Source organism: Nocardia puris (assembly GCF_036051655.1).
Lineage (GTDB): Bacteria > Actinomycetota > Actinomycetes > Mycobacteriales > Mycobacteriaceae > Nocardia > Nocardia puris.
Genome location: NZ_CP107943.1, coordinates 3888743 through 3944498, shown reverse-complemented (window position 1 = coordinate 3944498; position 55756 = coordinate 3888743). Strand labels below are relative to the sequence as shown.

Annotated in this window: 60 protein-coding genes and 1 pseudogene (2 of these 61 cut by a window edge); 16 read left to right on the top strand and 45 right to left on the bottom strand. The window is 67.2% G+C overall.

The window, feature by feature from the left end:
- A protein-coding gene (locus tag OHB21_RS18060; protein WP_328435870.1) for a hypothetical protein crosses the window boundary here: on the top strand, nucleotides 1-585 show its end. Its footprint begins 753 nt before the window's first position; only the last 585 of its 1338 coding nucleotides appear in the window; its start codon lies off the left edge, out of view; the stop codon is at nucleotides 583-585.
- Here OHB21_RS18060 and OHB21_RS18055 read toward each other — a convergent pair.
- The 7 genes from OHB21_RS18055 to OHB21_RS18025 all read right to left on the bottom strand — a co-directional run bounded on the left by OHB21_RS18055 (nucleotide 566) and on the right by OHB21_RS18025 (nucleotide 5862).
- Nucleotides 566-1330, bottom strand: a complete 765-nt coding sequence (locus tag OHB21_RS18055; protein WP_328436921.1) for a 2'-5' RNA ligase family protein — start codon at nucleotides 1328-1330, stop codon at nucleotides 566-568. The genes OHB21_RS18060 and OHB21_RS18055 overlap by 20 nt on opposite strands.
- A 231-nt stretch (nucleotides 1331-1561) precedes the next feature.
- The gene (locus OHB21_RS18050) at nucleotides 1562-1978 is read right to left on the bottom strand and encodes a YbaB/EbfC family nucleoid-associated protein (RefSeq protein ID WP_195142854.1); all 417 of its coding nucleotides are present in this window, start codon (nucleotides 1976-1978) and stop codon (nucleotides 1562-1564) included.
- Nucleotides 1975-2685 (bottom strand): HEAT repeat domain-containing protein, encoded by a 711-nt coding sequence (locus tag OHB21_RS18045; RefSeq protein WP_328439677.1) that lies wholly within the window; start codon nucleotides 2683-2685, stop codon nucleotides 1975-1977. The genes OHB21_RS18050 and OHB21_RS18045 overlap by 4 nt, the downstream gene beginning before the upstream one ends.
- Nucleotides 2682-4043: a putative toxin gene (locus OHB21_RS18040; RefSeq protein ID WP_328439675.1), complete on the bottom strand. Its 1362-nt coding sequence runs from the start codon at nucleotides 4041-4043 to the stop codon at nucleotides 2682-2684. The genes OHB21_RS18045 and OHB21_RS18040 overlap by 4 nt, the downstream gene beginning before the upstream one ends.
- A gap of 14 nt (nucleotides 4044-4057) precedes the next feature.
- Nucleotides 4058-4318 (bottom strand): WXG100 family type VII secretion target, encoded by a 261-nt coding sequence (locus tag OHB21_RS18035; RefSeq protein WP_328439673.1) that lies wholly within the window; start codon nucleotides 4316-4318, stop codon nucleotides 4058-4060.
- Nucleotides 4319-4334: 16 nt separating this feature from the next.
- Nucleotides 4335-5327, bottom strand: coding sequence for an IS630 family transposase (locus tag OHB21_RS18030; protein WP_328435419.1), 993 nt, complete (start codon nucleotides 5325-5327; stop codon nucleotides 4335-4337).
- A 214-nt stretch (nucleotides 5328-5541) separates the two neighbouring features.
- Nucleotides 5542-5862, bottom strand: a complete 321-nt coding sequence (locus OHB21_RS18025) for a WXG100 family type VII secretion target (RefSeq protein WP_328435857.1) — start codon at nucleotides 5860-5862, stop codon at nucleotides 5542-5544.
- 68 nt (nucleotides 5863-5930) lie between these two features.
- Here OHB21_RS18025 and OHB21_RS18020 point away from each other — a divergent pair, with 68 nt between their 5' ends.
- Complete coding sequence (locus tag OHB21_RS18020; protein WP_328439671.1) at nucleotides 5931-6359, top strand: hypothetical protein; 429 nt, start codon at nucleotides 5931-5933, stop codon at nucleotides 6357-6359.
- A 30-nt stretch (nucleotides 6360-6389) separates the two neighbouring features.
- On the opposite strand, the gene OHB21_RS18015 is transcribed toward OHB21_RS18020, so the two are convergent.
- Nucleotides 6390-6755, bottom strand: a complete 366-nt coding sequence (locus tag OHB21_RS18015) for a hypothetical protein (RefSeq protein ID WP_147265969.1) — start codon at nucleotides 6753-6755, stop codon at nucleotides 6390-6392.
- A 554-nt stretch (nucleotides 6756-7309) separates the two neighbouring features.
- On the opposite strand from OHB21_RS18015, the gene OHB21_RS18010 reads away from it, so the two are divergent.
- The 4 genes from OHB21_RS18010 to OHB21_RS17995 all read left to right on the top strand — a co-directional run bounded on the left by OHB21_RS18010 (nucleotide 7310) and on the right by OHB21_RS17995 (nucleotide 11246).
- Nucleotides 7310-8596 (top strand): tyrosine-type recombinase/integrase, encoded by a 1287-nt coding sequence (locus OHB21_RS18010; RefSeq protein ID WP_328439669.1) that lies wholly within the window; start codon nucleotides 7310-7312, stop codon nucleotides 8594-8596.
- Between the two features lie 17 nt (nucleotides 8597-8613).
- Nucleotides 8614-8943, top strand: a complete 330-nt coding sequence (locus tag OHB21_RS18005) for a helix-turn-helix domain-containing protein (protein WP_328439974.1) — start codon at nucleotides 8614-8616, stop codon at nucleotides 8941-8943.
- A gap of 428 nt (nucleotides 8944-9371) precedes the next feature.
- A complete protein-coding gene (locus OHB21_RS18000) occupies nucleotides 9372-10391 on the top strand; it encodes a hypothetical protein (RefSeq protein WP_328439667.1) in 1020 nt (339 codons plus the stop codon).
- A gap of 42 nt (nucleotides 10392-10433) precedes the next feature.
- On the top strand, nucleotides 10434-11246 hold the full coding sequence (locus tag OHB21_RS17995; RefSeq protein ID WP_328439665.1) for a hypothetical protein: 813 nt from the start codon (nucleotides 10434-10436) through the stop codon (nucleotides 11244-11246).
- A gap of 150 nt (nucleotides 11247-11396) precedes the next feature.
- Here the strand turns inward: OHB21_RS17995 and mobF are convergent, their stop codons facing one another.
- From mobF to OHB21_RS17960, 7 genes are all read right to left on the bottom strand, one after another.
- A complete protein-coding gene (gene mobF, locus OHB21_RS17990) occupies nucleotides 11397-16940 on the bottom strand; it encodes a MobF family relaxase (protein WP_328439663.1) in 5544 nt (1847 codons plus the stop codon).
- 331 nt (nucleotides 16941-17271) lie between these two features.
- Entirely contained in the window at nucleotides 17272-17658 is a 387-nt protein-coding gene (locus tag OHB21_RS17985; protein ID WP_328436934.1) for a hypothetical protein, read from the bottom strand.
- Nucleotides 17659-17771: 113 nt separating this feature from the next.
- Nucleotides 17772-19310 (bottom strand): hypothetical protein, encoded by a 1539-nt coding sequence (locus tag OHB21_RS17980; protein ID WP_328436936.1) that lies wholly within the window; start codon nucleotides 19308-19310, stop codon nucleotides 17772-17774.
- Between the two features lie 430 nt (nucleotides 19311-19740).
- Nucleotides 19741-19992 (bottom strand): hypothetical protein, encoded by a 252-nt coding sequence (locus tag OHB21_RS17975; RefSeq protein WP_328436938.1) that lies wholly within the window; start codon nucleotides 19990-19992, stop codon nucleotides 19741-19743.
- 137 nt (nucleotides 19993-20129) lie between these two features.
- Nucleotides 20130-20303 (bottom strand): hypothetical protein, encoded by a 174-nt coding sequence (locus OHB21_RS17970; protein ID WP_328436940.1) that lies wholly within the window; start codon nucleotides 20301-20303, stop codon nucleotides 20130-20132.
- A gap of 120 nt (nucleotides 20304-20423) precedes the next feature.
- Entirely contained in the window at nucleotides 20424-20609 is a 186-nt protein-coding gene (locus OHB21_RS17965; RefSeq protein ID WP_328436942.1) for a hypothetical protein, read from the bottom strand.
- A gap of 50 nt (nucleotides 20610-20659) precedes the next feature.
- Nucleotides 20660-20875, bottom strand: a complete 216-nt coding sequence (locus tag OHB21_RS17960) for a hypothetical protein (protein WP_328436944.1) — start codon at nucleotides 20873-20875, stop codon at nucleotides 20660-20662.
- 151 nt (nucleotides 20876-21026) lie between these two features.
- Between OHB21_RS17960 and OHB21_RS17955 the strand changes: the two genes are divergently transcribed.
- Entirely contained in the window at nucleotides 21027-22928 is a 1902-nt protein-coding gene (locus OHB21_RS17955) for a helix-turn-helix domain-containing protein (RefSeq protein WP_328436947.1), read from the top strand.
- Between the two features lie 197 nt (nucleotides 22929-23125).
- Here the strand turns inward: OHB21_RS17955 and OHB21_RS17950 are convergent, their stop codons facing one another.
- The 19 genes and pseudogenes from OHB21_RS17950 to OHB21_RS17865 all read right to left on the bottom strand — a co-directional run bounded on the left by OHB21_RS17950 (nucleotide 23126) and on the right by OHB21_RS17865 (nucleotide 38679).
- Nucleotides 23126-23599 (bottom strand): DUF6283 family protein, encoded by a 474-nt coding sequence (locus tag OHB21_RS17950; protein ID WP_328436949.1) that lies wholly within the window; start codon nucleotides 23597-23599, stop codon nucleotides 23126-23128.
- Nucleotides 23600-23661: 62 nt separating this feature from the next.
- Complete coding sequence (locus OHB21_RS17945) at nucleotides 23662-24174, bottom strand: single-stranded DNA-binding protein (protein WP_328436950.1); 513 nt, start codon at nucleotides 24172-24174, stop codon at nucleotides 23662-23664.
- 92 nt (nucleotides 24175-24266) lie between these two features.
- A complete protein-coding gene (locus OHB21_RS17940) occupies nucleotides 24267-25355 on the bottom strand; it encodes a DUF4192 domain-containing protein (protein WP_328436952.1) in 1089 nt (362 codons plus the stop codon).
- A gap of 540 nt (nucleotides 25356-25895) precedes the next feature.
- Entirely contained in the window at nucleotides 25896-26480 is a 585-nt protein-coding gene (locus OHB21_RS17935; RefSeq protein WP_328436954.1) for a hypothetical protein, read from the bottom strand.
- A 243-nt stretch (nucleotides 26481-26723) separates the two neighbouring features.
- Nucleotides 26724-28379, bottom strand: coding sequence for a ParB/Srx family N-terminal domain-containing protein (locus OHB21_RS17930; protein WP_328436956.1), 1656 nt, complete (start codon nucleotides 28377-28379; stop codon nucleotides 26724-26726).
- An 81-nt stretch (nucleotides 28380-28460) separates the two neighbouring features.
- Nucleotides 28461-28715, bottom strand: a complete 255-nt coding sequence (locus OHB21_RS17925) for a hypothetical protein (RefSeq protein ID WP_328436958.1) — start codon at nucleotides 28713-28715, stop codon at nucleotides 28461-28463.
- Nucleotides 28716-28757: 42 nt separating this feature from the next.
- The gene (locus OHB21_RS17920) at nucleotides 28758-29180 is read right to left on the bottom strand and encodes a DNA-processing protein DprA (protein WP_328439661.1); all 423 of its coding nucleotides are present in this window, start codon (nucleotides 29178-29180) and stop codon (nucleotides 28758-28760) included.
- Nucleotides 29077-29490, bottom strand: a pseudogene (locus tag OHB21_RS37520) (DNA-processing protein DprA); the annotation flags it as partial. The gene OHB21_RS17920 and the pseudogene OHB21_RS37520, both read right to left, overlap by 104 nt.
- A gap of 459 nt (nucleotides 29491-29949) precedes the next feature.
- Nucleotides 29950-30348 carry a DUF4192 family protein gene (locus tag OHB21_RS17915; RefSeq protein ID WP_328439973.1) on the bottom strand — a complete coding sequence of 133 codons (399 nt, stop codon included), beginning with the start codon at nucleotides 30346-30348 and terminating at the stop codon, nucleotides 29950-29952.
- Complete coding sequence (locus OHB21_RS17910; RefSeq protein WP_328439659.1) at nucleotides 30345-31013, bottom strand: hypothetical protein; 669 nt, start codon at nucleotides 31011-31013, stop codon at nucleotides 30345-30347. Before OHB21_RS17910 ends, OHB21_RS17915 begins: the two co-directional genes overlap by 4 nt.
- Nucleotides 31014-31030: 17 nt before the next feature.
- Nucleotides 31031-31249: a hypothetical protein gene (locus OHB21_RS17905; protein WP_067514202.1), complete on the bottom strand. Its 219-nt coding sequence runs from the start codon at nucleotides 31247-31249 to the stop codon at nucleotides 31031-31033.
- A complete protein-coding gene (locus OHB21_RS17900) occupies nucleotides 31231-31677 on the bottom strand; it encodes a hypothetical protein (protein ID WP_328436960.1) in 447 nt (148 codons plus the stop codon). The genes OHB21_RS17905 and OHB21_RS17900 overlap by 19 nt, the downstream gene beginning before the upstream one ends.
- Nucleotides 31677-32009, bottom strand: coding sequence for a hypothetical protein (locus OHB21_RS17895; protein ID WP_328436962.1), 333 nt, complete (start codon nucleotides 32007-32009; stop codon nucleotides 31677-31679). Before OHB21_RS17895 ends, OHB21_RS17900 begins: the two co-directional genes overlap by 1 nt.
- A gap of 381 nt (nucleotides 32010-32390) precedes the next feature.
- Nucleotides 32391-32591 (bottom strand): hypothetical protein, encoded by a 201-nt coding sequence (locus tag OHB21_RS17890; protein ID WP_328436964.1) that lies wholly within the window; start codon nucleotides 32589-32591, stop codon nucleotides 32391-32393.
- Nucleotides 32592-33332: 741 nt separating this feature from the next.
- Nucleotides 33333-34094, bottom strand: coding sequence for a class II glutamine amidotransferase domain-containing protein (locus tag OHB21_RS17885; protein WP_328436966.1), 762 nt, complete (start codon nucleotides 34092-34094; stop codon nucleotides 33333-33335).
- Complete coding sequence (locus OHB21_RS17880; RefSeq protein ID WP_328439657.1) at nucleotides 34082-35263, bottom strand: hypothetical protein; 1182 nt, start codon at nucleotides 35261-35263, stop codon at nucleotides 34082-34084. The genes OHB21_RS17885 and OHB21_RS17880 overlap by 13 nt, the downstream gene beginning before the upstream one ends.
- A 96-nt stretch (nucleotides 35264-35359) precedes the next feature.
- Nucleotides 35360-36106: a hypothetical protein gene (locus tag OHB21_RS17875; RefSeq protein WP_328439655.1), complete on the bottom strand. Its 747-nt coding sequence runs from the start codon at nucleotides 36104-36106 to the stop codon at nucleotides 35360-35362.
- On the bottom strand, nucleotides 36094-37317 hold the full coding sequence (locus OHB21_RS17870; protein ID WP_328439653.1) for a hypothetical protein: 1224 nt from the start codon (nucleotides 37315-37317) through the stop codon (nucleotides 36094-36096). The genes OHB21_RS17875 and OHB21_RS17870 overlap by 13 nt, the downstream gene beginning before the upstream one ends.
- A gap of 78 nt (nucleotides 37318-37395) precedes the next feature.
- Nucleotides 37396-38679 carry an IS256 family transposase gene (locus OHB21_RS17865; protein ID WP_328436931.1) on the bottom strand — a complete coding sequence of 428 codons (1284 nt, stop codon included), beginning with the start codon at nucleotides 38677-38679 and terminating at the stop codon, nucleotides 37396-37398.
- 323 nt (nucleotides 38680-39002) lie between these two features.
- Here OHB21_RS17865 and OHB21_RS17860 point away from each other — a divergent pair, with 323 nt between their 5' ends.
- Together OHB21_RS17860 and OHB21_RS17855 are read left to right on the top strand one after the other, a co-directional pair.
- Nucleotides 39003-39452 (top strand): hypothetical protein, encoded by a 450-nt coding sequence (locus OHB21_RS17860; RefSeq protein WP_328439651.1) that lies wholly within the window; start codon nucleotides 39003-39005, stop codon nucleotides 39450-39452.
- 287 nt (nucleotides 39453-39739) lie between these two features.
- Nucleotides 39740-40030 (top strand): hypothetical protein, encoded by a 291-nt coding sequence (locus OHB21_RS17855; protein ID WP_328439649.1) that lies wholly within the window; start codon nucleotides 39740-39742, stop codon nucleotides 40028-40030.
- Between the two features lie 269 nt (nucleotides 40031-40299).
- Here the strand turns inward: OHB21_RS17855 and OHB21_RS17850 are convergent, their stop codons facing one another.
- The 3 genes from OHB21_RS17850 to OHB21_RS17840 form a co-directional block, all read right to left on the bottom strand.
- A complete protein-coding gene (locus OHB21_RS17850; protein WP_328439647.1) occupies nucleotides 40300-41079 on the bottom strand; it encodes a DUF2637 domain-containing protein in 780 nt (259 codons plus the stop codon).
- A gap of 168 nt (nucleotides 41080-41247) precedes the next feature.
- The gene (locus OHB21_RS17845; RefSeq protein ID WP_328439645.1) at nucleotides 41248-41529 is read right to left on the bottom strand and encodes a hypothetical protein; all 282 of its coding nucleotides are present in this window, start codon (nucleotides 41527-41529) and stop codon (nucleotides 41248-41250) included.
- 868 nt (nucleotides 41530-42397) lie between these two features.
- On the bottom strand, nucleotides 42398-42757 hold the full coding sequence (locus OHB21_RS17840) for an Rv2640c family ArsR-like transcriptional regulator (RefSeq protein ID WP_067510901.1): 360 nt from the start codon (nucleotides 42755-42757) through the stop codon (nucleotides 42398-42400).
- 96 nt (nucleotides 42758-42853) lie between these two features.
- On the opposite strand from OHB21_RS17840, the gene OHB21_RS17835 reads away from it, so the two are divergent.
- Together OHB21_RS17835 and OHB21_RS17830 are read left to right on the top strand one after the other, a co-directional pair.
- Complete coding sequence (locus OHB21_RS17835; RefSeq protein ID WP_067510902.1) at nucleotides 42854-43369, top strand: ArsI/CadI family heavy metal resistance metalloenzyme; 516 nt, start codon at nucleotides 42854-42856, stop codon at nucleotides 43367-43369.
- Nucleotides 43370-43388: 19 nt separating this feature from the next.
- On the top strand, nucleotides 43389-44618 hold the full coding sequence (locus OHB21_RS17830; protein ID WP_324196560.1) for an MFS transporter: 1230 nt from the start codon (nucleotides 43389-43391) through the stop codon (nucleotides 44616-44618).
- Here the strand turns inward: OHB21_RS17830 and OHB21_RS17825 are convergent.
- The 5 genes from OHB21_RS17825 to OHB21_RS17805 form a co-directional block, all read right to left on the bottom strand.
- Complete coding sequence (locus OHB21_RS17825) at nucleotides 44590-44823, bottom strand: transposase (protein ID WP_195125964.1); 234 nt, start codon at nucleotides 44821-44823, stop codon at nucleotides 44590-44592. The two genes, OHB21_RS17830 and OHB21_RS17825, sit on opposite strands and share 29 nt — an antisense overlap.
- 256 nt (nucleotides 44824-45079) lie before the next feature.
- The gene (locus OHB21_RS17820) at nucleotides 45080-45589 is read right to left on the bottom strand and encodes an Rv0361 family membrane protein (protein WP_195125965.1); all 510 of its coding nucleotides are present in this window, start codon (nucleotides 45587-45589) and stop codon (nucleotides 45080-45082) included.
- A 7-nt stretch (nucleotides 45590-45596) separates the two neighbouring features.
- Complete coding sequence (locus OHB21_RS17815) at nucleotides 45597-46070, bottom strand: hypothetical protein (RefSeq protein ID WP_067510831.1); 474 nt, start codon at nucleotides 46068-46070, stop codon at nucleotides 45597-45599.
- Nucleotides 46067-46588 (bottom strand): SMI1/KNR4 family protein, encoded by a 522-nt coding sequence (locus OHB21_RS17810; RefSeq protein WP_195125966.1) that lies wholly within the window; start codon nucleotides 46586-46588, stop codon nucleotides 46067-46069. Before OHB21_RS17810 ends, OHB21_RS17815 begins: the two co-directional genes overlap by 4 nt.
- 23 nt (nucleotides 46589-46611) lie before the next feature.
- Nucleotides 46612-47736, bottom strand: a complete 1125-nt coding sequence (locus OHB21_RS17805; protein WP_195125967.1) for a hypothetical protein — start codon at nucleotides 47734-47736, stop codon at nucleotides 46612-46614.
- A 1183-nt stretch (nucleotides 47737-48919) separates the two neighbouring features.
- Here OHB21_RS17805 and OHB21_RS17800 point away from each other — a divergent pair.
- Entirely contained in the window at nucleotides 48920-49627 is a 708-nt protein-coding gene (locus OHB21_RS17800) for a histidine phosphatase family protein (protein ID WP_407675248.1), read from the top strand.
- Between the two features lie 161 nt (nucleotides 49628-49788).
- On the opposite strand, the gene OHB21_RS17795 is transcribed toward OHB21_RS17800, so the two are convergent.
- From OHB21_RS17795 to OHB21_RS17785, 3 genes are all read right to left on the bottom strand, one after another.
- Nucleotides 49789-50298 (bottom strand): nitroreductase/quinone reductase family protein, encoded by a 510-nt coding sequence (locus tag OHB21_RS17795; RefSeq protein ID WP_067510834.1) that lies wholly within the window; start codon nucleotides 50296-50298, stop codon nucleotides 49789-49791.
- 141 nt (nucleotides 50299-50439) lie between these two features.
- Nucleotides 50440-51012, bottom strand: a complete 573-nt coding sequence (gene cyaB / locus OHB21_RS17790; protein WP_067510835.1) for a class IV adenylate cyclase — start codon at nucleotides 51010-51012, stop codon at nucleotides 50440-50442.
- 23 nt (nucleotides 51013-51035) lie between these two features.
- Nucleotides 51036-51854 carry a helix-turn-helix domain-containing protein gene (locus tag OHB21_RS17785; protein ID WP_067510903.1) on the bottom strand — a complete coding sequence of 273 codons (819 nt, stop codon included), beginning with the start codon at nucleotides 51852-51854 and terminating at the stop codon, nucleotides 51036-51038.
- A 165-nt stretch (nucleotides 51855-52019) separates the two neighbouring features.
- Between OHB21_RS17785 and OHB21_RS17780 the strand changes: the two genes are divergently transcribed.
- The 4 genes from OHB21_RS17780 to argS all read left to right on the top strand — a co-directional run.
- A complete protein-coding gene (locus OHB21_RS17780) occupies nucleotides 52020-53633 on the top strand; it encodes a pyridoxal phosphate-dependent decarboxylase family protein (RefSeq protein ID WP_228791545.1) in 1614 nt (537 codons plus the stop codon).
- Complete coding sequence (locus OHB21_RS17775; protein WP_195125968.1) at nucleotides 53630-54547, top strand: class I SAM-dependent methyltransferase; 918 nt, start codon at nucleotides 53630-53632, stop codon at nucleotides 54545-54547. The genes OHB21_RS17780 and OHB21_RS17775 overlap by 4 nt, the downstream gene beginning before the upstream one ends.
- A 164-nt stretch (nucleotides 54548-54711) precedes the next feature.
- Nucleotides 54712-55263, top strand: coding sequence for a hypothetical protein (locus OHB21_RS17770; RefSeq protein ID WP_195142419.1), 552 nt, complete (start codon nucleotides 54712-54714; stop codon nucleotides 55261-55263).
- A gap of 39 nt (nucleotides 55264-55302) precedes the next feature.
- A protein-coding gene (gene argS, locus OHB21_RS17765) for an arginine--tRNA ligase (RefSeq protein WP_324196561.1) crosses the window boundary here: on the top strand, nucleotides 55303-55756 show its start. Its footprint extends 1352 nt past the window's final position; the window shows 454 of its 1806 coding nt (coding positions 1-454); its start codon is at nucleotides 55303-55305; its stop codon lies beyond the right edge, outside the window.

The following is a 55756-nucleotide window of genomic DNA, read 5'->3' as shown; positions in this document are numbered from 1 at the left end:
GCCGAAGAGGGCATCCGACTCGCGGCTGGTGGTCCACAAGCGATTCGGCTCTACACCAACGGACTTGCCAGAGCACTGGGCCGGTTCGGCGACAGGACCGGCGTCGAGCGCGCGATCGACGCGGCGATGTCGGTCGCCTCGACAGTCGACACGCCGTCTGGCTTGAGCCCGGCACTGTCGTTCGCGGCGTACAGCGAGGCTCGATGGAAAGCCAACGCGGCCACCGCGTATCTCACCGTGGGTGAATACGATAAGTCCCTCGCGTACGGCCGACAGGTCGAAGACCTTGTCAATTCCTCGGATTCGGCATGGAGCCGTTCGTTGGTGCGATTGGATATGGCCACCGCGTTGGTGCACCAGCCACACCCGGACATCGAGTACGCCATGGATCTCGGTATCGAAGCACTCGACGCCTCACGCCACCGTCCGATTCGCTCGGTCTGGCAACGATCCCACGACCTCGCGAACGCGGTCGCGACCGTCGATACACGCAAAGTCGATGACTACATCGGCGAGCTACGCGAATGGACGGCCAGCGCCAAACCGATCGCCGCTCCCGAAAACCCTACGTCCCCAGCGCAATAGCGGCGCACTCCACCCAACGATACCGATGGTCGGTCCTCCACAGGCGAACAAGCTTCACCCGATCGACCGACACCGAAACCGGCTCGATGTCGCGCAGTGCCGCGACCATCTCGATCACCGGAGCCGCCGGACGCCGCTGATTGTTGTACGCGATGCCCAAATGCGGGCGAAACCGCGACGTCGGCTTCGGCGCAGGCGTGGGGCGAACGCTGATCACGCTCATCCGCAGCCGCTCATGGAGATCCACCAGCCGCTCCCAAGGCGTCACCGACAGGCGAATTGCGCTGCGCGAGCCCGCCAACGGCCCCACCTCCACCGAGAACGACGCCAGGCCGGCCAGCCGCTGTTCGGCGGCCGCGACGAACTGCGGTAGTTCCGGGTCTGTGATGTCGTCGGCCGCGCCCACCTTCACGAGCGTCACGTGCAAACCTTCGGGTGGAATCAGATCCAGATCCGTCGTATCGAGGCGATCCTGACACCGCGCGGCCAGCGCGACAAGTTCCTCTTCGGCGAAAGTCAGATACCAGTAGTACGCCGCGTAGCCCGGCACCCACGCCTTGAGACTCCAATGATCCTCGAGCTGCACCAGCTCCTTGTACGCGCGCCAATCGTTCACGCGAATCGCCTCGGCATCGGCGAGCGAGTCGGGTACGCCCGGGGGAAACGAAACGCCACCGGCCACCTCGTCGTCCATCCCAGCATCACCGTGCAGCGAGCGGTCAGCAGTGTTGAAGCGACGATTCACAACGCTGAGTCTAGGTGTCCCCGCGCGGCGGAAGGCCGCCTCATCGCATGCCCACATCCTGTCGAGCGCACACCAGCCAACGGCGGCCCCCACCGCCGTCGAGCGCGGCGAAGATCAGTCGTCTCGCCAATGTGGGACCTGGTCACGAACCCGGCATCGCACGGCAGCCTGGCTGCCGCGCGCCGATCCGGATCGGTCGCCGGGGCGTGGTTCGTCTTGGAGTTGCAGCGGTCAGAATGGTTGCGCCGCATCGTGATCGCCGGGGTTCTGACGTACTTGCGGGTAGTGGGGAGCCGGGCGCACGATGCTCGCGGTGGCAGGGTTGATGGACTCGATGATCTCGAGCAGCTGTTGCTGGGCGGTGTCGAGGTCATCGAGTTCGGCGGCGACGCGGTCTGCCGCGCGACGGGTTGCTCGTTGCGCTGTCCGGGTGATCATTTCACCGAGTTGGTTTCGGCTGAGTCGTTCGGTGCCGGGGCCGAGAGTGACGTCGAGGAGAGCTCCGCTGGCATTCACGCGAACGCGGACAAGCCGGTCGGTCGTTTCGGCTTCTGCTTCGACGGCCTGGATGCGAACCTTCGCCTGTTCCATCAGCTGGCGTTGCCGTTCGAGCAACTCGGTGAGCGCGGCGTCGGTGGCGTCGGTCATTCTGGGAGCTTCTTCAGGGCTCGGATCGCGGCCTTGCGGACGTCACTGCTGGTGTTCGTGACGAACGGCTCGATGAGGTGGCGAACGCCTTCTGCTTTCATCGTGCCCAGAGCGTTGAGCGCGGCGACGACAGCGCGGCCGTCGAGTTCACGGATCGCGCGTTCGCGGGCTTGGGCGGTCTTGACTCTCCCGAGGTACTCGATCAGGGGATAGCGGCCCGTTGCGTCGGGTGGGAGTTCATCGAGGACCGCAGCTATCTGTGGGAAGTGTGCTGGCGTGGCGATGCGTGCCAGGCCCTGGCACGCCCAGTCGCGTTGGGGCCGTGGCAGCGGTGGTTGTCGTCGAAGCTGAGCGATGAGCAGACCTACGGCCTGATCGTTGCCTCTGGCGGCGGGATCGATGAGGTTACGGATGAGCCCGGACCGGATGGTGGACCGGTGCTCGGTTTCCGATCCCGGGATCTTGGTTTCGAGGTTCGCCAGCCATTCCACGAAGATCGGAATACCTGCGGGGATCGTGCGCGGGCCGTTGGCGAGATCGTCCAGGGTGTAGCAGGGCACCCCGGCCGCGGCGAGTTCTTCCATGAGGCGCCGGTCGAACCCGTCGCGTCCGTGAACGTAGCGGGCGGGCAGATCGTTCATCCACTCCGTACCGCCGTTCTCGCTTCCCGGGGGCATGCCGATGTAGCTAACGGTCATTGCGGTCATTTCTTATCGTTGTTGTCATCGAGTTCTTTCCGAATGAGCTGGATCTGTCCGCTGTCGATCAGCGCCTGGATCTCCGGGCTGTTGATCTTGGTCCGGTGGTCGACGATCAAGGTCATCGTGTAACCGTTCTCCTGCGCCCACTGGACTTCAGTGAGGATCTGCTTCTTGTCAGGGCTAATCTCGTTGGTGTTCTTGACCTCAACCACCTGCTTGTTGACATCATCGACCCGGTCGGGGACCACCTCGGTGGTCTTGATACTGCCGTCAGGTTGGGTGACATCGACGTAGACGGTGCGCTTACGGCCCGCCGGGTTGATCCCGGATCGTCGTTCCCCTTCATCACCGGCAGCCTTGTTCTCGGTTTCGTTGCGGAACTTGACTTCCTCGGTGTTGCGCGGTGTGCGGTCGAGAATGGAGGACAGCACCTTCGTTCCCTCATTGACCATGCCGTAGATGCCGGAGTTGGAACTGACCGCCTCGGCGACCTTGGTTTCGATGTTGCCCAGGCGCGCGTCGATGGCGGCGGCGTAGGCGCGCTTGTTCATCTCGATGGCGCGGTCGATGTTGCGCCGAAGGCGCGAGCCACCGGGCAGGATGTAGGTCGGAATCTTGTCGGCCTCGTAGGAGGCTACGATCGCGGCCAGGAGCTTCAGCGACGTACGGCAATCGTCCTTGGCCGAATCCGCAGTCTGCGCGACATCCCTGCAGGCATAGGACAGATACGTCGCCGCATCCGCGGTGGCCGCAATGGCGGTACAGACGTTCACGACATCCTCGACATATGCTTCGAGCACAACATCCTCGGCTTGCGCAGCCGCAGGGAACGCGCCATTTACCTCGTTGTAGAGGGTGGTGGCCAGCTCGGACTTCTTCGTGCCATAGGCGGCGAGTTGTTCACCGACCTTGCCGATGCGCGTTTCGTCGCAGTCGGCCCACACCTTGGCTACGAAATCCTCGACCAGCGACCAGAACGTCGGATTGTCCTCCTTTCCGCCGACCGACAGTTGCTTGATCGGGGGGCTTGTCACCAACGTCGAGCCCTCGGGCGGTTTCGGCGGCGCGGTCTTCGGGCCTTCGTGCGAGTTGCTCTCACTCACGTCCAGGTTGTTGCCAGCCAGGTGGATCAGAAAGCCGAGCTCTCGGGCCGCGATCGCCCCGAGTCCGCCGGCCTCGAACGCATCGGACAGGCTTTGGTCGAAACTCATCGCCCACTGCGGACCGCCATACGGATACAGCCCCGCCGACCGTGAGATATCGAGGCCCTTGTCCAAGTCCAGAAGATCGGTCTCCAGGGTCAGACTCGCCTCAATGAGCTTGCGCGCTACCAGATAGTAGTCATCCGAATCCACCGTGGTCATCGCGGTCCCCCTCGCTACCGGCCCGTCATGGAGCGGTTTGCTTCCTCGGCCTTGATGTAGTTCTCCAGCGCGGTGCTCACCCGATCGCGCAGCGCCCGCAACTGCTCGATCAGCGGACCGGTTCCGGACTGCCAGCCTTGATGCGCGGTGTCGAACGACGCTGCCGCCGCACCAGAGAACCCCAACAGGAGCGCCTCCGCGGTTCTCTTCACCGCATCGCGCTCACCGCTGATCGCGTCGATCTGTTTGTCCAGCACATCGACGAACCGCTGCATCGCCGCTAGTGCCTCGTCAGGCAACGTTGGTTAGGTAATCCGGGCGCCGGATCTTCGAGCCGACAGCGAAGTCTCGGATCGGTCGGGCGTGCTGGTTGCGCCACCGGATGTAGTCACCGATCGCCGCGTCCTGCACCGCATGGGAGCGGTGATCGGTGCCGTTGAGCGCGAAGTAGCGCAGCGCGGCGAACTCGCACTCGATCCGGTTCAACCACGACGAATACGTCGGAACGAACACCAACTCGACCTCGTTGTCGGCACACCATTCCCGCACTTCACGACGCTTGTGGACCGAGTAGTTGTCCAGAATCAGGTACAACCGCTCACCCGGCCAGCGAACTCGCAACGATTTCACGAACGCCAAGAACTCGACCGCCCGCTTCCGGTCCCGGATCCGGTAGTACAACTGGCCGGTCCGCAGGTCCAGAGCACCGAACATGTGCCGGACCCCGTCGTGACGGTTGTAGGTGGCACGAAGCCGCTTCGGTCGCCCGGCCTGCGCCCAGCCCCGACCGGGGCGCGGCATCAGGTTCAGCGGCCCGAACTCGTCGACACAGACCACCCGCCCGTCGGCCGGCGGATTGTCGTAGAGGTTCAGGACCCTGTTCATCTTCTCCACGAAATCGGGGTCGTTGCTGGCCTTCCACGTTTTCGTGGCCTGCCATGACACCCCACCGACCTTGAGGATTCCCCGCAGAGTTTCGCGGCTGATGTCGGCAATTCCGTTACCCCGCAGCACTTCTACCAGCTTCGACAGACTCCACGTCGAGAACGGCCACCCCAGATCCAGGGGACAGCACCGAGCGATCTGACAGATCCGGTCACGCGTGGCCGGGTCCGTCTTCGCTGGTCTGCCCCCGTTCCATTTTGGGTCCAGTGCGTCCATGCCCTTCTCGTTGAAGTCGTGGATCACTTGCCGCACATACGCTTCCGATACTTGCATCAGCTTCGCGATCAGCGGCACTGGTTGGTGCTGGCCCGAGGCCATCACCACGATCGCGCGTCGCATCCGCACCGGCTGCTTGCTGCGCCGCCCGATCTGCGCGAGTTTGCGGCCCTCTTCCGAGGTGAGGGCCCTGACGAACACATCCGGCTTCCGAGCCACCGGCACCACCTCCACCGGGCAGCATCGCCGGTCCCCGTCAGATGATCAACCCGCCACCCCGACGACGGTTACCGCATCAACCTTCTCGGACACGGCACTAGATCATAGCTGCGCGCGGTCATGGCAGGTCGAGGCTCGATGTGGTCGAGGTGACGGTATCCGCGTTCTGATCATCCTGCTCGGTCAACGTGTTCGCTGTGGTTGTCAGGCTGGTCGCGAACTCGCTGATTTTGTCGATATGCTGGCCGAGTCTCGGCCGCAACTCCTCCCACACGGCTGAGGCCTGGTCAGCTGCCGGGCCTGACCACAGTTGCGCGAGGCTTTCGTGTTCGGCGCGTATCGCTGACAACGCCTCGTGCAACCGGAAATGATGCCCACGCAGATCCGTGGCCGCCTGCCGCAATGCCGCAGGGTCGGCTTGTAGACTGCCCTCGGCCATCGGCTACCCCCTGTCTCCGCACTGAACGGTAGCCACTGTATATCGCGACCGGCAAGGTGGGGACTCGCATGGACTGGCGGAGCACAGCCTCTCAACAAGCGCAACACGACCTTGACACACTCTTGCGCGACGCTGTCAACGCCGCCGCCCGGACTTTCGAATCCGCCGACACTTTCGATCCGTTCATGCTGGTCATCGACCTCAAAGGCAACACCACGATCCGCAGTCTTCCACCCGGCGGGCCTGCCCGAACCGAGCAACAGTTCCTCACCGACGTCCAGCTCCCAGCCGACCGCCAGCAACTGCGTGCTCGCGCCGCCGTCTTCGATGTCACCGCTACAGCGCCCATTACCGGCGACGCGATCAAGGCGATCCTGGAACACCGCGACGGCGTCGTAATCGACGTCCTCGTGCCCTACACTCTCACCCCCGAACGACTCGACATCCGCCTCAACGCCGCCAACGCTGCGGTTGGAACGCCCCGGCTCTGGGCTTGACCCAAGCCCCAGGCTCCTTGCCAGCGCACCTCAGACCGCCAGCTGCACTCCGTCGAGAATCGTGGTCACATCAGCGCGGATCGCGTCGGTCGCCGCAGCGTTCACCCGCCCGGTGACCATCACCGGATACACCGCCTCGCCAACCTCTATCGCAACACCCAGGTGGTCGTCACGCACCCCGGCGGGAGAGGTCGACGTCGAAGCTGCACGAATCCCACTGTGCCCGCACACATTGACCCGCTCATAGCCATCCTGCTCCCACCCGTTATCCGCGCGCGCCAGCAGGTCCAGCCGCGCCCACGCGCCCTCCACGCTTCGCTCTGCCGCCAGTAGCGTGACCGCCACCGTCCCATTCGGATTACCGAACCGCCCTGCCACGACGTCGCTGCGGGACACTGTCAATCCCGAACCACCGCCACTGGCCGTAGTCGCCTCCTCCCACCCCTCAAGCCGAGGAATCGACAACGTGAACGGACGCTCGGACGTCGGCCCCAGAGAGAACGTAGACCCGGAGGCTGCGCCTGCCGCACACGAGTAGACCTGAGCCACTGCGGAGCCGGGCGCATTCGTCGTCGCCGTGCCCGTATCCGATGTCGTCTCCGCCGAACACCCCGCCATCGTGACGGCGCACAACCCAACGACCACCAGCCGCCGAATCCCCAACACGACTCCTTCCGCGCGCCAGCCTGTCAGACGATCACCCTAACGAGCCTCAACCACGTTTCCACTCCGCGCCAATGCCTACCTGCACTGCTTCGCGCCGTGGGCGCAGCGTCGCCCACAGCGCTCCGCAGCCCACATACGGCTCGGTGCTTCCACGGGGTCTGTCCAGATAATTGATAGGCCACCCCAGTCTGGCAGCAGGTCGTGCCTCCGGAAGTCTCTGTCACAGCCGAGCCCGCCATCCGCTCAGCTTTGCCCTGCACGCATCTTGCATTCGGGCGACTAACTTGAACTATCGCTGGAAAGGTGACAGCCGAGGCCTTGTCCAGGTGGACTGTCGGGAGCAGTCGGTTTCGACACGCCGCGCCGACCTGGAAGCCATCGTCTCGAGTGAGGCCGCCGCTACGGTGAGGCGACATTGTCGCTTTTCCGTTGACAGGTTGGAGCGGTTCTTGGCGCAGATCCCTGGTTCGGCAGGACTGGTTCTCGTTGAGGGTGTGCGGCATCTCGATGAGGCGGCCGCGGTATTCGAGGGCATGCTCGCGGGCTGGTCGAGCCAGCAGCAATCGCGGCTGCTTGCGTCGACGACAATCGGTCCGCGAATCACGTTGCTGCGCCGGTTCGTCGAGTTCACGGCGTCCTACCCGTGGGCGTGGACGGCGTCGGATGTCGAAGACTTCACCGTCTCGCTGACCTCGGAGGCGGGCGGACGGTTGTCGCCGGGCACCATCCGCATCTACCACCTGACCGTGCGGATGTTCTGCGACTACCTGACCGATCCGCGCTACGAGTGGACGCGCCAATGCAGGGATCGGTTCGGGCAGGTCCCGACTCAGGTCTGCCACGAGTGGAACACCGTCGCACACCTGGCCGACTACGAAGGTCGCCCTGGTCGACGTCCGTTCTCCTACAACGAGATCCAACACTTGTTCGACTACCTAGACAGCCGCGTCGAACGGATCGCAACCTCGGGCCGCAAAGGAGCGTGGGCGGCACTGCGCGACGCGCAGATGCTCAAGACCGCCTACGCCTACGGTCTGCGCCGCAACGAACTCTGCCGTCTGGATTTGGTCGACATGCGACCGAACCCCCACGTGCCGGACTGGGGGACCTACGGTTCACTGCACGTGCGCTACGGCAAGGCCACCCGCGGCAGCGCACCCCGGCGGCGCACCGTGCTTACAGTTCCCGAGTTCGATTGGGTCGTTGCGGGAATGCGTCAATGGGTCGAGCAGGCCCGTCCGATCCTCAACGTGGCCGACCATCCTGCGCTATGGGTGACCGAACGGCTGACTCGCGTCGACGGCGGGTTCCTGGAGCGCCGCTTCGCGCGTATCCGCGCCGAGGCCGGCTTGTCGCCGGAACTGACGTTGCACTGCCTGCGCCACTCCTACGTCACGCACCTGATCGAGTTCGGCTACCCGGAACGGTTCGTTCAAGAACAGGTCGGCCACCACTACGCCTCGACCACCGCGATCTACGCCTCGGTCAGCAACGACTTCAAGAAGCAGACCCTGCGCGCCGCGTTGAAGCGGGTCTACGCGACCGGCGGACCGAAGGAGACCTCCTGGTGAGCAGTCGACGGATCGTGATGCACTGGCACCTGCGTCAGGTGATGGCCGCCCGCGGCATATTTCAGACCAGCGAGCTTGTGCCGCTGCTGGCTGATCGCGGAGTCACTCTGACCCGGCAGTACGTCCACAAGCTCGTCACCACACCCCCGCAGCGGATCAATACCGACCTGTTGGCCGCGCTCTGCGACATCCTGGCCTGCCAACCGAACGATCTGCTCGAACCCGTCCTGGCACAGTCCGAACAAACTCGCACCGGAACCGACCGTCATCCTGCCGAAGGACTCGGCATCGGTGAGCTGCGTCCAGTCCGCGCCGTCGTCCGGCGACCACACGAGCCTCCTCGATGAACCGAACGCAGCACACCGACTGTCCACGTTGCGGTCGCCTTGCTCGCTGCTCCCAGCGGTTCCTCGACGAAATGGTGTGCTACCCGTGCTATTTGCGAGCACGTCGCGATGCCCGGGTCTGCCCAGGGTGTGGTGAGCCGAAAGTACTGGCGTTCCACGATCAGTGGTGCCGCCCTGCATGCGCCGACTGCACCGGCAACCGGGCGGTCTTCGCCTGCCCAGGCTGCGGCCGTGAGGACAACCCCTACGGCCGACGCTGCGGACCGTGCACATTGCGTGAGCGCGCCACCGACCTTCTCGCCGACCACACCGGCAGCGTCCACCCGCGCCTACGACCTCTCTTCCATGCCTGGACGAGCGGCGACCGAGCACACTCCACCCTGATCTGGATCGTCAAGGCTTCCAGCAGAACCGACATCCTGCGTGCGATGGCATTGGGTGACCTGCCGATCTCACACGCCGCGTTCGACGACCTGCCCTCCGATCGGCGCGTCAACTACGTGCGCGATCTACTCGCGGCCACTGGCGTGATCGGGCCCTACCAGCCACTGATCACCCGGACCACCCAGTGGCTCGACGGCACCCTCAGCAAACTGCCCAGGCACCATGCCGAAATCATCCGCCCGTTCGCGCGGTGGCAACTGCTGCGCCGCCTGCGAGTGCTGGAAGACCGCGGACAGGTCACCCGCGGGGCCGTCCAGCGCGCACGCGCCGAAGTCCTGACCGCTATCCGGTTCCTGGACTGGCTCGACGAGCACGGCCTCATCATCCACCAGGCCACGCAGTGCGACCTCGACAGATACCTCGCCAAGCACCCCGGACGCGGATCAATCCTGACCCGCTTCCTCAAATGGACAAACCACACCCAACTCACGACGTGCCTGCTTGTTCCGACCCCCGCCCGTTCCGCCCCTCAAGTTCTGCTCTCCGACGACCAGCGCTGGCACCACATCGAAACCCTGCTGCGCGACACCACGATCCGCCGCCACACCCGCATAGCGGGACTGTTCATGCTCCTGTTCGCCCAGCCCCTATCACGGATCTGCCGAATGCGGCCCGACCAGATCGCCCTGCTACCCGACCACACCGTCACCGTCACCTTCGACACGATCGCCGTCGAACAACCCGCCCCACTCGACCGACTGCTGCGTGAGCATCTCACCACCAACGGACCGGCTTCCCACGCCAACCAAGGCATCTGGCTGTTCCCCGGACGAACACCCGGCAAGCACCTGGTCACCGAGAACATCCGAAACGAACTCGTCACACACGGCATCGCACCCCACCATGCCCGCCACGCCGCGCTGTTCCACCTCGCCGCCGAGATCCCCACCCCGGTCCTGGCCGAACTCCTCGGACTCTCCCCCTCCACAGCCAGCCGCTGGGCCGACCTCGCCGCTCGAACCTGGGGCCAGTACACCGCCATGCGCCGCACCACCCACCCGTAAAACAACTAGGCGGCCCACCGACCCTGGTGATTCACTTTCCAGATGACCGATACGAGCGGGATGACTGCCGCGCAGAGGGAAGCGGAATGGCAGAAGATCTCGCGCCACATCGAGCAGTTGATACAGAGGGTCGGCGATCCGGGCGGGTTCCCGGTGCCACCCGGTTCCATGCTCGCGCACGACGATGAGAAGACAGCACCTCGCCAGATCTCACACGCTTTCCACTCCTGCGTGACCGCCGGCATCGACCACCTGCATGCTCTGAAAACTCTCGTGCGCGACGCCGGCATCATTCACACGATGGCACCGTTCAGCCTCGCTCGCGGCGCCCTGGAAAACCTGTCGATCGCGTTCTGGCTTCTCCACCCCGCCCAGCGGGCGGAGCGACTCGAACACCTCCTCCGGTGGCACGCCCAGAACATCAACGATTCCCACACAGCGTTGGAGGGACGGGGACTTCCGAACAGCGACAAGACGCCGAAACTGGCCAAACTGCAGAGCGCCACGAAGACGATCCTTCCCCGCACGGACTTCCGCGTGATCAAGAACGGCCACACCAGCACCGAGGCCGTCAACTACGCGAACCAATTCGCGCCGACGGCGGGCAACGTACTGTTCGCCTGGCGGCTGTGTTCCGGCTACGCCCACGGCCGGGCCTGGGCGATTCTGGGGGCCTCCGATTACGTCGAAGACCCCACAGACGACCCGACTGTCGTCGGACTGTGGTTGTCCGCGAACGACAACGCTGTCCTCTGGGTCACCCACGCATCGAGTCGTCTGGCAGCGGATGCCATCAACCTCTACAACGAACGGTCCACTGCCCGCAGGTCAACAGAGACGAACCGCCGCGAATAGTTAGCAGCCCAATAGTGCGGGTCCACCGACATAAGTCGTGTTGATGTCCACCTGACGCGAAACTCGAAGTGCGACTATGGCCTACCGGTTGTCAACGCTCTGAATGAACTCTGGCGACCGTGGTCGCTGGGCTGAGCCCATGGGGGTTTGTCAGAGTCCGGCGTCATAGCCGGGACCGAGTACAGGTGCTTCAGTGTCGGGGATCTCGGTGTCGTCCAGGTGTCCGACGGTTGGGCTGGTTTGGGCGCGGTGATCGAGTTCGGCGCGCAGCGCCTGGAGTTCGGTGTGCGACTGTGGCGAGACTATGGTGTGCGTCGCTGGGCTTGTCGGGGTTGGGTTTTCGTTGATGCGGCTGAGGGTTTGGGGCCAGGTGGAGGGGTGGCCGGCGAGGTTGATGGCGTCGCGGTGGGTGCTTTCGGCGTGTGCGTGGGTGGCGTTATGTCTGCGGAGGAGTCGTTGTTGGTCGCCGAGTAGTGCGTCGATGCGTTGCTGAAGTGTGTGGCGTTCGGTCCGCCGTCGGGTGGGTGTGGCGTCGAGTGTGTCTCGGAGGTGCTGGGTTTCGGCGTGGTTGCGTTGGAGTGCTTGGCTGGCTTGTTGGTGGCGGCGGGCGGCGGTTGTGGCGCGTTCGATGGCGGCGCGGGCGGTGCTGTCGGCGTCGTGATCGGGATCAGGGCTGGGGGGTGTGGCGGTGTGGAGTTGTTGTTCGATGTCGTGGATGCGTTGTGTGAGTTCGGTGTTGGTGAGTAGGGCGTGGGGGGTGAGGAGGTGGGGGTGGTTGTCGATCCAGGTGTGGATGGCCATGCGGGTGGCGAGGTAGTGCTGTTGGAGGGTGGTGCGGGTGGCGTGGAGGTCGCGGCGTAGGCGGGCGGCGAGTTGGTGGGGTGGGTGGTGGGTGGCGTAGTAGTCGCAGCGGGCGGTGATGCGGTTGCGGGGGTGGTGGTCGGGGATGCCGGGTTGGTTGTTGTCGCGGCATTCGCTGCAGAGTCCGTCGTTGGATTGGCGATGGGGCGGGGGTTCGAGGTCGATGTTAAGGCGTTCGAGTCCGCAGCAGACGCACGGGAGGTCGAGTGTGGGGGTGAGTGTCCAGGCGTCGGTGTCGCGGGCGGGTGCGGTGTCGGGGTAGCGCTGCTCCTCGGGGAGCTGGATGCCGCTCTTGGCGCGTGGTTTTTGGTAGTAGGGGTGGGGTGCGCCTTCGGGGAGGGGGTTGTGGTCGGGGTCAGTGTCGAGGTCGGCGCGGCGGTCGAGGTAGTCCTGGTGGGCGCGCTGGGCGTCGGTTTCTGCGATGGTGCGGCGTGGTCGGGGTGGTGTGGTGTCGAGGCGGGTGTCGATGTCTGTGGCGGGGACGGGTGGGGTTGGTGGCGTGCGGGTGTCGTGGAGGTGTGGAAGGTGTTGGTGGAGTTGGGGGTTGGTGGTGGGGATGCAGGCGCGGATGAGGGTGGCGTATTCGGGGTGGAGGTGGTCGGCGGCCCAGCGCAGGCGGGCGACGGCGACGACGTAGGAGTGTTCGTTGAGGGTGGCGGCGACACGGTCGAGGATGTCGCGTTGTTCGGCGGTCAGGGTGTGGGTGAGGTGCCGGAACGCTGCTTTGGCGGCGCGGGTGTCCCCGGCGCGGAACAGTTCGGCGATGCGGGCGAGTTCGTCGGGGAGAGGGTCGGATTCGGTCTCGGCGGGTTCGGTCGCGGCCGGGTCGGTGGGGTGGGGCATGGCAGTGGTCTCCGCGGGTGGGGTGTGGGCCAGTTCGGTGTTCCACGGGGCGTGCCGGCGCGGGTTGGGCGTGGGTGTGGTGTGGGTGTGGTCGAGGCGTGACCACAGCGCGCTGGCGGGGAGGTCGTCGGGTAGTGGGCGTTGCGCGGCGGCGGTGGTGAGGTGGTGGGTGATGTCGATGCCGGCGCGGTGGGCGGTTTCGATGTCGGTGGCGATGATGGGCCAGTAGGGGTCGGTGGGCAGGCGTGGGTCGATTCGGCGGGCGATCTCGCTCCAGCGGGCGGTGGCGTTGTCGGTGTCGAGGACGGCGACGCGGGTGTCGAGGTGGTGTTGGTGGGTGCGTTCGAGCGCGGGTTGGCGGGGTGGTCCGGTGGGGCGCAGGTCGTGGGGGCCGACGTGTTGGGCGGCGCGCCAGACGGCGAGGTCGGCGACCAGGCCGGGATCGGGTCCGAGCAGCGGTCGCGCCCAGGCTGGTGCGGTGGTGGCGGTCCAGGTGAGGGCTTCGGTGCGGAGTTGGTCGGTGAGGGTGGTGATGATGCGGGCGCGGGCGTGCAGGTGCCCGCGCACGGTGGGGTCGGTGATGCCGTCGGGTATGGCGGGGGTCCAGGGCAGCGGCCCGCCGCGGGCGGAGTGGGCGCCGGTCGGGTCGAGTCGCCAGTCCAGGACTGCGGCCGGATCTCGGGCACTGTCGAGTTCGCGTTCGGCCGCCGCAGCGGTGAGGGCGGTGATCGGGTCGTGCCCGGACAGGGCGAGCACGGCCAGGTGCTGACGCAGGACCGGCCAGGCGGGGGCGTCGGCGAGGTGGGGGTAGACGGTGTCGGCGGCGTGATCGATGCGGGCGAGAAGGGTTGCGCCGACGGTGTTTTCGGCGGCGACACCGACAGCGTCGAGGTAGGTGTCGACCGCGGCGCCCAAGCGCGCGCGAGGCGCGAGGGCCTCGCGCAGGTGGGTGTGGGCGGACTGCTGGGCGCCGTCCCGGTCGAGGATGTGGAGCAGGACTTCGGTGGCGGTGCGCGGCATGATCGCGCGATCGCTGAGGAAATCGGCTTCGGTGCCGTCGAGGGTGGTGGGGACATAGACATGGTTGGCGCCGCGGCCGCGGGTGAGGGCCATGTAGAGCTGCTGGCGGGATTCGCCGCCGTCGAGGGCGATGTGGCAGGTGTCGACCGTCGCGCCCTGGGAGGAGTCGATGGTGGCGGCGTAGCCGAGGCGCACGCGGGAGCGCACGTAGTCGGCCGGCAGGGCCACGGTAGGTCCGGAGGATCGGCCGGGTCGGCGGCGTTGTGCGGTCAGCGACCCGTCGGGGGCGGTGTGGGTGACGGTCCAGGTGTCGCCGTTGCGGACCCAGTCGCCGTCGCTGGTGCGCAGGGCGCGGTTGTTGCGGGTGGTGCGGATCAGGTCCCCGATGCTGGCGTGGAGGCCGTCGGCGAGCGCGCATTCGGTGGTGGGGGGGCCGTCGCGGTGGAGGCGATCGGCGCGGGCGCGGGCGTTGAGGTCGGTGACGATGGTGTGGGTGGCGGCGAGCATGATGCTCGCGCGGCCGGCGAGGACGTCGGTGGCCCAGGCGGTGTAGGCGTTGTCGTGGGTGGCGCCGGGGTGCCCGGCGTGGACGCGGTCGTGGTCCAGATACCAGCCCAGCCCGATCGGATCGCCCTCGCGCAGCCGCAGTCCGGCCGCGGCTTCCCCGGCGGTGTTGAACCGCACGACCTCGCTGAGGACGGGGTCGGTGTCGGCGATGTCGGCTTCGACGCCGCTGGCGTCGATGGCCGGTAGTTGCCGGTCGTCACCGATCAGCCGGATCGAGGCGTCGCGAGAGGTCAGCCACCGCAGCAGTTTCCAGCGGGTGAGGGTGCCCATCTTGATCCACTCGTCGACGATGACGAGGGTGTCGGGTCCGATGTCGAGCACCCATTGCGGTATGGGCCGGGCTGTGTCGTTCTCGGCGAGGGCGAGGTGGGCGGGTGCGTGACCGTCGAGGATGTGCAGCAGTTTGTCGACGGTTTCGACCCGTCCGCCGATCTCGGCGGCCAGGACCGAGGCCGCCGAGGCCAGTGGCGCCAACCCGAGTACGGTGCCGCCGCCGGCCCGCCACGCGTCGGCCAGCACGGTCATCGCGGTCGTTTTCCCGGCACCGGCGGGCGCGTTGGTGGTCCGGATGCGGGGGCCGTCGGCGCGGGTGAACTCGGTGAGCAGGGCGACCTGGCCCGGATTGAGCGGGGTGTCGGGATGGGTCTGGTCGTGGCGGGTGACCGCGTCGGCGACCAGACGCGGGTCCAGGGCGCGCCCGCCGGGCTGGACGAACAGCTCGATCAGCTGGTGCTCGAGGGTCAGCATCCGCGCCGAGGTGTAGACGCTGTCGGCGTCGACTCCCGCGTACACGCTGGTGCCGTCGGCGCGCCGGAACATCTCCGGGGTCTGCGCGAGGACCGGTTCGAGCGCGGCATCGGGGTCCCCGCGCCGCACCACCCTGGCGGGCGCGAGCGCTTCGGCGAGCACCGCCTCGACCGCGGATGCCCACTCGTCACGGTCCACGTGGTCGCGGATCTGACGCTCGACTTCAGCGCGGACGTGCTGGTGCTGCCACACCGCGCGGTGCTGGCCGACCACTGCCACCACCTGGTCGGCGATCCGCTCTGCCCACTGCGCCGACCGCGGAATCGGTGGCCGCGGTAGGGGGTTCAACGCCGCGGTGACCGTGGCCGCGAGCTGGTCGCGGCCACCGAGGACCGTCGTGGCCGCGGCACGCCACTCGCCGCGCTGCTCGGCGAAAGATCGCACCGCCTTCTTGGCGGGGCGGGTCTGCAGGGTCGCGAGTTCGGCCAGCGCGTAGAGCTCGGTGGTGAGGGGTTCGCGTCCGAGCTCGGCCTGGAAGTCGGCGGCGAGCTGTCCCAGGCGAGCGGTGATCGCGGCATCACGCTGCGACCACGCCGTGATCAGTGTCAGTGGGACACCGACTATTTCGCGGATAGGGCGTTTGGCGGGGTCGGTGCCGGCCCGTTCGGCGAAACCGACACCGACATCGTGGGTGAGGTGGTGTTCGAGGCGGGTGTTGTAGATCTCGGAGACAGTGACCACGAATTTGTGCAGGGTGGCGCTGTCGAGGGTGCGCCACAACCCGCCCGCCAAGGTGCGGACCCGGTTACTGATCAGCACGTGCGTGTGCAGATCCGGGTCGCCGGCGCGGCTTTCCCGGTGGCGGAAACACGCCGCGACCACGCCCTCGACGTCGACGCGGCGGATCCCGTTGCGCCCCAGCCGGGTGTAGAGCGCGTGCTGTTCGAGCCACCGGATCGCGTCGGTCACCGCCTTGTCGTGGGCGGCTTCGATCCGCTGGGACACATTCAACGGGGCGATCGCCCACAACGCACTGACACTTTTCACCGGCGAGAAAGTGATATCGAACGCGGCGACCGCCGCTGATTTCGGCCGGGAATTCTTCGTCACCCATCCCGACAGCTCCCGCGGCCCCACCGGCGGCCGGTCGTATTCGGTGGTGAACATGGCGGTCGCGGCCCGGGTCCGGATCCGGGCGCGGTCTTCCTCGGGTACCGCAGTGAGCGGATCGAGGCCACGTTCGAGGTTGAATCGCGCGAATTCCCGCGCGCACCGACGCTGGAATTCGGGCACTTCCGCCGAGAACCGGAACGGCGACCCCAGTCGCGTCGCGCGATCCGCCGCGCGGGCGGCGTCGGCGGGTTCGGCACCGAGCGCGGACTCCATCTCGAAGATCAGGGACTCGATCGCCTCGGCGTCGGGGTGCCGGCCCAGCCCGTACAGGGACTTCATCTGCGCCTCGGTGACCTCCTCACCGACCGCGAGACCGAGCGCGGTCAACCCCGACCCGAGCCAGGTCCCCGGCGCTTCCCCATGCACCGAGTAATAGTCGCCCAGGCTCGACCGGCCCCGCCCCGTCTCGTCCTGCGTCGCCACATTCCGCAGGTAATACTCGTAGCCATTCCCCGCCACGACCCGATGCAGTGTCGCGGTCATACCTCCATCCAGCACCCGAATATCACCGGAAACAATGACCCAAATGTGCACAGTTTGTGCACACCCCCACAAAGCCCCAGATGTTTATCGGATCGTTATCCGGGATGCCAGAGGTCTGCTCTCTGAAAACGAGCGAGAAGGGTGAGATTTCAGGGGTGAGAGAGAAGGGAGAGGCGCGTCGAGGGTGGAGGAAGCGTGCGGGAGAGCAGGATTCGGAGAGATGAGGGGGCCGGGTTGAAGGTGCGGTGGCCGTGTCGGGCCGGTTCGGTGTGTGCCGGTGGTGATTCGGCGGGGCGGCGCGCGCCCGCCGATCACCACCGGCCCGCTCGACTTACCCGCGCCGGGGCACGCGGGCGCGCCGCGGGGCGGGCACCGGACGCCACCCGACCGGGTCGCAGGCATACCAGCGGTCGGCGACGGCGGCGAGGTCACCGACCGACATCGCGCGCGGCAGGCGAGCGTCGACTCGGTCACCGGGCCGTAGCGGGTGACCGTTGCAGGCGGCGAACACCCGCTCCAGCACGACGCGGTCGACCTCGTCGTCGGGCACCCCCGCATCGATCGCCAGGCGCACAGTCACGATGAGCCGCACCGGATCTGCGTGCCGGTAGGCCGAGAACGCCGGGCTCTGGTTGTAGAACACACGAACACGAACACCGCGGCGGCGCGTGAACAAGGCACGCAGTCGCGCGAGAACACGACGACGACTCGACAGCATCAACTTCTCCTCAGGACATCCGCGCACCGTCGTAGCCGGGCGCGGGAAGGATGAACGGTGGGAACCGGTCCGCCGCGGGACTATTCGCCGCGGCGGACCGGGGTCGAGAAATGTCAGGCCGCCGGGTCGGCGGCGGGCATCAATCCGAGCCAGACCCGGCAGGGCCCGCAGTAGCCGTCGGCCCACACGATGCCGGTCTGCCCGCACCCGTCGCACGCGCGCAACCGCTGTCCCGGGCCGACCCGGCGAGGACGACGCGCCCCGGACCGCCGACGCGTCGAGCGCTCGGCATACGGCGTGTGCGGTTCATCGTCGATGTGGATCGCCATCCAGCGGGTGATGATCCGCCAGACCGGACCGGCACTGCCCGCCGTGTCACGCCGGATCCGATCCAGCAGCGCGCGCGCATGCGCCGGGTAATGCTCGGCGATGTAGGCGCACCGCGACTCATGGAACTGCGCGGCCGTCCACGGCACCGGCAGCGCCGCGACACCGGCATGCCCGTCGGCCCGGCACTCGGCGCAGAGCCCGTCATCGGAGCGCCACCGACCCGCGACACGGTGCGCGTACCGGCGATCGGCGACGCACCGCTCCATCCAGCACACCACACACGGCCAACCACGATGCGCGAGTTCGACATCGGTGTCGAGCCCACCGGAACCGGCAGTGTCCCACGGCAACTCGGGCACGTCCTGCTGGGTGTAGGGCACCAGCTCGTCGTAGTCACTCGGAACCGGAATACCGGTGCGGTTCTTGGCCCACCGCATCTGCTCGGTCGCCGTGAGCCGCGACCGGCGAGGCCGTCGCGACCCGCGCGAGGCCGTCGTGCGGGGCTGCTCGTCGAGCTCGGGTGCGTGCTGGCGCAGATACGCGGTCGTCTCATCCTCGAGCGCCGCGTCCGAACCGAGCGTGGTCTCGGCGGAGGAACGCGCGGTGCGCCGCGGCGGATCGAGCACGTCACGGGAGCGTTCATCGAGCTGCTCAGCCACGTACAGCACGTAGGAGCGGTCCCACAACCGATCCCCGACATGACCCCACATCAGATGCTCCGGCTTACGCGGGCACTGCACCGGCGGGGTCCGGTCCTCCTCGTCCGGCCCGTCGATGCGGAACGCGCGCTCGGCGGCATACGCGCCATACAGCGCGTCGGCGGCGCGTTGCGCGCGACGAGCGCGCGCGTCGCGGCCGCGGTGACGCAACCCGTAACGCGCGCGACGCGCCCGGGCCTCCGGCGACAGACGAACAGCGTCGGTCGCCGCGGTCGGCACCGCCGCCACACGCTCACGATCCCGGCGCTCCCGAATGGATTGTCGCACCCACTCGGCGGCATCGACCGGCACGTGATGCACATCGACCGGGTCGGACTCGGGCAGATACAGACTCGGATCCGACGGTGCCGTCCACTCCGCCAGATCCGCCACCGACGGGTCCCTGCGGGCTCGGGCGGCGACATGGCGCGTGGCGATCTTCCACGGCATCCGCCCCATCTGATCAGCCACCCCCTGATAGAACTTCAGGTCCGCGGGGCTGAGCATCGCGAGCGCTTTGCCGAACAGGCGCACGGCCTCCTTCCGGTCTATCCGCAGCAAATCATCCACATCGGCGAGCGCGCCGAAGAACGCGTCACGGTCGGTGCCTTCGAGATCGGTCATGGTGTTCCTCCAAAGTGGTGCAAACGCACCAGCCCCCGCGACGAAGCACACGCTCCGCCACGAGGGCTGGTCGGCTGGTCGGGTGACCCGCCGAGTGCGACCGACCAGGGGAGCCGCGACACGGCCGCAGGGAACGCGCCGAAGACGGACGCGAGCAATTCCCCGCGCACACCCACCCACCGGCAGATCCCACGCGCACGGCGCGCCCGGGAATTGCTCGCGGCCGGGCGCGGGCCCGAAGGCCGTGGCGCGGCTCCCCTGGTAGCACTCGACAGGCGGGTCACCCGACCAGACGGGCAGCCCCCACCCACGAACCACAACCAGCACCCACAACACCCCGCGGGCACGAATCCGGTTGCCCCGCACCACAGTCACCGACGGATGAAGCGCCGCGAGCGGATCATGGTGTCGCCGCCGTCCGACGGCGGGCTCAGCGGTGGCCGATGAACGCTCCGGTCGCGCCGCCCAGCACAATCCACGCCACGATCGTGTAGACGAGCACGTCGCCGACCCCGAGTGGGGTCGGCGTGCTCGACAGCGTCTCCGATACGGCCACGACGACCGCTGCGGTGTACCCGGTCAGCTGTACCGCGAACCAGAGCCCCTCAGCGACCCTGCGCAGCGAGATATCGCGGCCGGACAACAGAGCGCGGGACCGACGGCGGAAGGCGAACATGGACACGACAGTCTCCTACAGGGGTTTCGATTCGGACTCAGAACACCGACACCTTCGAGCTACGCAAGGTTGCCCTGGGCGTGTGCACCCGCGACTTCGGCTCACCGTGCGTCCACGAGCACGCATGTCTGAGATGTCCGCAACTACGGCCTGATCCAGCGCAAAGACCCCGCCTGGAACAGATCCATGCCAACCTCCACGACCGACTGGAGGAAGCGAAAAGCAACGGCTGGCTGGGCGAGGTGGCCGCGATCGAGGTCAGCCTGGCCGCCGCCGCGCAGAAGCTCACCGCAATGCAGAACCTTGCCGGACACCATGCAGCAACCCATTTGGGGATGCCGGACTTCCGGGCAATCACAGGGCGACGCACGCACGAATCTCGAGCGACGTAGCAGATCACCCACCGGGGATCCTGCCCCGGCCGCGCGGTGCGGCGGCTACCAGTCGTTGTGGTCGAAGCTGAGCGGGTCATAGCTGCTGGCCCAGACCGCCGATATCGCCGCGCCCATGTCCTTGGCGCGCGGGGTGGTTCCGTCCAGCCAGTTGCGTTGCCCGGTCGAACATGCCCTGTCGACGCGCAGCGCTGCGAGTGCGGAGTCGAGTTCCTCGCGGCTCAGCTCCATGCCGCGTCGGCAACCCGATGCCCACGGTCTCCGGTGCCGGGGTCGGCGAGTCACCCGCGAGGTTCGGCGTCGGCGTCGGGGTCGGACGGTGGGGTCCGGGAAGCGGCGGGGGCGGGGTGGTAGGCGAGCGCCTCGCGTAGGTTGTGGGCGGCGGCCACGAGGCGGTGGCAGGCGTCGAGCAGGTCGGCCAGTGCACCGGGGATGAGGATGGCGGTCCGGACGATGAGCACGATCGCGCCGATCGCGGCGAGGATATGGGTGGTCACGCCGCAACGATGGGAGACAATGACCGTTCAGAGCACCACAGGCTGAACGCGCCGAACACGATCACGCCGAAGACGCCGCGGGTCGTGTGGGAAGGTTCGGCGAAGCGCTGAACGGTGAACGGTCCGACCGGAAGAAGATGGGGGCGGGGAGATGATCGTCGAGCCGAGCGCGGTCGTGACCCGCGCGGACCTGCACGAGGCCCTGCGCCGCCTTCACGAGCGGCACGACGCCAGCTACCAGAAGGTTGCCGCCGCCGCAGGGGTGTCGATCGGCGCGGTCCACGCCGCCGTCAATGGGACAACGTTTCCCACCTGGGAGACGGTGCGCGCGATCCTGTCCGTCTACGGCGTGCCTGACCGCCTGCTGCCCACGTGGCGGCGGGCGCACGAGCGGGCCGCGGCCAACAACCGCCCTGGCCGTGGCCGCCCCGCCCACAAGGGCTCCGACCGATCGGACGTCGACCGGGCGGACGGGCCGCGACTGGTGGATTTGGTGGTGCGCCGGGGCGTCGACGGGGAGCTCCCCCGCGCGTGCGAGCTGGATCCATATCTATTGTTCGTGACGCCGAGCAACTACGGCCGCGCCGGGGAATCCGGTGTAGGTGACCCGTACGTCGCGCGCGACGTCGACACCGAGCTGAGTCGAGCGCTGAGCAGCGACCGGCTCGTGCTGGTCGTCGGACCGAGCAAGGCGGGCAAGACCCGCAGCCTGTTCCACGCCGTGCAAACCCACCTGCCGGAGGCGCGGGTCGTGGTCCCGTCCCGCAATAGCCTGACCGATATCGCCGCCTGCCCGCAGTATCGTGAGCTGCCTGCGACGGTGGTCCTGTGGCTGGAGAATCTCGACGAGTTCCTCATCGGCACACACGCGTTGACTCCGGGACTGCTGGCCCGGCTCACCGCCCGTCCTCACCCAACGGTGGTGGTGGCCACGCTGCGCAGCGAGGTCCGCGACCGACTGCGCGCCCTCGCTGGGGGCGAACTCACCCAGGACATCCGGCACCTGCTCGACGAAGCTATTGAGGTCCGGCTCAACCCGACCAGCGACAACCCGGACGAGCAGGCCCGCGCCGCGGCCGCCTACCCCGAGCTGACGCTGGACCGGTTCGGACTGGCCGAAGTCCTGGCCGGGGCGCCGGAGCTGCTGCGCCGATATCACGATGCTCGCGCCAGTGACCCACTGCTGTGGACGGTGATGCGTGTGGTGATCGATTGGGCGCGGATAGGGCACCCACTCCCGATCCCCGAAGCCGTGCTCATCGACCTCGCCCGCGCCGCCGCCTGCGACCTGGAGCCGCACCGCGACATCCACGACAACGACATCACGACCGCGATCGCCAGCGCCCGCACTCCGATACCGGGCGGCGGCCGCGTGCCCGCACTGCTTGCCCACCCCGACCCGATAACCATCCGCGGCTACCGGCCCTTCGACTATCTCGTCGCTGCCGATGACGACACGCGCCGTGGCCGCGTCGTGCCCGACGAGTTCTGGCGTACTGCGACCTCAATCATCATCGAACCCGACATCTTGCATTATGTCGGATTGGTGGCGAGCCACCGAGAGCGGAAGGATTGGGCCGAAACCTGCTGGCGGCGCGCGGCGGAGGCCGGGGACTTCGCCGCCATGAACAACCTCGGAGGCTTCTTCCACAACCGAGGTGAGATCGGTGAGGCCGAGACCTGGTTCCTGCGTGGCGCTCGAGCCGAAGACCGCATCTCGATGGAAAACCTCGCAATGTTCCTCAAAACGCTAGGTAGGTTCGACGAGGCCGAGGACTGGTTCTACCGCGCCGCCCACGTCGGAGCCAGAAACATCGGGTACAACGCCGCGGTTCACATGCGCGAGCGGGGTGAGGCCGCCAAGGCCGAGGTCCAATTCCGGCAGGCCGCCGTCATGGGACACTGCAACGCCATGTATGAACTCGCGCTCCTGTGCGAGAAGCGCGGTGACACCGACGAGGCCGAGACCTGGTTTCAGCGCGCCGCCGACGCCGAACACAGCATGAACGCGCTCGCGCTTCCTATCGGAACGCCGGAGCAGACCGATACCTAGCTCCAAGCACGGGTGAAGCAGCCGAACCCGCCACTAGCGTGGGCGGCGTACAGGTTCCGGTTCAGCTCCCATACGCCTGAGTAGTTCAAGTAACGCCCGAGTGTCGCCGATGGTGGTGGTGAGCACGCCAGACGACAAGGGCGCGGTGGGAACGTCCTACCGGTGGAACGGCTCGGTCGAGCCGGGCCCCGCGCCGCTCAGGTCGTCAGGTCGGAACGGTGTCGGCGGATCTTGGCGATCGCCGCGACCGCTTGGGCGCCAGGACGGGGCACGTCGGCTTGCCATTGGTCGGCGGCCTCGCTCGCTGACGCGAAGAGCGGTGTGGGCGACCGATAGTCGATAGCGGCCTGGAACGTTCGCGGGCTGATGCGCTGCTCGATCAGCGCCACCCGCAGAGCCAAGGTGTCGCCGTGGCAGCCCGCCCAGCCCGCGCACACCCGTCGCCGATCGCTGTCGGCGTCGACCTGGTGACATTGGAACAATGCCACCGGCTGCTCAGCGAGGTCGGCGCGGTCGTAGGCACGCAGTTTCTCGTACTCGCTGGCATGCCACACCCCGCTGGGGACGTCACGCCGGTACGGGCAACTGTCACACGGGCGCGGCGCGGGTGGCCCCATGGTCTCCGGGCCCGGTGCCGGGCCGTCGCCGGGGACGGCTCGATCGCCTGTCATGCCGCGCTCCTTTCGGCACTGATAGTGCCACTATGCGTCCGCGTGCCCGGGTATCGGCGGGATCATAACGCGGGATCGCCGGCGTCGACGCGCACGCCTTTGTCGCCCGCCGCGGCGTCCGTGTTCGATTCCTCCGAGGGATCGGTGGGGGCGAAACCTGTTCCCGCGCTCCACGAGTCGTCGCGACGTGCGGTGGCCGGGCTGGTGGTTTTGCCGGAGCGGGTGATCTTCGCGGTCGCGTACCGCAGGGAGGCACCGAGTTCGTCGACGGCGAGCTCGACGACGGTGCGCTTGTCCCCCTCGCGTGTTTCGTAGGATCGTTGGATCAGCCGCCCCCTCACGATGACTCGCGAACCCTGGGTCAGGCTTTCCGCGGCGTGTTCGGCGGCCTGGCGCCACAGATTGCAGCGCAGGAACAGCGTCTCCCCGTCCTTCCATTCACCGCTCGCGCGGTCGAAAACCCTTGGGGTGGAAGCGACGGTGAAGTTCACGACCGCGGTTGCGTCGGGCGTGTACCTGAGTTCGGGTGGGGCGGTGAGGTTTCCGATCACCGTGAGCAGGGTTTCGCCGGACATGGCAGGTCTCCTTCGAGAGTCGATGTGGGAGAACAGGGATCAGACGGCGCAGTCGCAGCGGTCGTCAGCCGTGGTCTGCTTGCTGGGCCGGGTCAGGCACGGGTCGGTCCCAGGTCGACGCCCAGGTTTGTGGCGGCCCGGATCGCGTCGTCGGCCAGTCTCCGTAGGCGGGCAGGGCGAATTCCGAGGCCGATGATGGTGTCGAGCAGCACCGCGACGGGATGCTGGTCGTCGGCGTCGAGCGCCGCGTGCACGGCGATGCCCGCCAGCACGGTGTCACCGCGCAGGTAGGCGGTGTAGGCGAACAATGTTGCCGCCGCGGCGCGGTCACGACCAGTGGTCGACCGTGTCATCGCACTCCACAAACGCTGGGCGGCGGGGGCGTGATCGGTGATCGCCAGCGCGAACATCAGGTCGCGGATCACACGGTCGCGAAGCACGGCAGCGATCGCAGCGATATCCCTCGCGTCGGGCCGCGCATCGGCCTCGACCGTGTCGATCACGCTCAGCACGCGTCCGAGGGCGTCACGGTGATACGCATCGAGATCTCGGCCTGCCAGTGCGGCGGCGCGCCGATCCTGGTCCGCCGAAACCTCGTCCGGCAGAACCGCGGCGACCTGGGCGGCGGAGTTCAGGTCTCGGGCAAAGATTTCGGCCAGTTCGTCGCGGGTGCGGTGGATCGGTCCGCCGTTGGCCACGCGGGTGACCGCCATGATCGAGGTGGCCGGGTCCGGCACCTCGCCGTGGCGGTCATCGACCCAGCTCCACCACCGTTCACCGGCGGCGATCGACCGCACCGCATACGCCTCGACCAACCGCATCCCGGCGCGGCGCGGTGTGTCCATCACCGCGTGAAGGAACGCACGCCACGCGTCGGTGCCGTCCGGAGGTGGTTCACCGATGCGGTCGTCGACGACGAGAGCGGTTACGTCGGTTCCCCCGGCCGGGCACAGCCGCGCGAGAGCGGCCCCGATCTGCGCGGGAACGCCCGGGCGGCTGAGGTCGAGGTCGAAACGCACGACCACCTCGATCGGTGCGATCGCTCGCCCGGCCCGTGGTTTGTCGAAGACCGCGACGACCAGGGACCGCTCGGGGTGGAAACCCAGCAGCGCTGGGACCGCGGCGATGAACTCCCCGCCGTGATCGACACGCGGACGTTTCCCTCCGGGGTTGCTGAACATGAGATATCGCCTCCGTGGTCGAGATATCGAATGAACGTCGAGCCCCGCCGAATCAGGGTGGGCACGTGGGCCGCAGCGGACGGCGCGAACTCGGCGGACGGGGCCGCCGGACCCGAAGCAGGAGCGCGAACCCGCACTCGGGGGTGGACATCGTTGTGCGGAGCCGCCCCTCAGCGCGACGAGCGGTGCTGCATCGCCGCGGTGAGTGGGCCCAGCACGAGCCAGATCACGAACATGTAGGTGAGGATGTCGATGAACCCGAGGGGTGTGGGGTGCTCGACAGCAGCACCGTGATGACCACCGCGACCAGGGCGATGCCCGCGATCAGCGCGACGAGCGCTCCTGCCACCGACGGCGCGAGCCCACACGGACCCTGACGGCAGGAGCCAGATCGTGACGCCAGCGACGCAGGCGGGCGAAGACATGATGAGACAACGGATTCTCCTTCGTACGGTGAGCGTGGATGCCGATCGGATGCAGAAATCCCGCGCACGGGCGCACGAGGGCGCGCGGGCGGTCGGTCACGAGTCGAGCGGGTGGTCAGATGTTCGCGGTCGCGGCGAGGAAGGCGTCGTCGGTCGGTAGCGCGTCGAACGGCCAGGAGAGGACCAGCATGGCGGCCGGCCAAGGCGAGCCGTCAGGGTCCGAGCCTGGCGCGGGCTGCTCGGCGAACCTGCCGCGAGCACGGCGGGTGTGGTCGGAGGGGCCTTCGTAGACTTCGAATACCCTTGTGTCGGTGTCGATCACGTACCCGTAGTGCATCCCAGGGTCCCACGGCAGGGTCATGCTGCCGATGTCGGTGATGAGCCCGGCTTCGAGGATCATCGCGGGGTCGCTCTGGGTGTCTCTGAGCAGGTAGTACCAGTCGTACAGGTCGTCGAACGGGGGCTCGTTTCGGGTGACGTACTTGTGGAAGCGCTGGATCTCCTCGGCAGTGGGAACACCCACACTGTCGACGTAGCGCAGCCGCGCGATCGCCGCGGCGAGGGCGTCGGGATCGGTGACGGCCTCACGCAGCCATCGCAGAACCCGCAACCCGAGGTGCCGGGGACAGCTGCTCCACTTGTTGAACGACGATATCTCGACCCCGCCGGCGACAAAGGTGAGGAAACCTTCGGTGGACAAGACACTCCTATCGTGATCTGGGCAAAGCGAACCCGCTCGAAGCGCCACGTAGTGCAGAGCCGGACGAGGAGACCCGCACGCCGCTGGACCGCGGCAGGGCGGTATCGCGCACCGCGTTTGATGCTGATGACACCCGACCCCGGCGCGCGGAGCCCGCGGGGGGAGGTGTTCGGAAAGCCCTGGGAATTGCCGGGGGTGGGTCGGGCGCGAGCCGGCGCGGCCCGGCCCCACCCCCGGTGCGGGTCAGTCGAGGTCGATGTCGCGGTAGTCGAGGTCGCCGACCGCGGCCTGTTCGACGTCGGCGAGATGGTATTTCTCGCCGCCGATCTCGGCGAGGACGCGCAGCATCCGCACGGTGTTCGCGTCGGCATCGCGCCAGAGGGATTTGCTGGTGCCGGTGTGGTAGTCGGCGAGGATGATCGCGAACGCGATCACCCACTGGCGGTTGGGTGGGGCGGCGTGGATGGTGGTGACGAGGTCGTCGACGCTCGATCCGGTGCCGAGCATGTCGTCGAGCAGCATGCGGGTGGCGGCGTCGGATTTGCGTGCGAGGTGCTCGGCGACGAAACCCGCGGCCTGGGGCGGCGGGGTGCGCCGACGCAGGTATTCGTCGAGGAAACTCACGCGCCGGTCCGCGGCGGCCTCGCCGCGCACGTTGAGGATGCGGACACGCCGCAGATCGCGGCTGGCCGCGGTCCGCCGTTCACGTTCGGCGTCGGCGAGCCGCGCGAGCTGATCATCATCATCACCGTCGCCGTCGGAAGCGTCGGCGGCAGCGGTGGTGGTGGCCACGGCGAGACCGGAGTCGGCGAGTGATTCGGCGGGCAGGTAGTAGCGCGGGATCCACCGGTCGCGGTACTCGACACTGCTCGGGTGGCGTTTGCCCTCGGCGGGGCTGGCGTCGGGGTCGTCGGCGAGGTCGTGGTCGATGGTGTCGGGGTCGACCGGCGCCCCGGTCTCGGTGTCGACGAGGATCCCGTTCTCGACGCGGTCCAGCCACACCGTCCAGCGGGTGGCGTCGGCGCGGATGGTGTCCTCGGTGACCGGGTCACCGGTGGCCTCGACCAGCTGTGTGTCGGGCAGGAACGCGGGCTCGCCGCCGGTGTCCTCGGCCGGGTCGCGGGTCAGGATGCCGAAGCCGAAAACACCGTAGGGCAGCGAGGCCTGCATACGGGCGGCGTGCTGGGCGCGCTCGCGGCGGATGCGCGCGACCAGATAGTCGAAGTCCCAGCGGTTGACGCGAGTCAATCGGGCGACGGCGTCCTCATCGCCCAGGGCGTCGAATTCGGCGATCACCGCGAGCTGGTCGAGGCTGTACTGGGAGTCGTCGAGCATCGGGCGGGCGGTCTCGGAGCGGCCGATCGCGCCGAGGGCACGCAGCCGGGTCTTGGCGGCCGGGACCGATTCCTGCACACGCTCGAAACTGGCGCCCAGATCCAGGGCCAGGGCGATACCGCCGGCGCGGTCGCTGTCGCGCAGCGGGATCCGGCCGTCGTTGAACTCGAGCTGGTTCAGGACTCGCTCTCTGCGCCGGACGTCGGGATCGATGTCGGTGGGTGCGTCGGTGACCCAACCCGGCGCTGTCAACTGCCCCACGTGCTGGGCGATGATCGCACGGACCTGACCGTCGGTGACCACGATGGTACCGTCCGGTTCGCGTTCGGCGATGATCGGTGCCCGCACCCCGTGGGCGCGGATACGCGCGACCTGGTCGGGATGGTCGGCGGGATCGAAGTCCTTGCGGACGTTCTCCCCGATGACCAACGTCGACAGGACGAGAGTCTCCGCGCGCGCGTCGGGCGGCGGCACAACCATCGGCTCGATATCGATGCTGGTACCGGGATCGTCTGTGGTGGCCGGGGTTTCGGCGTCGGGCAGTTCGCGGGTAGTGACGGGCATGGGGCCTCCGGGGCAGGGTGTGGTTGCGCGGGCCATGAGGTCGGGTCGAGCGGCCCGCGCGAGGACAGAAGTAGGGGTGGGTCAGGCCGCCGCGCGGCGCCGGGTGCGGGTGCGGGGGCGGCGGGCGACGTTGACCGGGCCCAGGCGCAGCACGCCGCGGTGGTCGGGCTGGAATGCCCAGTGGCGGCCACGCCAGTCCCGGTGCGCGGTGCGCCAGCGCTCCCCCACGCTGGTGTCGCTGAGCGCGGCCAGGGTGCCGCTCTGGCCGAGACTGTCGAGGCGGGCGAACTCGTCGGCGGTCAGCGTCGGGACCGGCGGGGTATCGGAAGCGGTCATGGAATTCTCCTGTCGTGGGCGATGTTTCGGGTACGGGCGGGTTCAGAACGGGCTGGTGTCGAGGCTGACGGTGATCTGTGCGGGATCGGTGACGATGCGGGCGCGCAGGGTGCGGATGAGGGTGTGCGGTCCGTCCGACAGCCGGGAAGTGATCGGGCCGGGCACCGCGAACACCGGGCGGCCCAACTGCATGGCCCACTCGGCGGCGGACATGGTCCCGCTCTTGGCGGCGGCTTCGACAACCAGCACGGCGCGCGCGATCGCGGTGACGATGCGATTGCGGGCCAGGAACTGCTGGGGGGGCGGCGGGCTGACCGGGCGGGTACTCCGACAGCAGCAGCCCCTGCTCGGCGATCTGTTCGAGCAGAGTCTCGTTGCCCGCGGGGTAGATCCGGTCGATCCCGGTGGCCACAACCGCGGCCGTGCTCGCACTGGCGGCCAGCGCGGCGCGGTGGGCGGCGGCATCGATACCGTAGGCCCCGCCGCTGAGGATCGTGTGGGTGGCGGCGAGTGTCTGCACCATGTCGGTCGTGACGTGGACGCCGTAGCTGGTGGCGGCGCGGGCTCCGATGACCGCGACCGCGGACTCACCGGCCCGGTCGAGCCGCAGCGGGCCACGCGCCCACAGCGCGACGAGCGCACAGCGGGGCGCATCACCACGGGGGCGCAGAACACCGAGGCGGTCGCACCACTCGCGATGATCGGGCGTGATGAGCCGCGCTCCGCACGCGTGGGCGGTGTCGAGGTCGCGGCGAGCCTGATCACCCAGATCCACGGGCAGACCGGTGCGGTCCTGGGTGTGCAGCAGCTGGTCGGCGGCCCCCTCGACACCGGATCCGGCAAGCAGGTGCTCGACCAGCCGCGGCGCCTGCAGCGCGGCGCGAGCGGAGACCGCCCACGCCAGCACCCGCTCCGGCGGCGGATCGGACACGACAGTCTCCTTGTTGTTGGACACGAAACCTCCTGGAATGGAATCGGATACGCGAACGCCGCAGCGCGAATCGCCGTGCGCGGGCACGCGGCAGCCCGGGACGGCAATGAGGGTGTGGGCACCGGCTGGTGTGGGTGTGAACCGGGAACGATCAGCACGGGACGGGTTCGAGTGCACGGTGGTGGAAGGGTGGGCGAACCCGGAGGGGATTGGACGCGCCCACCCTCGCGCCTCGGCACACCACGCTGCGGCGGGTGCGGGGCGGCATCGAGACCCGGTCACGAGGTGACGGGTCCCGACCCGCTACCCAGGGTAGGCCAGGCCGGAGTGCCGAGAGGCAGATCGTACGGCACGGGATGAGGTAGTCGTCGACGCCAGCGGCGTGCCCGGTCTGGTGCGGTTCAGTTCCCGAATCTCGATCACGGCAGGTGCGGCCGGGACCGCGGTGGCGAGCGGGAAATCACCGGTGGCGGCGGTATGGCAGGCCAGCAGCGCGGCGGGTGCGCCGCGGTGGGTGGCGGGCACGGTGACGGTGAGGTGCTGCCACAGCGCGCCGGCGGCCCACCCGCGCGGAGTGATCGTCAGCGCGAGCATCGCGTCACGAACGACGTTGTCCCGCAACGCCAGTGCCGCGTGGGCGCGATCGCGCGCCGCGACAACGCGTCCGAGTGCGGCGAGCCTGCGGGCGAGCGCGCAAGTCAGTCGGTGTCGGTGAGCGTCCGCAGGGTTCGGTGTGCGGTGGTGAGAGCGTAGAGCAGTGCGAGCGGGTCGGGGCCGGTGAAGTCGGGCCCGCCCTCCGATATCCGGCGCAGGGCGCGGAACATCCTGTACTGCAAGGGGATTCCCGTGACCGGTGGTGTCGTGTCGTCGCCGGGGTCGTGGATGACGGTGTAGTCGTCGAGGCCGATCCATACCGCGTACCACGGGTCGGCGGGCGCGCCCTCGCGCACGGCTTCGCGGGGATCCCGTTCGGCCGAGGCCCACTGCGCGCAGGGGCAGGCGGGGTCCTCGCAGCGGCCGGGATGGTCGCGGCGGACGCGGAGGTAGTGCTCCATGCGTCCGGCCAGCATCGGGCAGGCGCGGCTCGAGTACGCGCCGCACCAGGGGTGGACGCCGGGTTCGGGTGCGATGCCGCGCAGGTAGTCGGCGGGACGGATGTAGAGCACGACAAGGTCGGTCAGCGGCTTGCCGCAGACCTGGCACAGCGACCGCGCCCACGTGTCGGCGAGCCGCTGGGCGTCGAGCCGGCCGAAGACGGCACGGGTGCGGTCGGTGTGGGCGAGGGTGATGTGGGGCACGACCATGCCCGCCGAGACGGGCGCGTCGTGCAGGGCCACGGGGATGGGCACGCGCGGGGTGTTGGTCATCAAAAGGCTCTCCCAGCTCAGGGGTCGGTGATCGGGTGGGCGCACAACCGCAGGTCCAGGTGACGGTCGGGGCGCCCGGCGCTGCGCACGGTGAGGTGGATGTCGGCGGTCAGCGCGCCCGGCACCTCGGGGTCGGTGCGCCAGGGGTGGAAACGCTCGGGATCGCACGCGGGCAAGCACTTTTCGATCCACCTGAGCAGCGCGACCGCGGAGTCGATCACGGGGTCGGAGTCCATCGCCGTCCGGTGTCGGGGTTGTGGTCGTGGATCGGAATCCGGATCGGTGCGCCGGGGACGCGTTCACGCACGGTGCGGGTCAGCAGCGCGTGACGGCCACCGGCGGCCCATGCCCCGTCGGCGAGGACCCACCGGAAACTGGTGGTGTCGACCTCGGCGGGCATCAGCCGGTAGTCCAAGCCGTGCGGCGAACACCCGTCTGGGTCGGGGTCGTGCTCGATGCGTACCAGCGCGTAGGTCGGCATCGCGCGGGGCACCGACGCTCGGTCGATCCCGCGGAACACCGCCACCGGGGTGCGCGGGGGTGGCGGGGTGGCGAACGCGGCGTGGTAGCCGATGACCAGCACCTCGGGTGGGGTGGCGGGCGGGTCGGTGTAGTGGCAGGGCTCGACGCGTACGAGGAACGGTTCGTGGGCTGCGGCGACCATCACCGGTCCCCGGGCTCGTGCCGGGTGACCGACTCGACGAAACACAGCGGGAGCAACACCGTCGCGGTGTGCGGTGCGTGCAGGACGGCGTGACGGCGGCCCAGCGCGGTGACGCGCACGTGCGGGTGGAGGTGTCCGCCTCGGGTCCGGATCGTCGCGTCCGCGCCGCTGCGGCGCACCTGATCGAGCGCTTCGCGCACCGTGTGAGGGTCGAGTGCGGTATCCGGCGATCGGCCGGGTGTCGGGGGCGGGTCGGCGCGGCCGAGGTGCCAGCGGCTCAGCAACTGCCGCGCCCGCGCGGGCAACGCCGGGTAGCGAAGGGGGTGGGTCATGGGTTCCTTCCTGAACAGGTGGCCGGGCCGCGAGGCATGCGCTCACGTCCCGGCCACCCCGGTTCCGCCGCCCGCGGTGGTCGCGTCGTGCCCGATCAGGCCGAACACGAAGCGATCTCGTGGAATCGCGATCGGCCGATGCGATGTCGAGGTGTCGGGTCGGGTGGCGTGTGCGTCGGGTGGTGGGGATGTGGCTGCGCGGCGGTGCTGGCATTCGGTTGCGCCGCGACCGAATCCCAGCGCGAGACCTTGTGCGGGGCCGTGAGATGGTCGGTGCGGGACCGTCTTCCGTTGCCGGTGACGCGCGGCACCGACTCCGGTGGTGGTCATGCCGCCGGTTCGGGTGTGGTGGACAGGACGTAGTCGCGAGCGGTGGTGGGGTCAGCTCGTCGGGGAGCCGGGCCGGTCACTCCGCTGCGAGGTCGCGGTGGTGGGGTCGTAGCCGCCGAGCTCGAGGTAGGCGCCGGTGGTGTGACCGCTGGGGGTCAGTGCGTCGAGCCGCACTCCGCCCTCGTCGATAGCGACGAGTGAGGTCGGTGCGAGGGTGTTCAGCCAGGCGATCAAGTCGGGCACAGCGAGCATGGCGGTGGGTGATCCTTTCTGCGGGGGCCGGTTCCGGTGGCGTGGGAGCGTCACCGTGTGCGGGGTCCGGTGGCGGTTCGGGGTAGGCGAGGACACCGGAGTCAGCGCGACACCGTCGACGACCTCACCTGGCGGTAGCGGTGAACCGGCAGGTGGTGGGGACGTCGCGGTGGCGGCCGTCGCAGGTGATCTCGCCCAGGATGCGGTCCGGTTGCGCGAGTTTCGTGCGGGTCAGGTGCTCGAAGGCGTCGATGTCGCTTCCGGCGATGGCCTCGTAGTGCGTGAGCACGTCCTCGGCGTCGAGGTCGGGGAGTCCGGCGCGGTGCCAGACTCGCAGGTAGAGGCCCGTCGCGGGGGTGTTCAGTGGTGTGGCGAGGCTGATCGTGCTCAGGGCGAGGGCGATTTCGATGTCGGTGGCCGGACGGGTGTCGGCGCCGACGGCGAGCCGGTCGAGCAGTTGTGCGGCGTGCGCGCGGAACAGGAACTCGCTCCGGATCTGCGGGTGGGTGGGGCGCAGCAGTTCGTAGGCGTGGTGGAGCAGATCGGCCGCGTCGGGGTGGCGGGCCCCGGCTGCGGTGATCTCCTCCTCGGCCCAGTCCAGCGCGGTCAGCTCCGTATCGATGGTGTACCGCAGGTGATCGAGAATCGAGACGATCTCACTGGCCTGGGTGTCCGGCAGGTCGGGGCGGGGATCGGTGGTGGATGCCAGGACGGGTCCTTCCTCTCTGATTGTGTTGGTGGTCAGGTGTATTCGAGATCGAAAAGATCGGCGTAGCGGTCGGTGCCGTCGAGTTCGGGGCAGCGGCAGCGGGGAAAGCGCTGCCGGCAGTCGAGGCAGTAACCGCAGTAACCGCAGTGCGGCCCATCGTCGAGATATGCCTGCTCGCCGCAGGATTCGCAGTCGTAACACCCGTGCGCGTCGTAGTAGCTGTCGAAGTCGCGGTAGCTGTGGTTGGAGTACCAGCGCGCCCGTTCGAGATCCCAGTGCCCGCGCTGCTCGTTGAAGATGTAGGCGCGGTGGGCATAGGCCGGGTCGAGGGTCAGCAGCACCATTTTGTCGCCACCGAGCCAGGCTTCGAGCCGGTCGCGGCCCGCCCAGGAATCCAGCGACCCGAACGGGCTGCGCGGCAGGAAATCTTCGGCGAAGATCCGCGAGTCCGACCGCTGATCACCCGGTCCCGGATGCACGGCATCGGGCAGGATACCGTTGTGCGCGAGCACAGTTCGCCCATCACCACCCACCGCGAAGGGATGGCAGTTGTCGGGTGCGCGGGTGCCGTGGGTGGCCAGCCGGGAGTGGAACAGGGCGGGCCCGTCGAGGTGGCGTGACCGCGCCTCGGTGAACTCGCCGAGGACGGCTTCGGGGTCCATGCCACGGCCGACGATGATGCGCTCAGGGGTGAGAACCGCGTACCCGTGGCCATGCGGGTTCGCGGCGGCGCCGCCGCGCAGCGCTTCCACATCGGGGGCGGCGCCGGGGCGCAGGAAGGTCAGGATGCACACGCCAAGCCCTCGCCCTCACTGTCGGCCGGGGTGCCGGCGATACCGAGGCGGTCGAGCTCGGCCAGCAGCGCGGCGTAGGCGGGCCGGACGCGCAGCCAGGCGACGAACGGGTCCCACTCCCAGCCACCACGAGCGATATCGGCCGCCGTCAGCGCACGGGTGTACTCGGCGGAGGCGGCGGCGAACCCGAGCGCGGCCTGCACCTCGCGCGTATCGAGTGAGCTGGCGAACACGCGCAGCTCGTAGGTGGGCTCGCTGCAGACGTTGATGGCCTGATATCGGCCATGGGTGGACGGCGATCCTTTGGCGTAGGAAGCGATCTCGGCGCGCGCCCCTTCATCGAAGGCCGCCCAGTACGGCGCGTCACGCCGCGCCAGGACGGTGACAGACTGCTGGTTGCGGTAGACGAACTTCATCCACCGATAGACATGCGAAGGGCCGTCGAACCCGTCGCGGGACAGGTGGACGTGGATACCGACCTCGTCGTCGGTGTAGGCGCCCAGCAGCCGCAGCCGCGCCAGCAGCGACCACGGGAAATGCTCGATCGCCCACGGAAACGACATGGGGTGGGTGACCAGCTCGAAGCCGCAGCTGATCGACCCGTCATGCTTCAGATAGCCCAAGCCACCGAGGTGTTCCACCGCGGTGGCCGCAGCCCGGTCCACGCCGTGCGGCAGCCGCACCTCGAGCTCGAGGCCCAGATACAACGGGCCGGACCCGTGGAAGACCGGGCTCGGCCTGTAGAAGCTGTCGAAGATGTCGTCGCTGTACTGAGTGGCTTCGCAGTGCCCGCAGTAGTTCTCGCCGTCACGGATGTAGGTGTCGCAATGCTGGCACTCGTGATAGCCGTGCCGAAGGCACGACGTACAGACTTCATCGCCGCCGTCGACTCCGACGGTGTCCTCGGCGGGACAGTCGCAGTCGAGGCAGTAGGTGTATGCCGAGGCGCACGAATCACAGACCTCGTCTCCGCCCGCCGTGGTGATCGTGAAGGAGTCGAAACGGCCGCAGTCGCCGCACCTGTACCAGTCCTCGGCGCAGTCCGCGCACAGGATCAGCTCATCGACGGTGCGCCGATCCGAGACCGTCGGTGCGCCGCACTCACTGCAGTCGAGATCGTGATCGGCATCGTCGGCGCGCTCGGAGCGCGCGGAAACAGGAGTCGGCAAAAGAGAGGATCCTTCCTGGGAACGAAGAAAGCCCCGGCGCCGCAACGACATCCGTCGCGGCACCGAGGCTCGAAAGAGGTGAACGGCTGGCAGGGCTCAGAAAAGGGACCCGATGACGGGCCGGGCGATCCGAGTCGCCGCGCATTCGCAATCGGGCAACGGTTCACGGCAGGCGAAACACCACCCGCACAGCCGGCAGTAGCGGCCACGACGGGCCTGATCGACGTGCCCGCAATACAGGCAGCGCAGCAGCCACCGCCCTGCCAGCAGCGGCGTCGCCCGGTAGGTGTGATTCGAATACCAGATGCCGCGCTCGACATCCCATACGCCGAGGTCCTCGTTGAGGATGTAGGCGTTCGACGCGTAGGCCGGGTTCACGGTGAGCAGGACGAGTTTGCTCGACCCGAGCCAGGACTCCAGACCACGCCGACCGCGACGCGTGTCCAGCGACCCGAACGGCTCGTGCGGCAGGTAGTCCTCGGCGGCGATCCGGGTATCGGACCGCTCGTCATAGGCGCCCGGATGCACCCGCTTGGGCAGAGTCCCGTTGTGCGCCACCACAGTTCGGCCGTCCGTTCCCAGCGGGAACGGATGACAGTTGGGCAGCCCGATCGTGCCCTTGGTGGCGTAGCGGGAATGGAACAGGGCCGGACCGTCGGGATGAGCGGCACGCAGGGCGGCGAACTCCGCCACCACCTCGCGGCCGTCCATCCCGTGCCCCACCAGGAGTTCACCGCCGGTGACGATCCCGTACCCGTGCCCGTGCGGATTGCGCCACGCACCCCACCGCAACGCGGTCGTATCTGGTAGCGCGCCGGGCGCGAAATAGGTCAGCAGGCACACGCGAGATCCTCCAATTCGCCGGTCAGCGGCGCGTACTCCGCACGCTCGGCCACCCAGGCGGCGAACCGCTCCCACTCCCACGCCCCGGCACACAGATCCGGCACCGTCAGCGCGCGGGTGTACTCGACCGATCCCGCCACGAACGCCAGCGCGGCCTGCACCTCGCGCATCTGGAGCGAACTGGCGAACACACGCACCTCCAGGGTGTGGCGCGGCTGCACATTCACCGCCATCCGCCGCGGCAGATCACGCACTGAGGCACCCTTGGCGGAATCGCGGGCACGGGCCCGAGCGCGCGCGTCGAACGGCGCGTACCGCGTCGAGCGCCGTCGCGCCAACCGCGTGATCGCAGTCTCGTTGCGATACACCAGCTTCAGCCACCGGTAGATGTGCGCCGGACCGTCGAAACCAGCACGGCTGACATGCACATGCAACCCCACCGAACCGTCTGCCTCACACCGCATCTCACGCAGATCCGTCAGCAGCGACCACGGGAAATGGTCGATCGCCCACTGAAACGACATGGGGTGAGTGACCAGCTCGAACCCGTTCGGCCGGATCGAGGAATCCTGCTTCAGATAGGCGAGATTGCCCACCCGGGCGGCGACTTCGGCGACCGCGTCGTCGTACACGAGCTCCGGGACGATGATCTCGAGCTCGAGCCCCAGATATACCGGCCCCTGCCCGTGAAACACCGGGTCCGGCTTGTAGACGTAGCCCCAGACACGGCGGGGATCAGCGCAACGATCACACGACCGACCCGGCCGCACCAGCGTGCCGCATTCGGCACACGACTCGAACTGCGGCCCACACACCTGACACACCCGCGACCCACCGGACAGATAGCGACTGTCGGCGCTGAACCGCGAGCACTGCCAGCACTGCTCGAAACCAGTACTCGTACAGGAGGCACAGATGACCGAATCAGTGTCGGTGGGCAGGGGCGCAATGGTCAGCCCACCGCACGACACGCACGCCCTCAGCTGGCCTGCGCACCCACGGCACACGCGACCACCACCGATCACATCGAGCAATTCGGCAGTAGCACAACCACATTCGTGGCAGCGCGGCAACACCTGAAAACACGACCAACACAACGGCCGGCCATCAGCGGTGTGCCGCGTCGTCGGACTCTGGACACCGCACACGGCACACGCGGGTATCAGATCAAGATCAGGCATGACAGCCTCCAGAAACGAAAAACGCCGCACCGGAACGCACTCCGATACGGCGACAGGGACGGACAGGGAACTGGGACTATCTCGCTAAAGGTGTTTCCGGCGGTTCTCTCAGTAGGTTCGGGCGTCGGGCCAGCGGTCGGCGAAGGTGATCGCGAACGCGTTGACCGCAGGCTTCCAGCGCATCGTCCATCGTGCCCGACCGGCGCCGGTCGGGTCGAGTGAACGAGTCACCAGATACAGGCATTTCAGGGCGGCTTGCTCGGTGGGGAAATGCCCTCGGGCCTTGATCGCGCGCCGGTAGCGGGCGTTGAGCGACTCGATCGCGTTCGTCGAGCAGATCACCCGCCTGATCTCGATGTCGTAGTCGAGGAACGGGATGAACTCATCCCATGCGTTGTGCCACAGGCGGATGATGGCCCCGTATTTCGAGCCCCAGCGTTCGGTCAGCTCATCGAGCGCTGCCCGGGCTGCATCTGCGTTTACCGCGGTATAGATCGGTTTCACGTCCCGTTTCAGCGCGTCCCAGTGCTGGCGTCCGGCCAGCCGGAAGGTGTTGCGGATCAAGTGGATGATGCAGGTCTGCACCGTGGCCAGCGGCCACACGTTGCCGACCACCTCCGGCAGGCCTTTGAGCCCGTCGCAGACCAGGAAGAAGACATCCTTGACCCCGCGGTTACGGATCTCGGTGAGCACACTCATCCAGAACTTCGCGCCCTCACCACCGCTGCCGGCCCACAGGCCGAGGATGTCCTTCTCCCCGGTCACGGTGACCCCGATCGCGGCATAGATCGGCCGGTTGGCGACTTGACCGTCGCGCACCTTCACGACCAGCGCGTCGATGAAGATCGCGACATACACCTCGTCCAGGGGTCGGCTCGACCATTCCTGCATCTCCGCGACGACTTTGTCGGTGATCCGGGAGACCGTCTCCTTGGACACCGACGCGCCATAGATCTCAGCGAAATGCGCCGAAATCTCCCCGGTTGTGAGGCCTTTCGCATACAACGACAGCACGATCTCATCGACCCCGGACAATCGGCGCTGCCGCTTGCGCACGATCTGCGGTTGAAAGCTGCCGTCCCGGTCGCGCGGCACCTCGATCGGCACCGGCCCGGTCGTCTCGGTCAACACCGTCTTCGATCTGGTCCCATTACGCACATTCACCGATTCCCGGCCCTCGGGCGCCTGGTTGGGTTCATACCCCAAGTGCTCGGTCATCTCCTCGTTCAGCGCGGTCTCGAGGACGGTCTTGGTGAACTGCTGCAGCAACCCGTCGGGCCCCGTCAGGGACAAGCCCTGCTGTTTGGCCATCCTCACCAACTCCGCCGCTGCCAGCTGCTCGGCCGAGGCCTCGGCCTTCTTCTTCGCCACGGCATCAAGTGTCGTCATCACGGCACCTTCCCGCTGACCATCCGATCAGCGAATCAGGCCGGAAACACCCATAAATCCACAGTCCCAGGGAACTGGCTCGAAGTACCGGTACGTGTGCCGCGGCGCACGATATCGAGTGCGCCCGAGGGGTTGCCGGGCTCCGTGTTGCAGCGGCGGACACAATAGACCGCACAGTCGAATCCAGGTGCGCAGCCTTCGATTCAGGCATAGCCGAAGTCGCCCGCAGGCCAGCGCCACGAAGCCAGAACGTTGATGAGTGCTCGTTGGTATTCTGGAGACCGACGTGGCGGCACGGGGACAGGTGCGCGTTAAGGAGAGCAGCGATGCCTAAGCGTCGGCCGCGGTCCCCCGAGGCGGTTCAACTTCTGGAAGCAATTCGCGAGCGACGACAACTCGCTCGCGCAGAAGCGCGCCAGCGGGAGCAGGCGATCGACACCGCAGTACGGGACTACCTGGCGGTGTGGGAAGAGATCGAATCGCTAAAGGCTGAATCCGCCGCCCAGATCGCGAAGCTGGAAGAGCAGGTCGCAACCACCCGCTCAACTACAGCCGAGCGAGTGGCAACCCTGGAACAACGACTGAGCCCGACAGTCGAAGCGATTCGACGTAACAGCCACAGCGACGCGGACGTCGCGACCCTTCTCGGTCTCACACCGGCACGCGTACGTCAACTCCTGCGGCTCGCCCCCACCCAGCAAGCCGCGATCGCCCCACCGTCTGAACCAGAAAGAAGAACCCCCAACACGCACGAGCAAGATCTAGATCAGACGTGATGGCGGGCAGCAAAGAAGACAAGACCGATCCGAACATCGCGCCTTACACAGAATAGAAATGCCAAACAATGCTCTGGAATGACAGCGGATGCAGTGCCGTACGAGTCGGAACGCCAGGCGGAGCATGCGCTGGCCAATGACAACTGTGGCACCGATGACAATACACCGCCGCTCCCCAGGCAGCGTAGGCAGCAGGGCGCCCGCGCACGATCCGATTCATCATTACCACTCTCCGCGCGGCGATACCGAAAAGGATCGCAGGCACAATCGCCAGTATCACCAAGAAGGTGACCGCCGCCAGCACCCGCATCGCGAAAGGGGCAGAATCTGCTTCGTTGGTGATCACCACGAAAGCAGGAAACATTCCTGCCAAGAACGGGATCGACGCGACCAGACCGAAGCCGATCAATCGCCCGACGGGTGCGACGTCGGGTTCCGGAGCCAGTGACTGGGCCAGCACTGATGTGCGCCTGTGCTCGGTGGTCGAGACGCCCAGGACCGGCACGACTCCCGACGATGTGATCCCGACTCCGCCCATCACGGCGCTGGCGATCTCAACGCCGGTTCCGCCGGAGTAGACCGCTGACACCCGCTGCACAAAATCGATCCGCCCGCATGTCGGACACGAAAGGTCAAGTCCCACCGGCCCTCCCGACCTCTGCTGCACAGTCACGCGTTTGCGCGCACACTTGCCTATCCATAGAACACCGGCGGCGTCCGGAAGTCGAGATGCCGGGACCGGAGTTTCGATATCCATGGCTCTCCCTCGTATTTGGATGGGTAGCACGTATCCCGGCCACACCGATCGCGGCGCACGCCGCAGCCCGGCGGTCGGAGGAGTCAGGAGTCACTCAGTATCGGCAGCCGCCGCGTGCTCGGCTGCCTCGGTGAGTATCCGGCTGATCGAGGAGCGGCTCTTGTTCACTGCCTGGGATATCCGTGTGGCGTTCCAGCCCTCGACGTAGTGGTAGGTGAGCGCTGCTGTGACGAGGTCGGGGTCACGGCGGCGGGCCGGGTCACGTGCGCACAGCGTCGCTGCCAGCGCGTCGATCTGCTCGCTCGACAGTCGTACCGCCACTCGCTGTGGCGTGCGCACGGTTCCCGACGGTGGGCGCGGCGCGGCGGGCGTGGAAACGACCGCGTCGTCGGGCGTCGGTGTCCGCGTCGTGCGCACGTCTGCGGCGTTGTGGTGGGCCAGAGTCAGTAGCGCGACGGTCGACTGTGCCATCGAACCCTCGATGATGAGCGGCCACAGCCACGCCTCACCTGTCGGAACACCTGCCGTGACAGCCAATGCCCGAAGGGCGGTGAACGAGAGCCAGAACGCGCCGATCGCGATGAACATCGTCATGGCGACAGCAACGAAGTGCGAGCCGCGCGACCCCGCGTGCGCACGCACCAGGACCGACACACCGTGCACCGCCGCCAGCAACGCCAACGGTGGGATGATGGCCACAATGGCGGCGATCGCCGGGATAGTGGCGCTCTCGTGTAGGAGAGCCTGTGTCGCGTTGCCGGTGATGCTGACCGCGGCGGCCGCAGCGAGGACTGACCAGAAGAACTTGTGCGCACGCGCGGTCGGTCGTTTCGGTACGGCGGTGTGCACGTCTGTTGCCGTGGAGTTCATACGCTTCCTCCGAGCAGGATCTGGACGGGGGGTTGTCAAAGCCGGACGAGGGCAGCAGGGCGCCCTCCTGGCGTAGATCCTCGCCCCGCGATCGGCGCGCCGATGATGTCGGTCCAGTAGGACGCGACCGGGCGGAACCGTGGGGTTAGGCGGGACCGTACTCGCGGTTCACCAGCGGATTCCGTGGCTGTGTCCGGCGACGATGGTCTCTACCGGGCCGGTGAAGCCCAGGTCGCGGGCGATCTTGCGGGCGCTGGCGAGCGTGGTCACGTAGCTGATCTGAACGTGCCAGACGCTGGCAAGTCCGCACTCGTTCGAGGTGAAGGCGGTGAACAGTGCTTCGACGACCTGGATGCGGTTGTTGTTGTAGCGGTAGATTGTCCGTGCCGCGTAGGGCAGCCGGACGCCGTTGTGGGGAAGGTCGCGGTAGTCGCGTGCGATGAGTTCCATTGTCCTGCTCGTGGTTTCGGTCGCTGGTGAAGCTCGGGGACTGTTTGACGCAGGAGAGCCGGGTGTGGCTCCTGCGGCACTGGTGGTCAGCAGAAGGGGCGGTAGGGGCCGCGCCAGTTGTGCAGAGCCGACAGTTGCCGATGCGGGGGAAGACTGCTTTCCTCCCGCCTGAGCGGTAGAAGCGATAGCATGGCCGGGCGGGTAACGGGTGCAACCGTTGAGAAGGTGCCAGGTTTGTCCCAGGTCCTGGTCGTCCCATTGTTCAGCTAATCCGGCGAATGCGGTTCAACTCGGACTCGCACCCCTCAACCTGGCTCGATTGAGACACGGACGGATGGCGTTGCGTTCGGACGCTCGAGGGATGCCAACTGTGTCGCACCGGCCTGACTTGCCCAGGTCAAGTGGTATTTCCAGTGTGCCGACAGTGTGCCAAGACAGGCACGAACACAGTGGAAAGGGCGGTACAGCCTGGACGCCGTACCTCCCCTGACCTGGACGGGCTGGACGGAGCCCCACCCGCTGGACGCCCCATGCGACACTGGCAGTGTGGGGGTCAGGGGTTCGAGTCCCCTTAGCTCCACTTCAAGGAGTAGGACAGATGTGCCCTACTCCTTATTCCCGTCTTTTCTGGGGTTTTTGGACATCACCGTGCGTTTAAATGGGCGTCACGAGTGCCGTTCAGTGTGTTTCTCCCGTGCCCGGTCCAGGTTTGTTTGAGGGTGTCGCGACTGCGCGATGCCGCAGTCATTCTCTACGGCCGACCCGTTTGCGCGGCCTCGGTGACGCCGTCGGTGCCGACTTTGGGGATATTGCCGCCGACGTTATGTTGAGCGCTCCTGGCCCGGTAGATACAGGCACGGTTCCGGCGTCACCGGCAGCAGTTGGGGTCTAGGACGCCGCAGAGTGCGGCGAGGGCGTCGCGGTGGACGCGGTGGATGACGTTCATGCCTTGGCGTTCGGAGTTCACCAGCCCGGCTTTGCGGAGTTGGCCGAGGTGGTGGCTGACCGTGGATTCGGAAAGTCCGACTGCGTCGGCGAGTTCCCCGCCGTTGCGGCCGGTTTCGGGGCTGGCCAGCAGTAGCGACATCAGCTTGACCCGCACGGGATCTGCCAGCGCTTTCAGGCGGAGTGCGACGTGTAGTGCGGCCTCGTCGTCGACCGGGCCGGCGGCTACGGGTGGGCAGCACAGGGGTGTGGTCATGTCAATGACGGGCAGCGCTTTGGGCATGAGGTCCATCCTACTCTCGATGTTGACATATGTCGAAAAGGTGGCAAACTGGCCGCTGTCAGTACTTCGATATACGTCACATAGGTGGTGGTCATGATGTCACGTGTTCAGCTCGCACTCAACGTCGACGATCTGGAGCAGGCGGTCGCGTTCTACTCGACCCTGTTCGGCGTCCAGCCGGCGAAGCGCAAGCCCGGCTACGCGAACTTCGCAGTCACCGAGCCGCCGCTGAAGCTGGTGTTGATCGAGAACCCGGGCCAGGGCGGCAGCGTGAACCATCTCGGGGTGGAGGTGGAGTCCTCGGAGAAGGTGCATGCCGAGATCGCGCGCCTGTCGGAAGCGGGGTTGTTCACCGAGGAGCAGATCGCGACGACGTGTTGCTTCGCGACCCAGGACAAGGTGTGGGTCACCGGCCCGAATTCTGAGCGGTGGGAGGTCTACACCGTGCTGGCCGATACCGAGCACTTCGGCACCGAACCCCAGTTCGCCGGGAAAGACGATGCGGAGGCGATGCAGGCGTGCTGCGGCGCCGACGGTCGTGGCGACACCTCCGGTGAGGAGGCCGAGGCGGGGCCGACGGTGGCGTGCTGCGCGCCCGCCGTCGCTCGGTAAACGGCCCGAGTGCCTCGACGTGACCGATACGACGACCGCGCCCGTGGTAGCGGTAGACGGGTTGCCGCGGGCCGGGCGCCGCCGAGTGCTGGCAGTGCTGTGCCTGACGCAGATATCGAGTTGGGGGATTCTGTATTACGCGTTTCCGGTGTTGTCGACCTCGATCACCGTCGATACCGGGTGGTCGGCGCCGGTGATCACCGCGGCGTTCTCGATCGGCCAGCTCGCGACAGCGCTCACCGGGATCCCGGTCGGCGCGCTCATCGACCGGACCGGCCCGCGGCGGGCGATGACCGCCGGATCCGTTCTCGGAGTGGTCGCGCTGATTACGGTCGCCGCCGCACCGAACCTGGCTGTGTTCTATCTCGGTTGGCTGGCAGCGGGAGTGGCGATGGGGGCGGTCCTGTATCCGCCGGCGTTCGCGGCATTGACTCGCTGGTGGGGGCCACAGAGTGTGACCGCGCTGATGATCCTGACCCTGGCCGGCGGTCTGGCGTCCACGGTGTTCGCGCCGGTCACCGCCGCCCTGGACACGCAAACCGATTGGCGTGCCGCTTATCTCACCCTCGCGGCCGTCCTCGCAGTGCTGACGGTGCCAGTGCACTGGTTCGGGCTGCGTGCCGGATGGCCGAATCCACCGCCGCCGACCGAGGCCGCGCATGCCGACCACAGCGAGATCGCGCGCAGCCCGCGTTTCGCCGCGCTGGTCGTGACCATGTGCCTGGCGGCGTTCGCCAGCTTCGCCGGCATCTTCAACCTCGTCGCCCTACTTCAAGAACAAGGCTTCAGTCCGAGCCTGGCCGCTACCGCGCTCGGGCTCGGCGGCGCCGGGCAGGTCTTGGGCCGGATCGGGTATCTGCCGCTGGCCCGCTACCTCGGCGTCACCGCCCGCACCGTACTGGTGTTGGTCGCGCTGGCCGCCTCGACCGCGTTGCTCGGGGTGGTGTCGACGGTCGTCGTGTCGATCGCGGTGGCGATCGGCGCTGGGTTGGTGCGCGGGGTCTTCACCCTGATTCAGGCGACCGCAATCACCGACCGGTGGGGTGCGACCCACTACGGGCGCCTCAACGGGTTGTTGTCCGCGCCGGTGGTCATCGTGTCGGCACTAGCTCCGTGGGCGGGCACCGTGCTGTCGGCGGCCACCGGTAGCTACGCGAACGCCTACCTAGTCCTCGGCGCGATCGCCGCCCTTGCTGCTGTGATCGCTCCTCTCGCCCGAATTACCGGATCGACGAAAGAGCTACTGTGACAAGCGAATACGCATAGACGCGGTGGTCATCGGCGGCCATGTCGGTGGTCGGCCTGTCGGCGCGTTCGCCGGCATCGGCCTCGGCTTGGCGGATCCAGTTCCGCAACGCCTCATGATGCACCCCGAGCTGGGCGGCGAGCTTGCGGATCGTCGGCTTCGGGTCGGACTCCCGATACAACCGCACGCCCCGCGCCTTCAAACTCATCTGGATACTTCTTCGGTGCTGCCACGAATAACTCCTTCCGGCCCCTACCGGACCACAATCAGAGCCCTCCGAGAAAGCGGGGGAACCTCACCGATGCCAGCACGGTAACCGCACGCGCGCCACGGGCTGGGAACAGTCTTCAGCATCACCATCCGCCCCGGCATGTGGCGGATCAATGGTTAGCCCCCCGTAGCCGGCGTGATTCGGGGCCGTGATCGTTGTGGCGGTTGCCGTGACGCGTCGGGCTGCGGCGGGGTCAGTGGAGTTCGTAGCCGCAGACTTTCCACTGGTCGTCGTTGCGTTCGAGGGAGGATGTGCCGTACATGCCGGGGAGTCCGGGGTGGTAGACGACGGTTTCGGTCTTCTCATGGATCACGAACGCGAAGATTTCGACGGCGTCGCCGGCGGGGTTGTAGGTCAGGGTTGGTTTGTCGGTGATCCAGCTGATGCCGAATTCGTCGAGGGCTTGTTGGGCGTCGGCGCGGATCTGGTCGTCGCTGCGGTTGAGGGTGTCTTCGGCGAGGGCGCCGCAGGTGAGCTGACGGATGGCGGTGGGGTCGGCTCGGTTGTAGGCATCGAGCAGTGCGTAGACCGCGCGGACCGGGTCGAGGTCTGGATTGGCGGGTTCGCTTCGTGTGGCGTTGGCGGTGAGCACACCGAGGGTCGCGCCGAGGACAGCGATTCCGGCGGCGAGGGCCGCGGCAAGGACTGTGCGGCGGTGGCGTGTGGATGCGGTCGGTGGTGTGGTGGTGGTCGGGTCGGTCATTGTGGTCTCACCACACCTTCCAGCCGGTCGGGGTGTTACGCAGGATCCATCGGGTGGCGCTGGATCCTTGCTTCTCGGAGTCGGTTTCGGCGACGACTTCGGCGCGCAGACCGGGTGCTTGCCAGTGGGCGGAGGTGATGGCGGTGATCTCCAGCGCGCCACCGTGGCTGGCGTTGAAGCTGAAGGTGTAGTCGACGTTCTCGGGGGTGGTGTTCTGCCAGCGTGCGTGGTCGGGCCCTCCGGGAGCGGTCAGGTCGAGGATCCGGTTGACGTCGCGGTCGGCTTGGGCGGCGAGATAGTCGCCGATCACCGTGCGGAAGTGTTCGCGGGTATCAGCGTCGACGTCGGTGAGGGCGCGCGTCGCGGCGCGCGCGCTGTCGGAGATCCGGTCGTCGTGGGTGAGGGTTCGAATGGTGAATCCGCCGGCGAACGAGACGACCGCGGTCACGGCGAGTGCTCCGAGGGCGAGGGGTCGGTTCATGTGCTGTACCTGTCGTTGTAGAAGGTCCAGGATTCGAGTTCAGCCGAGAGATAGGTGTAGAAGTCGTCGTGGACGGTGAGTTCGGAGCCGACCTGAACGACGCGACCGTTCGCGCCGGAGTCCTCGGGGGGCACCAGCAGCAACGACAGCGTGAGCCGGTAGCGGCCGCTGGCGAGCAGCATCCGCTCCAGCGGCGGCATCCCCAGCGGGTCGGCCACGAATTCCGTGTAGGGCGCTCCCCAGTCCACGAGATCACGGCAGTCCTCGCGCCAGGCGTCGCTCCCGAGTTCGTCGAGGCTGTAGAGGGTCGATTCATCGGCGTTGAAATGCGGCCATCCATCAACATGGCCGAGGAACTCGCGGTAGACCGGGTCGAAAGCGAAACCCAGCCGATGTTCGGCGGCGGTGATGGCATGTTCGGTGGCGCCCAGACGAGGTTGCCCATCGATGGGCGCCGATCTGTCCGCCCGGTCGATCTCGCGGCTGATCGCGGTGATCAGCGTCTCCCAGTCTCGCACGACGTGGCTCCTCGCGTTGTCGGTCAGATTGCCGGCGGGTAGTCCAGCACGCATTGCCCATCGGCCAAGCGCTGCCCCGGCTCGAACGCGCTCGCACGATATCCGACCGGGTAGGCGTTGTTCTGCCCGGCGATCGAGCTGTTGAGATGGCGGGTCATCGGCACGAAGCCGTTCGGCGACTGCGCCAGCGAACCCCAAGTCTTGTCCGGCGCGTGCCCGACCACCAATCCTTCGTACCGCTCCGGATGAGCCGCGCGCTCGGCGTCTGCGGCGCGCCGGGCGTCAGCGTTCAGCCCGGGGTTGCCGGGGACCTTCTCCAGGTAACCTACGACGGCTCCACTCGGGTCGGCTCCGCGGCCCCAGATCGCGGCCAGGTTGGCTTTGCTGATGTAGTCGTTGTACTGGCGGCGTTCCTCGTCGGAAGCGAAGCCGTCGCTGGCCGGGCACACCGCGACCGGTCCTTGGCAGCGGCTGGATTTCTCGGCCGTGGTGCAGGTGGTCTTGTCGCGGGATCGGTTGTTGTGGCAGGCGGATTCGGCGTGCCAGTTCGCGCGTCCGACGGCGTCGGCCACCGACATGCCCAGGGTGTTGCCGGACTGTCCCGCTTCCCACGCCTTGACCGCGGCGGCTTTAACCGCGTCGGTGTAGAAGCTGTTCGGGATGCCGGAATCCTTTTCGCTGCACGGGATGTCGAGGTAGTCCAGCTTTTCCTCGACGACCTTGTCGCGCTCTTCCGGCGAGGTCCGCGGCTCGGAACTGCCGTCCTCGCCCGGGTTCTCGTCACCGTCGGGTCGCGGCCTCGGCGGTCTCGGTGTCGGCGAGGGTTTGCCGGGCGGTTTCGGCCGGACCTGGGTGGTCGGCAGCGGGAACGAGGGCCGGGCCGGGGGTTCCAGCGCCGGTACCGCAGGCGCGTCCGATGGTTCACCCGGTCGCGGGATCGGCTGCGGCGCGCCCTCGCCCGACCCCGATGCCGGCGGGCGCGGCGGTAGCACGGTGGTGGGGCCGGGAATGATGTCGGTGCCGCTGCCCTGCGGCAGACGGCCCGGCGGGTTCCCGGATTGCCCCTCCACACCCCCGCCCGGAGCCAGCGTGGGCGCCAGGCCGGGCGCGGTCGGCGGCGGTGTCGTAGCTCCCGACCCAGCCTTCACCCGCGAGGACGGTACCCGAACGTTCGCACTCTCCGAGATCATGGTTTGCGCCGACCACACCGGCCAGGGTCTGGCTCGGCCCTTCACGACGAGTTGCTGCGGCCGCGCAAGGAACAGCGCGCCACACTGCTCGTCGAACCGAACAACGACGCGCGTACACCGCATACCGCCGCTGGGGGTGGTCGCGCATCGGTACCCTGCGGCCCGGCTGGGACAACGCGCCAACGTTCGACGTACTGATCCACGACATGAACACCCCGCACCTCATAAGAGCAATGATCAAGACCTGTGGATGACGGGAAGGACGCACCTTCCCGGATGATCTATCTGTCCGATGTCTTGATCCAGGCCGACGAAAATCGGCGACGTTGCTCGTGTAGAGCGGGATGTCGTCGACAGCGGCGATGGCGGCGATCATGAGAGCGAACTTGCGCGGCTTGGGATTTCGGCCCGCCGCGACCACGAGTTTCGCCATCGACGTGAACCGTCGCGCGGCGGCCGGGAAGAACGGCAACGCATCGAACGCGTGCTCGACCTCGAACAGGCGCTCGGTGCGCAAAGCGAGAACGGCCAGCGCCGTCCCGAGCCCGAGTTCAGCGACGGTCACCGCACTGATTCGGGACCGCTCCGGAAGGTCGTCGACTTCGATTGTCGGCAAGTCGATCAACACCCAGGCGTCAGGCGAAACCGACAGGATGAGGGTCAGGCCGGCTTTCAGTCATCGAGACGATCCGCGCCGAAGACAGCATCGATCTCGGCACGTGCTGCCGTCGCGTTGGCCGCACCGCCGAATCGAGCGAAGCGCTCCTCGAGGTCCGCGGTGGACACGTCCCGCACCTGCCGGACCGGGCGAAGCTCCCCCACCGGGCGCCCGTGGCGAGTGATGATGAAGTCCTGCCACGGCGAGCTCTGCGAGCGCGGGAGGGCCCCTCGGGGCGAGGTACCGGTAGGTTTGCGGGCGGCTGGAATGCGGATTGCGTTCGCCACGGGCGGCTTCGCCTGCGCGCGGTGCGCGAAAGATCCCGATCAATGGGATACCCCGTATTTGATTCGGGCACATTGCTGCTTCTGTGAGACGCGACACACAAGTTCCGGTCCTCCGGCATACCTGCAGTGGCGTTCGCCACGATGAAAGGCATCCCCACCCATGCGAATCCGATCTCTTCGATTGTCCATCGCGGCGATGGCGGCCGCGGTCGCGGCCACAACCGCTACCACCGGCGTCGCGTCCGCCGATATCGACCTCGGAAGCTCCGGCAGCAGTTCCGGCAGCAGCGGCGACATGGTCATCACCCTGGTGCGCCATGCCGAGTCCGCCGGTAACGCCTCCGGCCTGATCGACACCAAGGTGCCCGGCCCCGACCTGACCGCACGCGGCCGGACCCAGGCGGACAATCTGGCCGTCCAGCTGGCCGACAGGAATTACGACTGCGCCTTCGCGTCAAACATGGTGCGTACCGAGCAGACTGCGGCGCCGACCGTCGCCAAGCAGGACCTGAGCCTCGACATTCAGCCCGGTTTCCGGGAGATCGAGGCAGGCGAGTACGAGGGCACCCCGGAATCCGAGGCGCTGTCCGGGTACCTACAGGCGCCGATCAAATGGCTCTCCGGCGACCGGAACGCACGGATTCCAGGCTCCATCGACGGCAACGAGTTCGACGGCCGCGTCGATGAGGCACTGCTCACTGTGCAGCGCCGCGGCTGCGCCAACCCGGTGATCTTCTCGCACGGCGGCACCATCATGTTCTGGTCGATGATGAACGCCGACAACGCGGACCCGAACAAACTCGGCACCGATCCGATCCGCAATGGCGGCCGCGTCGTCCTCGAGGGCAGCCCCCAGAAGGGCTGGACGATCGTCGAATGGGTCGGCCACCCGGACCTGGACTGATTCGCCTTCCGCGCCCCGGATGTCACCGACACGATCGGTGGCACCGGGGCGCGGTTGCCTCTCAGCACAGGGTCACTCACGGCGCGGCCCTCCACCACACCCGGTGAAGGTCAACGCGTTCAACACCATTCGACGCACCTCGGCGGAAGTCCTCGGAGCTCTCAGCCCTCGCCGTCGAGGGTCAGCACGACCAGCGGAAGGGGACGGTCGACCTTGGACTGGAAGTCCGCCAGCAGGGGGTTGTTCGCCAACACCCACGCCGCGAACTCGTCGTAGTCCGCGCCTTCGAGCACCTTGCCGGTCGCCCCGTAGGTCTTGTCCCGGAGTTCGACAGTCACCTGCGGATTCGCCTTGATGTTGTACCACCAGGCCGGGTACTTGTCCTCGATGAACGAGCTCACATACATGATGTCGCCCCGGTACAGGGGACCCAGCGGAGTCGTGTGCCGCTTACCGCTCTTGGCTCCGGTAGTGGTGAGCAGGATCAGATCCCCGCCGGCATACGCACCACCCACCTTGCCCGAGTTCTCCCGGAACTCCTTGATCACATCATCGTTCCAGCCGACGATGCTGTCCCCCTCCCACGCCTGGTTCCACGGCGCGTTCGGATCGTTGTACTCGGTGATATCGGCCTGATCCGGCTGTCCCACTGTCGAGTCGTTTTCGCTCATGATTCGAGTGTGTCGCATGTATAGGACAGCGAGTGTCCTAATACGGACGGTGCGCACCGCCGACAGGGGGCTGCTGCAGGATTCGGTGACAGGTTGACCTGCCCCTGCAGCCGTCCCATGGGCGGCGCTGGACTCGCTAGTTCAACGAACATCCGATCGTTGACGTGCTTGTCGGACCGCGTCGGTGTACAGCGCGGTGGTCAGCTCTTCGGGAGTGACGCCGAGTTCTGTGAGTATTGCGCGCAGTTCCGCGAAGGCTTGGGGCAGGTCGGTTTCTTCGGCTTGGGTTTCCAGTTCCAGGAAGGTGCCGTCGATCTCCGGCACCTCGGCGATGGTGGCGAGCATGCGTCTGCCGGAGGCGGTGAGCTCGAAGTTTTCGCAGTGTTTGGTGAAGGACAAGGCGGGCTGGTAGCCGAGCCGGATGATGATTTCGTGGATGGCGTCGCGGTCGGTGACGAGGGTTTCGAGTTCGGGTTTGGATCCGGTCGCTTCGTCGACGGCGGGGTCTTTGAAGGTGAGTACCTGGCGGCGGTTGCCGGAGGTGTCTTCGATTGTGCGGAGCCGTAATTCGCGGCCGGTGCGGTCGAGATCCCGGGCTGGGGTGTCGTAGTAGGTGTCCTGGTAGGACACGGTCGCGGGGGTGGCTCGTTCGTGCAGGGCAGCGCGGACTCGGTCGGGGGTGGTCAGTCTGGCTTTGTATTCGGCCTCGATCACGGGTGCTGCCTTTCTGTGGCTGGTCAGACGGCGCGGTGCGCGGTGGTGATGGTCTGTTCCATGGTTCGGCGGAAGGCGTGGTGCAGGATTCCGAGGGGGTTGGGTTCGATTCGTTGGGTGGGGCACGCGTGGGCTTCGCGGTGGTCGGTGAACGCGGAGACGTACATGGTTCCGTGCTGTCCGTCGAGGCTGATGATCCGCCATACGGGTACGTGATCGTAGAGGTAGACCTCTACCCGGCGTCCGGAATCGACCAGCTCACGCAGTCGTGAGAGGGACAGGCGGATGCCGGCAGCGAACGACTCGGCCGATTCACCGATCTCCTGCGCACGGTATGCGGCGGCAGCCGAGTCGGGGTTGAGCAGAAGGGCACGTAGCCGGGCGTCGACCGGGATGACCTCGCGCAAGAGCGAGCCCTTCAATCCCAGGATGCCGAGCCCCCGCACCGCCATGACATCGATGGTGGCCGCAGTGCCAACCGCGGCGCGGATGTCCTCGGCGGCGTCGGCTTGGGACGGGTAGGTGCGAGTGATCTCGGTAGGGCCGGCCGATATCACGTGGTGTGCGTTCCGGGGTGCCAGTCCCAACGCGATGCGGGCCGAATCCGGCATACCCAGGCCGTCGGCCAGTCGCTGGTACGAACTGAGGCTGGTGACCTGTCGGCGCCGGTTGATCAGTTCGTTGATCCGGCCTTGGGAGATGGCCAGGGCTGTGGCCAGTCGTTGCTGGCTGGCCCCGGTGTGCTGCTGCACCAGCCGAAGGATGCCAGCGACATCACGGTCGACGAGAAGACGCTGGACTTCTTCACGTGCCCAGATCTCAGCTGGGACGACGATCGGCATGAACGCGGATCCCTGCACGGCTGCCCCTCATCCCGAACACCCACCCGGATTCATCTCACTGCGAGATTATCAGTCTGGCAGGTGATATCCCCTCGGTGTGGTCGAAAAACCCTCTGCGCCTTGGCTTACTGGATGCATCGTCCACGTGTTCGAAAGGCGTCGCGCATGCTCGAATCGACCCCGCTTCTTCGAAGTTCGCCGGCAGATACGGATGCTCCCGCCGACAACGGCGGGCACACCCGGTCGGACCACTCCCATGCCAAGGCGGTCAGGGCGGTTTCGGCGAGTGACGCCACCGGGCCGGACACTGTCGAGTTGCTGCATCGAGCGCTGGACCTCGGTCTGGAATTCAAGAATCGCGAGGAGATCTACGGCAGCCGTATGCCGCCGAACGAGATTCGCGACGTACTGCTGACCGAGCTCCCGGAAGCATCTTTGACGTATGACGAGATCTACCGGCAGTTCCGCGATCATGTTCTGCCGCTGTGCAAGAACGAGGCATTGCCGCGGTTTCTTGGTTTCGGCGACACCGGCGATGATCCGGCGGCCCTCATGGGCGGTGTCTTGTCACTGCTGACCCAGCAGAACATGATCAACCAGTCGTTCGACTCGCCCAGCGCCACCTTTATCGAGATCACGGTGCTTCGCTGGCTTCGAGAACTCCTCGGGTTCTCGAATCCTCCGGTGTCCGAGGTGAACTCGGTGTGGGATGTGGGTGGTGTGATCAATCCCGGCGGGACGATGAGCAACACGATCGCGATGATGCTGGCACGCGAGTCAGCGGTTCCCGGCACGATGGGATCCGGAATCACCGATCCGGAAAGGTTCTCGGTCATCGTCCCGGAAGGGATCGGGCACTACAGCGCCAAGGCCGCGTTGACATGGATCGGTTGCGGCAGCCAGGTTATCGAGGTTCCGACAAACGGGTTCCGCTACGACCTCGCCGCGCTCGAGCGCTCGCTTGGTGGGCATCTGGGCCGGGTGATGTCGGTGGTCGCCTATGCGGGCGACAGCCGTACGCAAACCGTGGACCACCTCCGCGCGGTACACGACGTGGTGCGTTCGATCGACCCCGGTATCTGGTTGCACGCCGATGCCTGCTGGGGCCTGCTCGCCGCGTTCAGCCCACAGTCGGGGGCGCTTCTGGACGGTATCGCGGAATTCGACAGCGTCACCGTGGATCCGCACAAGATCATGGCCGTCCCGTACGGGCTGAGCGCGCTGTTGGTCCGCGATCCAGCAGCGCTGCGGGCGGTATCGACATATTCGGACCTGATCATGCAAGAGGAATTCGCGTTCGGCCAGGTCACTCCGTTTCTCGGGACCAAGGACTGGAGTTCGTTGAAGCTGTGGATGATGATGCTCGGCCGTGGCCGGACGGGCTTGGCTGCCCTCGCCGATGACCGAATCGATACGGCTCGTCGGTTCGCCACGCTCGTCGATGCGCATCCCCGTCCCGTCCGTGTGAACGACCCCGATCTGGCGGCCGTCGTGTTCTTGTACCTCCCCGCCGGAGTCGACCAGTCCGTTCCGTTGTCCGATGCCGAGATTGCCGCCGTCAACGTGTTCAACCTCGGCATCCATCAACGGATGCTCGATGAAGGCCGGTGGCACCTGCATCAATTCACTCTGCCCGACAATCTCGGCCGACTGCGCCATGGCGCGATCCTGCGGCCGTTGCGGTTCATGGCCAACAACCCCGGTCTCACAAGCGAGCACATGCGCGAAGTCGTGGCCTATCTCGACCACCTCGCCACCGACCTGGACGGTGCCCCATGACGACCACCGATCGGTTCCGATCCGTCTACCGGACTGAGGGCGTCTACGACCGCCTGCTGCTTCGCCACTTCTTCGGCGGGATCGAGGACACCGAACTCGTACGGCGGTGGATGACCGATCTGTTCGGCATACCCGATGGTGCACTGCGGATCGCCGAGTTCGGCTGTGGCACCGGCCGCATCACGCGAGTGCTCGCCCCCTACGCTCATGAGCTCGTCCTGGCCGACTACAGCCCAACAATGATAACGGCAGTGTCCCAAGGCTTTCCGCACGCGCGGACACTGTGCGCCGATACCCGAGATGCAGTCACCGAGCTCCTCTCCGAGGGCCGACAGGCAAGTTTCGATGTGGTGGCAGCATTCTGGTCGTTGAGCTATCCGCTCGGAGAGATCTTCGAAACCCTGTCCACGTCCGGTGTCGTGCCGAACCCGCAACCGGGTTCCGCCCGGAATCGGGCGAGGGCCTTCGTATATCGGATGATCGACCTTCTCGCCCCGAACGGGCATTTGACGGTGCTGCTGTTCGACGCCGAAAGCCCGGAACAACGACTCGTCACTCGAGGCTGGGAACGAGTCGCGCCCTTCCCGGAAGGCGGCCGATCCTATACCCGCAACATCCTGACCGATGCCCTCCGACAGCTCGAAGAGCGTGGTCGAGGCAGGCTGAACCACACACGGCTCGGCGGAGTCGCCTGGGCACCGAATCCGGCGGCAGCTCGTGATTGGTTTTTCGGAGTCCACTTCAAACACCACCCACAGTTGACGAACGATCCGGAGCTCGCCCGGATCGTCGATGACTTCATCGACCGGCACCGCCTCCTCGACGGCGGCGTCACCCTTCCCAGCGGCGTGCACCTGATCGACTTCCACCGGGCCGACCATCCCCACGCGTCCCTACCTCGGGTGCTGCCATGACAGACGAGTTGTTCGCCGCGGCGGCGGCCATCAGGGTGGAATTCGCCTCGGACGGTTACGGACTCGCCTACGGCTCGCATGCCAGCGGACTCGCCGGGCCGACCTCGGATCTCGATCTCGTCCTCATCGGACGGCGGCGGTTGGAGAGCACACGGATGCGGGCATTGACCCACCGGGTGGTCTGGCTCCACCACATCTTCGGACTCGACCTCGACACCGAGGTCGCCTATCGGACGAAACTCTTCGCGACCTACAAGGACGTCGATGCCGCAGTGGAGTTGCGGTGTTTCGACCGAATCGACGGGCGCCTTGTCGCCGGACCGGTGATTGCCGAACCCTGGTGGCTGAATTCGACCGGATTCGGCCGGCGGCTCCTGCTCAACGCGTTCACCAGCGAACACGTCTTCCTCGGTGGCGACGTGCACCGCTACCGGCTCGATCGGAATAGGGCCGAGAACGGCATCGCCCAGCTCGCCGCCTCGATTCTCGGAAGCCATTCACTCTCGATCTCCGAGGCAGTCGAGGCATTGTGCCGCAGCGCTACAGGCGCCTACGGCAAAGACTTCCTCGGCTACACCCCTACCGCCCATCTCCGTTCGGTCGTCGCAGCAGGGATTGCGGCATTCGACGCCGCGCGGCGACCTCGAGATCCCCGTGACCAACGTGGCCGGCGACAGCCCGATCACACCGAAAGTCGTGCGATCACAGGTCCCTGAGATACTCGGTGCCTACCGTCGTTCAGAAAGGAATCCCAGGTGAAACCTGCCGGTGTGGTGCCGCTGCTCGGGTCTGTCGCTGCCGGTGTGGTGCCGCTGCTCGGGTCTGTCGCTGCCGCTGTGTCGGAGGCGATCGGCCGAGTCCGACCCGACCTGGCAGGAGCAGACCCGGTGGTGCGACGCTCCGACCGCGCCGACTACCAATCGAATGCCGCGCTGCCGCTCGCCAAGAACGCCGGGGCGAAACCCGTCGAACTGGCAGAATCGCTGGTGCAGCATCTCAACAATGACGGCCGCGAGGTCATCGAGTCCGTAACCGTCTCGGGGCCGGGGTTCCTCAACATCACTGTCTCCGATACCGCGATTTGGTCGCAGGTCGCGGCGCGACTGGCCGATGAGCGACTCGGTGTCCCCATCGACGGGGCCGGGCAGCGGGTCGTGATCGACTATTCGGGGCCGAACGTGGCCAAGGAGATGCACGTCGGACATCTGC

Coding starts and splice junctions, on each gene's coding strand:
- OHB21_RS18050 (WP_195142854.1), bottom strand. CDS start 1,978: ATGACCGACGCCACCGACGCCGCGCTCACCGAGTTGCTCGAACGGCAA.
- OHB21_RS18045 (WP_328439677.1), bottom strand. CDS start 2,685: ATGACCGCAATGACCGTTAGCTACATCGGCATGCCCCCGGGAAGCGAG.
- OHB21_RS18040 (WP_328439675.1), bottom strand. CDS start 4,043: ATGACCACGGTGGATTCGGATGACTACTATCTGGTAGCGCGCAAGCTC.
- OHB21_RS18035 (WP_328439673.1), bottom strand. CDS start 4,318: ATGCAGCGGTTCGTCGATGTGCTGGACAAACAGATCGACGCGATCAGC.
- OHB21_RS18030 (WP_328435419.1), bottom strand. CDS start 5,327: ATGCGACGCGCGATCGTGGTGATGGCCTCGGGCCAGCACCAACCAGTG.
- OHB21_RS18025 (WP_328435857.1), bottom strand. CDS start 5,862: ATGGCCGAGGGCAGTCTACAAGCCGACCCTGCGGCATTGCGGCAGGCG.
- OHB21_RS18020 (WP_328439671.1), top strand. CDS start 5,931: ATGGACTGGCGGAGCACAGCCTCTCAACAAGCGCAACACGACCTTGAC.
- OHB21_RS18005 (WP_328439974.1), top strand. CDS start 8,614: ATGCACTGGCACCTGCGTCAGGTGATGGCCGCCCGCGGCATATTTCAG.
- OHB21_RS18000 (WP_328439667.1), top strand. CDS start 9,372: ATGGCATTGGGTGACCTGCCGATCTCACACGCCGCGTTCGACGACCTG.
- OHB21_RS17995 (WP_328439665.1), top strand. CDS start 10,434: ATGACCGATACGAGCGGGATGACTGCCGCGCAGAGGGAAGCGGAATGG.
- mobF (WP_328439663.1), bottom strand. CDS start 16,940: ATGACCGCGACACTGCATCGGGTCGTGGCGGGGAATGGCTACGAGTAT.
- OHB21_RS17985 (WP_328436934.1), bottom strand. CDS start 17,658: ATGCTGTCGAGTCGTCGTCGTGTTCTCGCGCGACTGCGTGCCTTGTTC.
- OHB21_RS17980 (WP_328436936.1), bottom strand. CDS start 19,310: ATGACCGATCTCGAAGGCACCGACCGTGACGCGTTCTTCGGCGCGCTC.
- OHB21_RS17970 (WP_328436940.1), bottom strand. CDS start 20,303: ATGGTGTCCGGCAAGGTTCTGCATTGCGGTGAGCTTCTGCGCGGCGGC.
- OHB21_RS17965 (WP_328436942.1), bottom strand. CDS start 20,609: ATGGAGCTGAGCCGCGAGGAACTCGACTCCGCACTCGCAGCGCTGCGC.
- OHB21_RS17955 (WP_328436947.1), top strand. CDS start 21,027: ATGATCGTCGAGCCGAGCGCGGTCGTGACCCGCGCGGACCTGCACGAG.
- OHB21_RS17950 (WP_328436949.1), bottom strand. CDS start 23,599: ATGACAGGCGATCGAGCCGTCCCCGGCGACGGCCCGGCACCGGGCCCG.
- OHB21_RS17945 (WP_328436950.1), bottom strand. CDS start 24,174: ATGTCCGGCGAAACCCTGCTCACGGTGATCGGAAACCTCACCGCCCCA.
- OHB21_RS17940 (WP_328436952.1), bottom strand. CDS start 25,355: ATGTTCAGCAACCCCGGAGGGAAACGTCCGCGTGTCGATCACGGCGGG.
- OHB21_RS17930 (WP_328436956.1), bottom strand. CDS start 28,379: ATGCCCGTCACTACCCGCGAACTGCCCGACGCCGAAACCCCGGCCACC.
- OHB21_RS17925 (WP_328436958.1), bottom strand. CDS start 28,715: ATGACCGCTTCCGATACCCCGCCGGTCCCGACGCTGACCGCCGACGAG.
- OHB21_RS17920 (WP_328439661.1), bottom strand. CDS start 29,180: ATGCCGCCGCCCACCGCGCCGCGCTGGCCGCCAGTGCGAGCACGGCCG.
- OHB21_RS17910 (WP_328439659.1), bottom strand. CDS start 31,013: ATGACCAACACCCCGCGCGTGCCCATCCCCGTGGCCCTGCACGACGCG.
- OHB21_RS17905 (WP_067514202.1), bottom strand. CDS start 31,249: ATGGACTCCGACCCCGTGATCGACTCCGCGGTCGCGCTGCTCAGGTGG.
- OHB21_RS17900 (WP_328436960.1), bottom strand. CDS start 31,677: ATGGTCGCCGCAGCCCACGAACCGTTCCTCGTACGCGTCGAGCCCTGC.
- OHB21_RS17895 (WP_328436962.1), bottom strand. CDS start 32,009: ATGACCCACCCCCTTCGCTACCCGGCGTTGCCCGCGCGGGCGCGGCAG.
- OHB21_RS17890 (WP_328436964.1), bottom strand. CDS start 32,591: ATGCTCGCTGTGCCCGACTTGATCGCCTGGCTGAACACCCTCGCACCG.
- OHB21_RS17860 (WP_328439651.1), top strand. CDS start 39,003: ATGCCTAAGCGTCGGCCGCGGTCCCCCGAGGCGGTTCAACTTCTGGAA.
- OHB21_RS17850 (WP_328439647.1), bottom strand. CDS start 41,079: ATGAACTCCACGGCAACAGACGTGCACACCGCCGTACCGAAACGACCG.
- OHB21_RS17845 (WP_328439645.1), bottom strand. CDS start 41,529: ATGGAACTCATCGCACGCGACTACCGCGACCTTCCCCACAACGGCGTC.
- OHB21_RS17840 (WP_067510901.1), bottom strand. CDS start 42,757: ATGCCCAAAGCGCTGCCCGTCATTGACATGACCACACCCCTGTGCTGC.
- OHB21_RS17835 (WP_067510902.1), top strand. CDS start 42,854: ATGTCACGTGTTCAGCTCGCACTCAACGTCGACGATCTGGAGCAGGCG.
- OHB21_RS17825 (WP_195125964.1), bottom strand. CDS start 44,823: ATGAGTTTGAAGGCGCGGGGCGTGCGGTTGTATCGGGAGTCCGACCCG.
- OHB21_RS17820 (WP_195125965.1), bottom strand. CDS start 45,589: ATGACCGACCCGACCACCACCACACCACCGACCGCATCCACACGCCAC.
- OHB21_RS17815 (WP_067510831.1), bottom strand. CDS start 46,070: ATGAACCGACCCCTCGCCCTCGGAGCACTCGCCGTGACCGCGGTCGTC.
- OHB21_RS17800 (WP_407675248.1), top strand. CDS start 48,920: ATGGCGGCCGCGGTCGCGGCCACAACCGCTACCACCGGCGTCGCGTCC.
- OHB21_RS17795 (WP_067510834.1), bottom strand. CDS start 50,298: ATGAGCGAAAACGACTCGACAGTGGGACAGCCGGATCAGGCCGATATC.
- OHB21_RS17785 (WP_067510903.1), bottom strand. CDS start 51,854: ATGCCGATCGTCGTCCCAGCTGAGATCTGGGCACGTGAAGAAGTCCAG.
- OHB21_RS17780 (WP_228791545.1), top strand. CDS start 52,020: ATGCTCGAATCGACCCCGCTTCTTCGAAGTTCGCCGGCAGATACGGAT.
- OHB21_RS17775 (WP_195125968.1), top strand. CDS start 53,630: ATGACGACCACCGATCGGTTCCGATCCGTCTACCGGACTGAGGGCGTC.